The 56,946-nt window shown below is 69.2% G+C and carries 46 protein-coding genes and 1 pseudogene (2 of these 47 cut by a window edge); 24 read left to right on the forward strand and 23 right to left on the reverse strand.

Annotated features, from left to right (window positions below; translation table 11 throughout):
* Positions 1–999, forward strand: the final stretch of a protein-coding gene (locus QTI33_RS15765; protein ID WP_286507023.1) for an excinuclease ABC subunit UvrA. It extends 1,656 nt beyond the left edge of the window; only the last 999 of its 2,655 coding nucleotides appear in the window; the start codon falls outside the window, past its left edge; it ends in the stop codon at positions 997–999.
* An 18-nt stretch (positions 1,000–1,017) separates the two neighbouring features.
* Here the strand turns inward: QTI33_RS15765 and QTI33_RS15770 are convergent, their stop codons facing one another.
* Entirely contained in the window at positions 1,018–1,278 is a 261-nt protein-coding gene (locus QTI33_RS15770; RefSeq protein WP_286507025.1) for a hypothetical protein, read from the reverse strand.
* Positions 1,279–1,829: 551 nt separating this feature from the next.
* On the opposite strand from QTI33_RS15770, the gene QTI33_RS15775 reads away from it, so the two are divergent.
* The gene (locus QTI33_RS15775; protein ID WP_286507026.1) at positions 1,830–4,268 is read left to right on the forward strand and encodes a catalase; all 2,439 of its coding nucleotides are present in this window, start codon (positions 1,830–1,832) and stop codon (positions 4,266–4,268) included.
* Between the two features lie 111 nt (positions 4,269–4,379).
* Here the strand turns inward: QTI33_RS15775 and QTI33_RS15780 are convergent, their stop codons facing one another.
* From QTI33_RS15780 to QTI33_RS15795, 4 genes are all read right to left on the reverse strand, one after another.
* On the reverse strand, positions 4,380–6,365 hold the full coding sequence (locus tag QTI33_RS15780; protein ID WP_286507027.1) for an acetoacetate--CoA ligase: 1,986 nt from the start codon (positions 6,363–6,365) through the stop codon (positions 4,380–4,382).
* Between the two features lie 29 nt (positions 6,366–6,394).
* Positions 6,395–8,662 carry a LamG domain-containing protein gene (locus tag QTI33_RS15785; RefSeq protein WP_286507028.1) on the reverse strand — a complete coding sequence of 756 codons (2,268 nt, stop codon included), beginning with the start codon at positions 8,660–8,662 and terminating at the stop codon, positions 6,395–6,397.
* Positions 8,659–9,636, reverse strand: coding sequence for a Bug family tripartite tricarboxylate transporter substrate binding protein (locus tag QTI33_RS15790; RefSeq protein WP_286507029.1), 978 nt, complete (start codon positions 9,634–9,636; stop codon positions 8,659–8,661). The genes QTI33_RS15785 and QTI33_RS15790 overlap by 4 nt, the downstream gene beginning before the upstream one ends.
* A 78-nt stretch (positions 9,637–9,714) precedes the next feature.
* Entirely contained in the window at positions 9,715–11,172 is a 1,458-nt protein-coding gene (locus tag QTI33_RS15795) for an aminotransferase family protein (RefSeq protein ID WP_286507030.1), read from the reverse strand.
* A 29-nt stretch (positions 11,173–11,201) separates the two neighbouring features.
* Between QTI33_RS15795 and QTI33_RS15800 the strand changes: the two genes are divergently transcribed.
* Positions 11,202–12,119 (forward strand): LysR family transcriptional regulator, encoded by a 918-nt coding sequence (locus tag QTI33_RS15800; protein ID WP_286507031.1) that lies wholly within the window; start codon positions 11,202–11,204, stop codon positions 12,117–12,119.
* A 172-nt stretch (positions 12,120–12,291) separates the two neighbouring features.
* On the forward strand, positions 12,292–14,619 hold the full coding sequence (gene bglX / locus QTI33_RS15805) for a beta-glucosidase BglX (RefSeq protein ID WP_444814851.1): 2,328 nt from the start codon (positions 12,292–12,294) through the stop codon (positions 14,617–14,619).
* A 109-nt stretch (positions 14,620–14,728) separates the two neighbouring features.
* On the opposite strand, the gene QTI33_RS15810 is transcribed toward bglX, so the two are convergent.
* The 3 genes from QTI33_RS15810 to QTI33_RS15820 all read right to left on the reverse strand — a co-directional run bounded on the left by QTI33_RS15810 (position 14,729) and on the right by QTI33_RS15820 (position 19,306).
* The gene (locus QTI33_RS15810) at positions 14,729–15,442 is read right to left on the reverse strand and encodes an H-NS histone family protein (RefSeq protein WP_286507032.1); all 714 of its coding nucleotides are present in this window, start codon (positions 15,440–15,442) and stop codon (positions 14,729–14,731) included.
* A 264-nt stretch (positions 15,443–15,706) separates the two neighbouring features.
* Entirely contained in the window at positions 15,707–18,430 is a 2,724-nt protein-coding gene (locus tag QTI33_RS15815; RefSeq protein ID WP_286507033.1) for an adenylate/guanylate cyclase domain-containing protein, read from the reverse strand.
* 195 nt (positions 18,431–18,625) lie between these two features.
* Positions 18,626–19,306 carry a hypothetical protein gene (locus QTI33_RS15820; protein WP_286507034.1) on the reverse strand — a complete coding sequence of 227 codons (681 nt, stop codon included), beginning with the start codon at positions 19,304–19,306 and terminating at the stop codon, positions 18,626–18,628.
* A 335-nt stretch (positions 19,307–19,641) separates the two neighbouring features.
* Here QTI33_RS15820 and QTI33_RS15825 point away from each other — a divergent pair, with 335 nt between their 5' ends.
* The 7 genes from QTI33_RS15825 (at position 19,642) to QTI33_RS15855 (ending at position 27,207) form a co-directional block, all read left to right on the forward strand.
* Entirely contained in the window at positions 19,642–20,676 is a 1,035-nt protein-coding gene (locus QTI33_RS15825; RefSeq protein WP_286507035.1) for a LacI family DNA-binding transcriptional regulator, read from the forward strand.
* A gap of 33 nt (positions 20,677–20,709) precedes the next feature.
* A complete protein-coding gene (locus QTI33_RS15830; RefSeq protein WP_286507036.1) occupies positions 20,710–22,311 on the forward strand; it encodes an FAD-dependent oxidoreductase in 1,602 nt (533 codons plus the stop codon).
* A gap of 43 nt (positions 22,312–22,354) precedes the next feature.
* Complete coding sequence (locus QTI33_RS15835) at positions 22,355–23,623, forward strand: ABC transporter substrate-binding protein (protein ID WP_286507037.1); 1,269 nt, start codon at positions 22,355–22,357, stop codon at positions 23,621–23,623.
* Between the two features lie 22 nt (positions 23,624–23,645).
* Complete coding sequence (locus QTI33_RS15840) at positions 23,646–24,581, forward strand: carbohydrate ABC transporter permease (protein WP_286507038.1); 936 nt, start codon at positions 23,646–23,648, stop codon at positions 24,579–24,581.
* The gene (locus QTI33_RS15845) at positions 24,571–25,413 is read left to right on the forward strand and encodes a carbohydrate ABC transporter permease (protein WP_286507039.1); all 843 of its coding nucleotides are present in this window, start codon (positions 24,571–24,573) and stop codon (positions 25,411–25,413) included. Before QTI33_RS15840 ends, QTI33_RS15845 begins: the two co-directional genes overlap by 11 nt.
* A 23-nt stretch (positions 25,414–25,436) precedes the next feature.
* Positions 25,437–26,504, forward strand: coding sequence for an ABC transporter ATP-binding protein (locus QTI33_RS15850; protein ID WP_286507040.1), 1,068 nt, complete (start codon positions 25,437–25,439; stop codon positions 26,502–26,504).
* A gap of 70 nt (positions 26,505–26,574) precedes the next feature.
* Entirely contained in the window at positions 26,575–27,207 is a 633-nt protein-coding gene (locus QTI33_RS15855; RefSeq protein ID WP_286507041.1) for a LysE family translocator, read from the forward strand.
* A gap of 10 nt (positions 27,208–27,217) precedes the next feature.
* Here QTI33_RS15855 and QTI33_RS15860 read toward each other — a convergent pair whose 3' ends face one another.
* Positions 27,218–27,493, reverse strand: coding sequence for a hypothetical protein (locus tag QTI33_RS15860; protein ID WP_286507042.1), 276 nt, complete (start codon positions 27,491–27,493; stop codon positions 27,218–27,220).
* Between the two features lie 209 nt (positions 27,494–27,702).
* Here QTI33_RS15860 and QTI33_RS15865 point away from each other — a divergent pair, with 209 nt between their 5' ends.
* From QTI33_RS15865 to QTI33_RS15885, 5 genes are all read left to right on the forward strand, one after another.
* Positions 27,703–29,520 carry an FAD-dependent oxidoreductase gene (locus QTI33_RS15865; RefSeq protein ID WP_286507043.1) on the forward strand — a complete coding sequence of 606 codons (1,818 nt, stop codon included), beginning with the start codon at positions 27,703–27,705 and terminating at the stop codon, positions 29,518–29,520.
* Entirely contained in the window at positions 29,517–31,358 is a 1,842-nt protein-coding gene (locus tag QTI33_RS15870; RefSeq protein WP_286507044.1) for a 2-oxoacid:acceptor oxidoreductase subunit alpha, read from the forward strand. Before QTI33_RS15865 ends, QTI33_RS15870 begins: the two co-directional genes overlap by 4 nt.
* Positions 31,355–32,410 (forward strand): 2-oxoacid:ferredoxin oxidoreductase subunit beta, encoded by a 1,056-nt coding sequence (locus QTI33_RS15875; protein WP_286507045.1) that lies wholly within the window; start codon positions 31,355–31,357, stop codon positions 32,408–32,410. Before QTI33_RS15870 ends, QTI33_RS15875 begins: the two co-directional genes overlap by 4 nt.
* A 44-nt stretch (positions 32,411–32,454) precedes the next feature.
* Positions 32,455–32,892: a CBS domain-containing protein gene (locus QTI33_RS15880; protein ID WP_286507046.1), complete on the forward strand. Its 438-nt coding sequence runs from the start codon at positions 32,455–32,457 to the stop codon at positions 32,890–32,892.
* Positions 32,893–33,023: 131 nt separating this feature from the next.
* The gene (locus QTI33_RS15885) at positions 33,024–34,742 is read left to right on the forward strand and encodes a sensor histidine kinase (RefSeq protein WP_286507047.1); all 1,719 of its coding nucleotides are present in this window, start codon (positions 33,024–33,026) and stop codon (positions 34,740–34,742) included.
* A 13-nt stretch (positions 34,743–34,755) separates the two neighbouring features.
* Here the strand turns inward: QTI33_RS15885 and QTI33_RS15890 are convergent, their stop codons facing one another.
* From QTI33_RS15890 to QTI33_RS15915, 6 genes are all read right to left on the reverse strand, one after another.
* Positions 34,756–36,312 carry a serine hydrolase domain-containing protein gene (locus QTI33_RS15890; protein ID WP_286507048.1) on the reverse strand — a complete coding sequence of 519 codons (1,557 nt, stop codon included), beginning with the start codon at positions 36,310–36,312 and terminating at the stop codon, positions 34,756–34,758.
* Positions 36,313–36,411: 99 nt separating this feature from the next.
* Complete coding sequence (locus tag QTI33_RS15895) at positions 36,412–37,068, reverse strand: ATPase (protein ID WP_286507049.1); 657 nt, start codon at positions 37,066–37,068, stop codon at positions 36,412–36,414.
* A gap of 10 nt (positions 37,069–37,078) precedes the next feature.
* Positions 37,079–37,450, reverse strand: coding sequence for a type II toxin-antitoxin system Phd/YefM family antitoxin (locus tag QTI33_RS15900; RefSeq protein WP_286507050.1), 372 nt, complete (start codon positions 37,448–37,450; stop codon positions 37,079–37,081).
* Positions 37,451–37,540: 90 nt separating this feature from the next.
* Positions 37,541–38,386: a tetratricopeptide repeat protein gene (locus QTI33_RS15905; protein WP_286507051.1), complete on the reverse strand. Its 846-nt coding sequence runs from the start codon at positions 38,384–38,386 to the stop codon at positions 37,541–37,543.
* Entirely contained in the window at positions 38,383–39,342 is a 960-nt protein-coding gene (locus tag QTI33_RS15910; RefSeq protein ID WP_286507053.1) for an MlaD family protein, read from the reverse strand. The genes QTI33_RS15905 and QTI33_RS15910 overlap by 4 nt, the downstream gene beginning before the upstream one ends.
* Positions 39,343–39,426: 84 nt before the next feature.
* Positions 39,427–41,004, reverse strand: coding sequence for an AMP-binding protein (locus tag QTI33_RS15915; protein WP_286507054.1), 1,578 nt, complete (start codon positions 41,002–41,004; stop codon positions 39,427–39,429).
* A gap of 160 nt (positions 41,005–41,164) precedes the next feature.
* Between QTI33_RS15915 and QTI33_RS15920 the strand changes: the two genes are divergently transcribed.
* The 3 genes from QTI33_RS15920 to QTI33_RS15930 are packed head-to-tail and all read left to right on the forward strand — an operon-like array spanning position 41,165 to position 44,800.
* A complete protein-coding gene (locus tag QTI33_RS15920; RefSeq protein WP_286507055.1) occupies positions 41,165–42,070 on the forward strand; it encodes a dienelactone hydrolase family protein in 906 nt (301 codons plus the stop codon).
* Positions 42,071–42,119: 49 nt separating this feature from the next.
* On the forward strand, positions 42,120–43,052 hold the full coding sequence (locus QTI33_RS15925) for an alpha/beta fold hydrolase (RefSeq protein ID WP_286507056.1): 933 nt from the start codon (positions 42,120–42,122) through the stop codon (positions 43,050–43,052).
* 26 nt (positions 43,053–43,078) lie between these two features.
* Positions 43,079–44,800, forward strand: a complete 1,722-nt coding sequence (locus QTI33_RS15930; RefSeq protein WP_286507058.1) for an IlvD/Edd family dehydratase — start codon at positions 43,079–43,081, stop codon at positions 44,798–44,800.
* Positions 44,801–44,821: 21 nt separating this feature from the next.
* Here the strand turns inward: QTI33_RS15930 and QTI33_RS15935 are convergent.
* The 5 genes and pseudogenes from QTI33_RS15935 to QTI33_RS15955 all read right to left on the reverse strand — a co-directional run bounded on the left by QTI33_RS15935 (position 44,822) and on the right by QTI33_RS15955 (position 49,844).
* A pseudogene (locus QTI33_RS15935) lies at positions 44,822–45,847 on the reverse strand (YeiH family protein).
* Positions 45,848–45,854: 7 nt separating this feature from the next.
* Positions 45,855–47,081 carry a porin gene (locus QTI33_RS15940; protein ID WP_286507059.1) on the reverse strand — a complete coding sequence of 409 codons (1,227 nt, stop codon included), beginning with the start codon at positions 47,079–47,081 and terminating at the stop codon, positions 45,855–45,857.
* 60 nt (positions 47,082–47,141) lie between these two features.
* Entirely contained in the window at positions 47,142–47,888 is a 747-nt protein-coding gene (locus QTI33_RS15945; RefSeq protein ID WP_286507061.1) for an SDR family NAD(P)-dependent oxidoreductase, read from the reverse strand.
* Positions 47,889–47,928: 40 nt separating this feature from the next.
* Positions 47,929–48,864 carry a 3,5-dioxohexanoate:acetyl-CoA acetone transferase gene (gene kce / locus QTI33_RS15950; RefSeq protein ID WP_286507062.1) on the reverse strand — a complete coding sequence of 312 codons (936 nt, stop codon included), beginning with the start codon at positions 48,862–48,864 and terminating at the stop codon, positions 47,929–47,931.
* Positions 48,865–48,872: 8 nt separating this feature from the next.
* A complete protein-coding gene (locus QTI33_RS15955; RefSeq protein WP_286507063.1) occupies positions 48,873–49,844 on the reverse strand; it encodes a quinone oxidoreductase family protein in 972 nt (323 codons plus the stop codon).
* A gap of 191 nt (positions 49,845–50,035) precedes the next feature.
* Between QTI33_RS15955 and QTI33_RS15960 the strand changes: the two genes are divergently transcribed.
* The 4 genes from QTI33_RS15960 (at position 50,036) to QTI33_RS15975 (ending at position 54,021) form a co-directional block, all read left to right on the forward strand.
* Positions 50,036–51,004, forward strand: a complete 969-nt coding sequence (locus QTI33_RS15960; RefSeq protein ID WP_286507064.1) for a Bug family tripartite tricarboxylate transporter substrate binding protein — start codon at positions 50,036–50,038, stop codon at positions 51,002–51,004.
* A gap of 36 nt (positions 51,005–51,040) precedes the next feature.
* Complete coding sequence (locus QTI33_RS15965; RefSeq protein ID WP_286507065.1) at positions 51,041–52,009, forward strand: Bug family tripartite tricarboxylate transporter substrate binding protein; 969 nt, start codon at positions 51,041–51,043, stop codon at positions 52,007–52,009.
* A 32-nt stretch (positions 52,010–52,041) separates the two neighbouring features.
* Positions 52,042–52,884, forward strand: a complete 843-nt coding sequence (locus QTI33_RS15970) for a TauD/TfdA dioxygenase family protein (protein WP_286507066.1) — start codon at positions 52,042–52,044, stop codon at positions 52,882–52,884.
* 66 nt (positions 52,885–52,950) lie between these two features.
* Positions 52,951–54,021 (forward strand): beta-keto acid cleavage family enzyme, encoded by a 1,071-nt coding sequence (locus QTI33_RS15975; RefSeq protein ID WP_286507067.1) that lies wholly within the window; start codon positions 52,951–52,953, stop codon positions 54,019–54,021.
* Positions 54,022–54,042: 21 nt separating this feature from the next.
* Here the strand turns inward: QTI33_RS15975 and QTI33_RS15980 are convergent, their stop codons facing one another.
* Both QTI33_RS15980 and QTI33_RS15985 read right to left on the reverse strand, forming a co-directional pair.
* The gene (locus QTI33_RS15980) at positions 54,043–55,074 is read right to left on the reverse strand and encodes an AraC family transcriptional regulator (protein ID WP_286507068.1); all 1,032 of its coding nucleotides are present in this window, start codon (positions 55,072–55,074) and stop codon (positions 54,043–54,045) included.
* A 13-nt stretch (positions 55,075–55,087) separates the two neighbouring features.
* Entirely contained in the window at positions 55,088–56,026 is a 939-nt protein-coding gene (locus tag QTI33_RS15985; protein WP_286507069.1) for a LysR family transcriptional regulator, read from the reverse strand.
* 112 nt (positions 56,027–56,138) lie between these two features.
* On the opposite strand from QTI33_RS15985, the gene QTI33_RS15990 reads away from it, so the two are divergent.
* Positions 56,139–56,912 (forward strand): SDR family NAD(P)-dependent oxidoreductase, encoded by a 774-nt coding sequence (locus tag QTI33_RS15990; protein WP_286507070.1) that lies wholly within the window; start codon positions 56,139–56,141, stop codon positions 56,910–56,912.
* 3 nt (positions 56,913–56,915) lie between these two features.
* On the opposite strand, the gene QTI33_RS15995 is transcribed toward QTI33_RS15990, so the two are convergent.
* On the reverse strand, positions 56,916–56,946 hold the 3' end of the coding sequence (locus tag QTI33_RS15995) for a cytochrome c biogenesis protein DipZ (RefSeq protein WP_286507071.1). It continues 1,757 nt past the right edge of the window; only the last 31 of its 1,788 coding nucleotides appear in the window; the start codon falls outside the window, past its right edge; the stop codon is at positions 56,916–56,918.

Consider the following 56,946-nt stretch of genomic DNA (forward strand, 5'->3'; position numbering starts at 1 on the left):
TTTCCGCTCGGGGTCCTCACGGGCGTCACCGGTGTTTCGGGTTCCGGCAAGTCAAGCCTGGTGACACGGGCCCTGAAGGAGCTCATCTCGGCCCACCTGGGTCACGAGGCGCCGCAGGACGACGAGGAAGCCGGGCTTGAATCGACGGCGAAGGACCGGGTCACAGGCCGCATCGCCAGCGGCGCGGAATCGCTGCGGCGGCTGGTGCACGTCGACCAGAAGCCGATCGGCCGCACGCCGCGGTCGAACCTCGCGACCTATACCGGGCTGTTCGATCACGTTCGCAAGCTGTTCGCCGCCACCCCCGCCGCGCGGGCGCGGCGCTTCGACGCCGGCCGGTTCTCGTTCAACGTGGCCAAGGGGCGGTGCGACACCTGCGAGGGGGAGGGCTTCGTCAGCGTGGAGTTGCTGTTCATGCCCAGCGTCTATGCACCCTGCCCGACCTGCCACGGCGCACGCTACAACGAGAAAACGCTGGCCATCCGCTGGCGCGGGAAGAGCATCGCCGACGTGCTCGGGATGACCGTCGATGAGGCCGTCGACTGCTTCGCCGACGAGCCGGCGGTGGAGCGGCCGCTGATGCTGCTGCAGGCCATCGGCCTCGGGTACCTGCGCCTGGGCCAGCCGGCCACCGAGCTGTCGGGCGGCGAGGCCCAACGCATCAAGCTCGCCACCGAACTGCAGCGCGCGCAGCGCGGCAACGGTCTCTACCTGCTCGACGAGCCCACCACCGGACTGCACCCCGCCGATGTCGACAAGCTCATGGCGCAACTCGCCGGCCTGGTCGATGCGGGCAACACGGTGATCGTGGTCGAACACGACATGCGCGTGGCGGCGGCCTGCGATTGGGTCATCGACATGGGACCGGGCGCAGGGCACGACGGCGGCCGCGTCGTGGCGGCCGGGGCGCCAGCCCAGGTGGCGGCCACGGCGAGAAGTCTCACGGCGCCCTACCTGGCCCGCTTCGCGAACGCCCCTGCACGTGCCGGCGGCGCGTGAGTCCGAGCTCGCGGCCGGCTACGCGCCGGCTGCCGTCGTGCGGCTGAACATCGCCCACTTCACGGTGAGGATATCTGCCGCGATCTTGGCGGCGTTGACGCCGGCGTACGACTGGGCGGGATCGAATTCGAAGGCCTCGTGGTACCGAACCACCTGCGCGTAGTCCCTGTCGAAGGTCATCGGGCCCATGAGCGCCATCGGATCCACCCCTGCCGGGACGGCCAGAAGCTTCTTCGGATCGGTGGCGCTCTGGTAGAGGTCTACGCGCAGCAGGCTCATACGATGCTCCCGTCGGGGTGTTGATGCGGTGTCGCACACGGGCGTTCGGACGCCGTGCTCCCGCGCTTCGGTCCGTTTTGCTTGGGGGTGGTGCGTCGCATCATCATCCGCTTCGGTCGCCGCGCCTGCAATCGGAGGCGACCTGCAAGACACCCGGTCGGCGACATCGTCTCGGGGGTGCGAACGGCAGGCGACTGGCCGGCGCACTCTCTCTGCTTCCTGGGCCTGCCTGTCCAGACCGGCCAGCCAATCGCCCGCCGACGGCTGGCGCGTCCCCTCATCCCTGGCGAGTCCCTGGATGACGTCGACGAGATCGGTTCGGCGGTTCATGAGAATGATTTCTATTCTTCTCGCTACCGTCGTGCGTCGGCCGATGCCAACGCCTGCCACGGAAGCCGACCTACAACGCCGGCCAGGGCCCTCGACGAGGACGACGCGTCGAGGGCCGACGTCGGGGTTTTGTTGCAAAAGATCCGGATGTGGCGCCACGCGCCTACACCGCGGGCCCCTGGCGCGGCCTAGCCTTCGCTTCCCCCCGACGAGAAAACCCCATGGCCAAAAAACCCAGCACCCCGCCCGCTTCCCTGCCGACCTCCGAACTCGACGCGGCTCATGCCGCCGCCCGCAACACGGACAGCGCGCCCGCCACGCCGCCGCCGACTGCGGCCGGCAAGGGCGATGCGCCCACGCAGAAGGCGATCGACACGGGCGCGATGGCCACCGCCATGCCCTTCAATCCGAACAAGTCGCTCGAGCATGGCGAGACCCATGCGAACTCGGCGCCGGTCGGCGCCAGCGTGAGCCCGCCGTCGCGGCTGCCAGGCGCCAGTACCTTGAGCGAACGGAACGCCTCGGACAAGACCGGCACCGCCGCGCGCGACGGCGTCAACGCCACCGTCGGCACGCTGGACCGGGTTCGGGTCGACGCCAGCGGCCAGGTCCTGACGACCAACCAGGGCGTTGCGATCGCGGACAACCAGAACTCGCTCAAGGCCGGCGCGCGCGGGCCGGTGCTGCTCGAGGACTTCATCCTGCGCGAGAAGCTCACGCATTTCGACCACGAGCGCATTCCGGAACGCATCGTCCATGCGCGCGGGTCGGGGGCCCACGGCTTCTTCGAGTGCTACGAACCGCTGACGAAGTACACCAAGGCGGCGCCCTTCAAGGAAGCCGGCAAGATCACGCCGGTCTTCGTGCGCTTCTCGACCGTGGCCGGGGAGCGCGGCTCCAAGGACACGGCGCGCGACGTGCGCGGCTTCGCGGTCAAGTTCTACACCGACGAAGGCAACTGGGACCTGGTCGGCAACAACATGCCGGTCTTCTTCATCCAGGATGCGATGAAGTTCCCGGACCTCGTCCATGCGGTCAAGCCCGAGCCCCATCACCAGATGCCGCAGGCCGCCAGCGCCCACGACACCTTCTGGGATTTCGTATCGCTGATGCCGGAGTCGACCCACATGCTGATGTGGCAGATGTCCGATCGCGCCATTCCGCGCAGCTACCGGATGATGCAGGGCTTCGGCGTCCACACCTTCCGGCTCGTGAACGACGGGGGCGAATCGGTGTTCGTCAAGTTCCACTGGCAGCCCAAGCTCGGCACCCATTCGATGGTGTGGGAAGAGGCCGTGAAGATCTCGGGGGCCGATCCGGACTTCCATCGCCGCGACCTGTGGGAGGCGATCGAGGCCGGCGAATACCCCGAGTGGGAATTGGGCCTGCAGATCTTCACGGAAGAGCAAGCCGAGACCTTCAGCTTCGACATCCTCGATGCCACCAAGCTGGTGCCCGAGGAACTGGTGCCGGTGCAGATCGTCGGGCGCATGGTGCTCGACCGCAACCCCGACAACTTCTTCGCCGAGACCGAGCAGGTCGCCTTCTGCACTGCCCATGTGGTGCCGGGCCTGGACTTCAGCAACGACCCGCTGCTCGCGGGCCGGATCCATTCCTATGTCGACACCCAGATCAGTCGCCTGGGCGGACCCAACTTCCACGAGCTGCCGATCAACGCGCCACTCGCGCAGGTGCACAACAACCAACGCGACGGCATGCACCGGCAGGCGATCCACCGCGGCCGGGTGGCCTACGAACCCAATTCGCTGGCGGGCGGCTGTCCGTTCCAGGCCGGCGCGGACCAGGGCTTCGTGAGCGTGGCGCGGCGCATCGATGCCAAGCAGAGCGCGGACAAGGTGCGCATCAAGCCCGAGAAGTTCGCCGATCACTACACGCAGGCGCGGCTTTTCTTCGAGAGCCAGTCGGAGGTCGAGCAGGCGCACATCGGCAATGCCTTCCGCTTCGAACTGTCGAAGGTCACGGTGCCGGCGATTCGCGAGCGGGTGGTGTCGATGCTGCGCAATGCCGTGCCCGCATTGGCGGCGCGTCTGGCGCAGGATCTGGGCATGGAACTGCCCGACGCGATGCCCAAGGCGCTCGAGAACCCCAGCGCGCCCGAGGTCGCCAACTCGCCGGCCTTGTCGCTGCTCGCACGGCCGGGCGATGGTGGCATCCGAACCCGCAAGGTGGCCGTGCTGGTGGCCCATGGCGTGGAAGGCGCATCGCTGGGCAAGGTGGTGTCGGCACTGGTGGCGGCCGGCGCGGTCCCGCGCCTGGTGGCGGCGCGGCTCGGCACCTATGCGGCCGTGGGCGGCGAGAAATTCGCCGCCGATGCGACGATGGAGAATTCGCCGGGCTTTCTCTTCGACGCGCTGGTGCTGCCGGACGGCGCGGACGCCGTGGCGAGCCTCGACGAGGATGCGCACACGCTCGAGTTCGTGCGGGCCCAATACTGGCACTGCAAGACCATCCTGGCCCTGGGTGCCTCTCAGGCGCTGCTCGACGAGGCCCAGATCCCGCTCACGCTGCCCGACGGCTCGACCGACCCGGGGCTGATCCTCGCCGACGCCGCGGCGGCCGACCAGGCCGTGGCGGACTTCATCGACGCCATGGCCCTGCACCGTCACTTCGGCCGCGAGAACGATCCGCCGGTCGAATGAGAGGGGTGCCGGCCGTCGCCTTCATGGTCATGAGCCTGCTGATGCGCTACGCCCTGCGGCCCGTCGTCATCGAAGATGCACCCCGCAAGCCCGGCCCGGACCGCAACTCGTTCAGCCGCGTCGAGCACCGTAGCCGATGAAGAATCGGAGGCTGTCCGGATTCGACATGGCATCGGGACTGGCGACCTTCTCCGCCGCCGCCCCCAGCAGCAATCTGCGCACAGGCACTTCCATCTTCTTTCCGCTCAGCGTGCGGGGGATGTCTTCGACCTGCAAGACCTCGTCCGGAACATGGCGGGCCGAGGCCTTGGTGCGGATTTCCATGCAGATGCGCTGCCTCAGCGCATCGTCCAGCATGATGCCCGGCTGCAGCACCACGAACAGCGGCATGAAGGAGGGGCGGCCCAGGTATTCGAGGTCCACCACCAGGCTGTCACGCACCTCGGGCAGGGCTTCCACCACGCGGTAGATTTCGGCCGTGCCCATGCGGATCCCGAAGCGGTTGATCGTGCTGTCGGAGCGACCGTAGATGACGGAACTGCCGTGCGGCGAGAAGCGGATCCAGTCGCCGTGGCGCCACACGCCGGGGAACGTGTCGAAGTAGCTCTCGAGGTAGCGCTTGCCGCCGGGGTCGTTCCAGAAGTACACGGGCATCGAGGGCATGGGCTGCGTGATCACGAGCTCGCCGACCTCGCCCACCACCGATTGCCCGGCCTCGTCGTATGCACAGGCGGCAACGCCGAGCTCGGGGCACTGGATCTCGCCGGCACGGACCGGCAGCGTCGGCGCGCACGCCACGAAGCCCGATGCGATGTCGGTGCCGCCACTGATGGAAGCCAGCCAGAGATCCGGCTTGACCGCCTCGTAGACCCAGCGATAGGCGTCCACCGGCAAGGGCGAGCCGGTCGCGTTGATGGCACGGAGCTTGTCGAGCCCTGCCCGATCGCGCGGACGCAGGCCATCCTTCATGCAGTTGATCAGGTACGCTGCGCCGCAGCCGAAGAGCGTGACGCCCTGGGCGTCGATGAACCGCCACAGGGTGTCGGCGTCCGGCCAGCCGGGGTTGCCGTCGTAGAGCACGATGCTCGCACCGGTCAGGAGCGCGCCGACCTGGAGGTTCCAGACGATCCAGCCGGTGCTGCCCAGGAACAGCAGGCGATCGCCGGCGCGCAGGTCGTGCTGCAGCGCCATCGTCTTCAGGTGCGTGAGGACGATCCCGCCGTGGCTGTGGACCATGGCCTTGGGCAGCCCGGTGGTTCCTGACGAATACACGATCCACAGCGGATGGTCGAACGGCAGTCGCTCATAGCGCGGCGGCGCCGGTTCGGCGATTGCCTCGGCCCAATCGACGCGGTCGCGCCAACCGACGGTTCGCCCGCTGGCCAGCGGTCCCGGCACGTGAACGACGCGCCGTACCGTGGGCAGCTGCGAAAGCAACGCGTCGACCTGCGGCGAACGGTCGTGCAGCTTGCCGTTGTAGCTGTAGCTGTCGGATGCGAGCAGCAGGCAGGGTTCGATCTGCCTGAGGCGATCCAGCACCACCGAAGGGCCCATGTCCGGGGCGCAGCCGGACCAGATCGCACCGATGCTGGCGCAGGCGAGGAAGGCCACGACCGTTTCTGGTCGATGGGGCAGATAGCCCGCGACGCGGTCTCCCGATCGGACGCCCCACGCGCGCATGGTTGCCGCCAAGGCGGCGGTGTCGCGCTCCAGCTCGGCCCAACCGACTTCGCGCAGCGGCGCGTTCTCGCTGCGGGCCACGATCGCCGGCCGGGCGGTCGTGGCGTTGCGCAGCAGATTCTCGGCGTAGTTGAGCCGCATGTTCGGGAACCAGCGCGCACCGGGCATCTGGCGGCCTTCGAGCACGGGCTCGCGCTCGCCCTCGCCGATCACGTCGAAGTACGCCCAGATGGATTGCCAGAATCCTTCCAGATCGTTGACCGACCAGTGCCACAGGTCCTGGTAGCCCGAGGCTTGCACGCCGTGGCGCTGCGCCAGCCACTGCTGATAGTGATGCAGGCGACTGGCACCGACCTGCTCGGGCGAGGGCGACCACAGCAGCTCGCCGTGGCCATCTGGGAGGGAATTGGGTTGCATCGGGGGGGACTGAACAGAGGGAAGAAGCCTTACCGGGGATCGCATCCGAAGTGATGCAGCACGTTGCGCAGCAAGCCATCGAACACGGGATCGCGACCGACGACCCATGCAGCACCGACCGCGCCGGCATGAAACACCCGGCCGCCCTGGGGCCGTTCCCAGTAGATCATCTCCGCCGACAGACCTTCCAGCGAGTCCGTCGCGCGCGAAAACCAGTCGAGGTAGGTGTCCAGTGCGCCAGGGACACGGCGGATGCCCTGCGCAACCACGCTCAGGCCGGACGGCGGCTCGGGCAGCGTGGCGCCAGGGGGCGTGTGGCGGGTCATCCGCCTCAGTGTCGCGGCGCTCAGATCCCATTCGTGGCCGATGGCGCGGGGCAGTCCGCCGCCGGGCGCATGGCCGAAGGTCTGCCCGCGTTCGAGCCCCAGGGGGTAGGGACGGTTGAACAGGGGATGGTCAGGCTCGGCGACGTGATAGACGCCGAAATCTTCCGCATCGGCGAAGCCCCATCCTGCGGTCTCCAGGCCGATGATGCTGGCGGCCGAGCGGCCCACGGCGCGCAACTGGCCGCCACGCGCCCAGTCCTGGCTGTGGAACTCCTCGCCGAAGGGGCCGGCCGGCGGCCGCATGCCGGCCTCCGCAGGATCGGCGCCGCGCTCGTCGTTCTTGCGCTGCTCCATGACGCGCATGTCGTCGTCGAAGCTGACCCGCAGGTACATGGTGTTGCCAGAGAGCACCAGCGCCTGTCCGCCTCGTCTCAGCAAGGCATCGAAGCCATCCACCACGGGCGTGGACCAGTACTCGCTGTGGCCGTTGACAGCGACGGTGCGATAGGACGCCAGCAGGTCCGGGTCCGCGTGCACGTCGAGGTCGGCCAACAAGTCGAATTCGTAACCCTCCCGTTCGAGCCACGCGTGCAGCCGGCGCTCCAGCCGGGTCCACTGCGAGAAGCCGCTGCCCACCGGATCGTAGAGTGCCGCCGGACTGGCGTTCGGCCATGGCATGCGCAGCCCGGTGAAGTAGCTCGGCTGGCCGGCCTGGTGATAGGTGTAGCTGCAGAACGCGGGCGCCTGCGGATGGCTGTTGGGCAGCCCGGTCGAGCGGCGCGGCCACACGGGGTCTTCCACCTGGTTGCGCGCGAAGGGCGTGGCAGCGTATGCCAGCCAGCTGCTCATGGCACAAAGCACCAGCAGCGGCGCAGGTCGGGCGCCTGCGGGACGCTTGACCAGGAACGTGATGTCGTAGACCGCCTCTTGCCCTTCCCAATCGAATCGCAGGCGCGCCACATGCAGACCGGGCCGGGCATCGGCCGGCAGTGTCAGGGTGTGGGTGGCCGTCCAGCGGCAGTCGTAGAGGTCGTCGCTGGCGAGGCGCAAGCCCTGCCGTTGCCCATGCGGATCGAACGCGTCCTGGGCGTCGTCGACCGCCTCGTCGAAGGCGGGCCCTCGCACCATCCAGGTTCCATGGTTGACGATGCGACCCGCGCGCTGGTGGCCACTGGTGTCGGCGAGGCCATCGCCCCGCCCTTCGCGCAAGGGCCAGCAGGCCCGCACGGCCGGATCGACCGGCAGCCGCAGCGCACGCTGGGCGGCCCGTGCGGCGATCTCCGCGGCCGACAGCGCACGCTCGTAGATCACCGGCAGGGCCAGGTCCACGTCCGCCAGGGCATCGACGCCGTGGGCCTGTCCGGCCGCACCCAGGCGCAGTGGCGCAGCGCCCGGGCAGACCGGGCCGCTCCGTGGCCAGTGTCCAGCGCACGCGCCATCGATCCACAAGGCCGCCGACCGACCATCCCAGGTCGCCGCGACATGCTGCCATCGCCTCGTGGCCAGCCCCTGCCCGACGTGCAGGCCGACATCGCTTTGCGGACCGCCATCGCCCAGGTACAGCGCCAGCGCGCCGTCGGCCTCGATGAACAGGCCGAAGCCGCAATGCGCGGGCGCATCGTATTGCGTGATCAGGGCCTGTCGCTCGCCGGTCGAGCGCCAGGGCATGACCCAGCACTCCAGCGTCAGTCCCGACAGTGGCAGCTGCGCGGGCAGGCCTCTTTCGACATGGACGTATGAACCGGGATGGATGGACTGGACCCGGGCCGGGGACGCTCCGAGGTCCGCCACCACGGTGTCGTCACGGCGACTGTCCGCATCTGCGCCCAGGCGACACACCGACAGCTGATAGGGCCGGTCGCTGCTGATGTGGATGCCGATCGGCTCGCCGGCATGGACGGTCTTCGAGCCGGTGTAGCCATGCACGCCCGGCACGGCCAGCGGGCGGTGCGGCGGGATCGATCGGCTCATTCCGCGGTAAAGCCCGACGCCTTGACCACCGGCCCCCAGCGCTTGAGGTCGTCCGCGATCAGGTTCGCCAGTTCGTCGGGCGTGCTCGGGTTCGCATCGCTGCTGAGCTTGGCCAGGCGCTGCTGCACTTCGGGCATGGCCAGCGCCTTGCCAAGTGCCGCATGAAGTTGCGAGATCGTCGCGCGCGGCGTGGCGGCAGGCGCGAACAGGCCCGTCCATTCGAGATTGTCGAAATGCGGCTGGCCCAGCTCCTTGAGCGTCGGCACGTCCGGCAGCAGCGCGGCGCGCTTCGACCCGTTCACCGCGATCACCTTGAGCTTGCCGGCCTGCTGGTATTGCACGAGATCCGCGATCGGGGTGATGCCGGCGGCGACCTGGTTGCCCAGCAGGTCCTGGACCAGGGGAGCTGCGCCGCGATACGGCACCGACGTCAACTCGACCTTGGCGTCGCTGCCGAGGCGGTAACCGATGAACTGCGCGACGCTGCCGGCGGCCGGCACGCCGTAGGTGGCCTTCGACTTGTCGTTGCCGGCCAGCGCCAGCCATTCGCGGACGTCCCGCACGGGCAGCGCCGCCGGCACGGCGAGGCCTTCGTAGAAGGTCGCGATGCGACCGACAGCCTGGAAGTCCTTCACCGGATCGTAGTGCACCGACTTCGAGGTCAACGGCAGCATGACCATCATGTGCATGTTGGCCAACAGCACGGTCAGGCCATCCGCGGGCGCAGCGCGCACGTAGTCGGCAGCGATCTGGCCGCCCGCTCCCGTGCGGTTCTCCACCACCACCGGCACGCCCAGTTCCGACGCCAGCTTGTCGGCCAGCGTGCGGGCCTGCACATCGGCCGAACCGCCGGCCGGATAGCCGACGATCAGCCGCAGCGCTCCCTTCGAGGTGGGCACCTGGGCGGGGGCCGCGCAGGCGAAGGCGAGGCTCGCGCAGACGAGCGAACAGCGAAGCAAGACGGGCAGCGTCATGGTGGCATCTTTCAGGAGAATGGCAGGGAGGGAAAAGAGGGAAAAGGCAGTCGAAGCGGCGCGTTCCGCACGCGAGATTCAGGTCAGCCTGGAACGCGTCACTTCATCGGCCAGATCGCGGAGCGCCCGCTCGAGCTTTTCGACCAGCTCGTCGAGCTCGGACTCGCTGATCGTCAGCGGCGGCGTGATCATCTGGAAATCGCCGAAGGCCCCCAGGTTGGCGCGGCGGTTGTACAGGGCGATGCCATGCCGAAGCCCATGTGCAGTGAGCTTCGAAGGTGCATTGAATGCGGGCGGCAGCGCCCGACGCGTGGCCTTGTCGGCCACCAGTTCGATGGCACTGAGCAAGCCGAGGCCGCGTACGTCGCCCACCAGAGGCGATCGCTCGGCCAGCGCCTCCAGGCGCCGACGCAGGCTCTCGCCGCGCTCGCGGGCACGTGAAACCAGGTCGAGGCGCTCGACCTCGTCCATCACCGCATTGGCGACGGCGCAGGAAAGCGGGTTCGTGAAGTAGGTGTGCCCGTGCACGAAGCCGCCCTGCCCGGCCACGGCGTCGACGATGCGGTTGGGTGCCAGCAGGCAGCCCAGCGGCGTGTAGCCCGCGGCCAGCCCTTTGGCCAGCGTCACCAGGTCGGGTCGCGCGGCGCGCCAGTGGTGCGCGGCCAGGAACTCTCCGGTGCGGCCGGCGCCGCTCATGATCTCGTCATAGATCAGCAGCACGCCATGGTGGTCGCAGATCTGTCGCACGCGCTCGAAGTAGGCCGCCGACGACACCACGGCGCCGGTGGACAGGCCCCCGATGGGCTCGATGATGAAAGCAAGGATGGATTCCGGCCCCTCGCGCTCGATGGTCCGGGCGAGCTCCTCGGCGCACGCCATGGCGTGGCTCTCTTGCGTGTGACCGTCGGGAATCCGGTATGACAGCGGCGCGGGCACTTTGGGCATCGACCTGGTCATGGGCCCGTAGATCGACTGGGTGTGCTCGTCGCCGGTGACGGCGAGCGCGCCAAGGGTCGAGCCGTGGTAGCTGGGGTTGCGCGAAATCACCTTCCAGCGACCGGCCTGTCCGCTCACCACCGCGTACTGGCGCGCCAGCTTGAGGGCCGACTCGTTGGCCTCGGAGCCGCCCGAGATGAAGAAGGCGCGGTCGAAGCCCTCACCGGCCAGGGCACAGACACGGTCGGCCAGCGCGATGTTGTGTTCGCTTTCGAAGAAACGCGGGTACGCGAAGCTCACGCGCGCGGCCTGTTCCTGCATGGCGGCGAGCACATGCGCGTTTCCGTGGCCGATGTTGGCGACCACGGCCCCCGCCGTCGCGTCCAGATAGCGCTTGCCGTCGGCGTCCCAGAGGTAGACGCCTTCGCCCCGATCGATGCGCGGCGGCCGCGGCGAGCCCTTGGGGCTGTAGAAGGCAAGGACCGAGCCGCCTTGCGCGGTGTCGCCGAGCAGGCGCGGGGCAGCAGGGGTCACGAGGGCACTGGCGTGAGTATTCATGGCGCAACAATACGGAGGTCCCGAGCTGAAGAGAAGCAGCATGGAAGGATGAAGTCCTATACGCTACGCGCATGAAGCTCGTCCATGACCGCCTCGATCTGCTGACCACCTTCCTTCGCGTGGCCGAGACCGGCTCGCTGAGCAAGGCGGCTCGGCTGCTCGGCATCACCCAACCCACCGCCAGCCGGCGCCTGATCGAACTCGAGCGGCTGCTGGGTTGCAAACTGGCGCTGAGGACGACTGCGAGCTTTTCGTTGACCGACGAGGGGCGCCTGTTGATGGCCGAGGCCCGGGCCTTGTCCGACGGGTGGGCGAGCCTGGCCGAGCGAATTTCCGGCGGCCGCAGCCGGCCTGAAGGCACCTTGCGGGTGATCGGTCCCTCGGGCTATGGAACGGGCTTCCTCACGGATGCGGTGACGGACCTGTGTGCCGCCTGGCCGCAACTGCGCGTGGAACTGACCTTGACCGATCGGGTGGTGGACCTCGTCGCCACCGGCGCGGAATGCTGGGTTTGCGTCGGCGAGGTGCACGATCCGGGTCTGGTGAGCCGGCCACTGGGACGGATGGAGAGGATCCTGGTGGCCCACCCTGCGTTGCTGCGTCGCATCGGTCGCGTGACCCCCGCCACCTTGCCCACGTTGCCGTGTGTGGGGCTGGTGCCGTACTTCCATGGCTCGGTGCGCCTGCGGGATGCCGCCGGGCGCTCGCAGACGGTCTCGATCGACACGCCCCTGCGCACGGACAGCCTGCTGTCGAGCTACCGGGCCATCCTCAATGGCGCCGGCATCGGCGCGGCCGCACCCTGGATGTGTGCGGCCGATCTCGAATCCGGACGACTCAAGCGCGTGCTGCCACGCCTGTGGCTCGAGCCGGTCGGCATCCATGTCGCCCTGCCGCCGGGATTGCATCGACCCGCGCGGGTGACGGCATTCATCGCCGCATTGGAGCGAAGGATCAAGGACATGCGCGGCTTTCAATCGCCGAGCTAGATCCTTCGCGATCGTGGAGCAACAGGAACAGGTCGACAAGCTGGTCGAAGTGCGAGCGCAGTGTCCGGGCTTTCGCGCGAACAGCGCCCTCCGCATGCAGCATGCATCCCCAGCCCGTCGCACGTCTCAGGCCTCCCGTTGTGGCCTGCATGCATTAGTCTTCGATCCCGCCATGAGCCATCCGATAGCCGCACTGATGAGACCGCGTTGGTTGCTGGGCCTGCTCGCCGGCATGGCCACGCCGTTGGTGCCGGTGATGGCCCAGCCCGATCCCGCCCTGCTGGGCAACAAGGGTGCGTTCATCGCCGACGTGCTGCGGCAGATGACGCTCGATGAAAAGATCGGCCAGCTTCGCCTCATCAGCTTCGGCCCGCTGATGTCGGCGCCGCAGCTTGCCGAGGAAGTGGCCGCCGGCCGCGTCGGCGGCTCCTTCGGCGTCGTCAGTCGCCCGGAACAGCGTCCACTTCAGGAAGCGGCCATGCGCCGCAGCCGGATGAAGATCCCGATGTTTTTTGCCTACGACGTGGTCCATGGCCACCGCACCACCTTCCCCATCGGCCTCGGCCTCGCGTCGAGTTGGGATCTGGACGCGGTTCGGCTGAGCGCGCGCGTCGCCGCGCAAGAGGCCAGCGCCGACGGCATCGATTTCACGTTTGCGCCGACCGTCGACATCGCCCGCGACCCCCGCTGGGGCCGGACCTCGGAAGGCTTCGGTGAAGACCCGTACCTCGTCTCGCAGATGGCGCGCGCGATGGTCGAAGGCTTCCAGAACGATTCGGCCGCCAAGCCGGACAGCCTCATGGCGTCGGTCAAGCATTTCGCGCTGTACGGCGCCGTCGAAGGCGGGCGCGACTACAACATCGTCGACATGAGCCCGATGCGCATGTACAACGACTACCTGCCGCCGTACCGCGCGGCCATCGATGCGGGTTCGGGCGGCGTGATGCTCGCGCTGAACGCCGTCAACGGCGTGCCGGCCGCGGCGAACACCTGGCTGCTGCAGGACCTGCTGCGCAAGGACTGGGGCTTCAAAGGCGTGACGGTCAGCGACCACGGTGCCATCGCCGAACTGCTGCACCACGGGGTGGCGCGTGACCAGGCCGAAGCCGCCAGGCTCGCCATCAAGGCCGGTGTCGACCTGAGCATGGCCGACGAGATCTACATCAAGCAGCTGCCCGGTCTGGTGAAGTCCGGCCAGGTCCGCGCAGGCGACATAGACAACGCGGTGCGTGAGGTGCTGGGCGCCAAGTACGACATGGGGCTTTTCCGTGATCCGTTCCTGCGCATCGGCAAGGCCGAGGACGACCCGGCAGAGCGCAAGGCCGACAGCCGCCTGAACCGCGCGCCGGCCCGTGACGTGGCCCGCAAGTCGATCGTGCTCCTTGAAAACCGCAACCGCACGCTGCCGTTGATCAGGGCCGGAACCATCGCGCTGGTCGGACCGCTCGCGGATTCGCAGGTCGACATGCTGGGCGCCTGGTCGGCCCAGGGCGTGCCGGCCTTGGCAGTGACCTTGCGTCAGGGCATGACGGCGGCGATCGGCGACAAGGCGAGGCTGCTCTTCGCACGCGGCGCGAACGTCACCGAAGACAGATCGATCGTCGACTACATGAACTATCCGAACGGGGAGGCGCAGGAGATCGTGCAGGATGGCCGCAGGCCGCAAGAGATGATCGACGAGGCCGTGGCCGCGGCAAGGCAGGCCGACGTGGTCGTGGCTGCCGTGGGCGAGTCGCGCGGCATGTCGCATGAGTCGTCGAGCCGCACGCGCCTCGATCTGCCGGAGAGCCAGCAGGCTCTCTTGCGAGCGCTCAAGGCCACGGGCAAGCCATTGGTGCTGGTGTTGATGAACGGCCGCCCACTCGCGCTCGGCTGGGAGAAAGCCAATGCCGACGCGCTGCTGGAGACCTGGTTCGCCGGCACCGAAGGCGGCAACGCCATCGCCGATGTGCTCTTCGGCGACGCCAATCCGTCGGGGAAACTGCCGATCTCGCTGCCTCGCTCGGTGGGGCAGATCCCGACGTACTACAACTTCCCGCGCCTCGGCCGGCCTTTCACGCCGGGCAAGCCCGGCAACTACACCTCGCAGTATTTCGACGAACCCCAAGGCGCGCTCTACCCCTTCGGCCATGGCCTGAGCTACACCGAATTCGCACTGTCGGACCTGGCCCTGTCGTCGCGCACGGTGCGAAAGGGCCGTACGGTCGAGGCGAGCGTGACCGTGAAGAACATCGGCGAGCGCGCCGGCGAAGCGGTGGTGCAGCTCTACATCCAGGACGTGGTCGCTTCGGTCGTGCGCCCGGTCAAGGAACTCAAGGGCTTCCGCAAGCTGATGCTGCAGCCGGGCGAGACGCAGGTGGTGCGCTTCCCGATCGGCGAGACGATGCTGAGCTTCTACAACCAGCAACTCCAGCGCGTCGCCGAACCCGGCACTTTCAACGTGCAGGTGGGGCTCGACTCACGCGAGGTATTGCAGGAGAGTTTCGAACTGCTGCCCTGATGTCTGGGCGCCGTGCCCATACAGCATCCTGGAAGCTGCTCGACAAGAAACGGGCCGCAGAGCGGCCCGTTCCTGTGATCTCGTCGGCCGCACCCGGCCGCTTGCACTGTCAGCTTGCGGATGCAGCCGTCTCCGGTGTGGCGGAGCCCGACGCAGTCGCCGCCGCGCTCGTGGAAGCGCGCGGGCTGCGGGTCTTGACGGCCTTCTTGGGGGCCTGCACCGCAGCCTTGCCAGCCTTGGACGCGCCAGCTGCCTTCTTTGCCGGCGCGGCCTTCCTCGAAGCAACGCGCTTCTTTGGCGCAGCTTTCTGAGCGACCGGCTTGCCCGCCTTGGCTTCGGGAACTGCGACAGGCGCCGCGGCGACTTTCCTGCCGCGAATCGACTTCTTCACCGGTGCTGCAACTGCACGGGCCTTGCGGGTGGCCTTCTTCGCCACTGCAGCAACAGGCGCAACCGCCTTTTCGACCGAAGGCGCTGCAACGACGCCGGATTGGTCGATGAGAAACTTGTCTCGGTTGCGGGCCGTGGCAATCCACCCGGGCGCCTTGCCGAAGCCCGTCCAGGTCTTGCCCGTCTTCGGGTGACGGTACTTGGGAACGCCTGCACCCTTGCGCGCTGCCTTGCCACCACCCAAGGCCTTGCCGGTGGCCGCCTTCAATGCCTTGGCGCCCCGTCCAAAGAGATGCTCGGCCGTCAGGCCGAACGTGGCAATCGACTCCTTGATTTGTGCAACCACCTTTGTCATCTCAGCTGCGCGAAGCGCGGCCGCTTCTTTCTCGAGCTTGGCGATGGCGGATTTGAGTTGCGCGTAGGACTTCGTCATTGAGTCTGGAACCTTTGAAGTTGAGGGAGTTCGTCGCTTGGCAACATGACGCTGGCGACGAGGGCGTCTGGATATCGATCATTCGATGAATGGATCTTGATTGATCGGAGCGCACGCCGATCCGGATTCTAAGGTCCGCTCCTCGAGATGCCGCACCGGCGTTCCGGGCTCGATGCAGGCATCGATGAGCGACATCGCGACGCCTCAAGGACGCATCACTGTCGACTGGTGCAGCGGCAGCAAGGCCAGCGCCACGTCAGTTCGCTACGTTCGGGTGGGGAAGGCCATCGCGATCACTTCGTCCGCACTGAGCTGGCGGCCCTCACGACGAAGCCGAGCAAGCTCCTCGGTGTCCAGACCCTTCCCGACGATGGCGAGGGCTTCCTCGTAGCAGCGCACGGGCACCGGCGCCAGGCCTTTGAGGTCGGCCCCCAAGCGGTTGTCGATGTACGCCATCGTCTTGGCTGCTTCGACGAACCGTTGCTGGCACGCGAGCAGTTGGGCGATATAGCAAAACGCCCAGGCACCCGGGCCTATCGCGTGCATGATCATGCTCGTCGCGGTCCGCAACGAGGTCTCCGCGGCGTCGAGATTGCCGAGACCGACGAGTGCCAAGCCGCGCCGAGAGAGCAGATGTGCACGCAGCGAGGTGCTTTCGATGGCCCTGGGCCGGGCAAGAAGCTCGTCGCATCGATGCAATGCAGAAGCAAAGTCTCCCGCCGCCAGGTCGTAGAGTGGCAGCACGCCTTCGCACCAGTCCCTGAAGAAGTTGTCCCCTCGACGTTGGCTCTGCAGGACGGCGTCGATGAGTTTTCGTGCCTCCTCCGGCCGGCGCTCGATGTGGTATTCGTGGAATGCCTTGCACCAGGCGATGGCAAATCGCGTCCACGACGGCCAAGCCGGGTCAAGCAGCGCCTCCATCTCGGTCAGCACTTTTTCCGCCGCAACACGGTCGGCGAGATGTGCGAATGAGAGCGCGGTGGGTATCAATGACCTGAACACCCAGAATCGATCGCCCAAGCCGCGAAACAGCTCGGCGGCCCTGAGTCCCGCCTCGGCCTGGCGCTTCGTGTCGGTCCACAGTCCCAGGTCCGCGACGGCGAACCAGAAGCGCGCTGCCAGCCGAGGCCGCGTGGCTTCGTCCACCCAGGGCTCGATGGTTCGGTACAGTCGCGCACCTTCGTCGTTGAAGCCGTGAGCATCCCAGAGTCTGTCGGTGGCAGCGGCTATGGCGACGGCGATCTGGCGATCTCCACTGGATCCCATCGCCCAGGCTGCGGCCGCGCGGACGTTGTCGAGATCGGGCGCGATGCGGCGCATCCGCGTCAGCGGCTCCTCGAAGGGATCGTCACCCGTCAAGGTGTCGGCGACCGCCTGCGCATGCCGCCTGCAGATCGCTTCGAGCGATCCTGCCGCGGCCAGCCGCTCCAGCGCAAAAGCCCGGCTGCTCTCGAGCAGCCTGTAGCGCTTTGTCTCCCCGCCCTCCGCCAGGACCAGCGACTTGTCCACCAGGGAGGCCAAGTGATCGAGCACCGCCCACGCATCGATCGCTTCGTCGGCCGCCACCTGCTGCGCGGCCTCGAGTGAAAACGTGCCGATGAACACGCCGAGCCGATCGAACACCGTCTGCTCCACCAGCGTCAGCAGCCCGTGGCTCCACTGCAGTGCCGCCCGCAGTGTCTGATGCCGAGGCGGCGCCGTGCGGCTGCCCGCCGCCAAGAGCTTCAACCGCTCGTCCAGCCGCTGACGCACCCCGCGCACGCCCAGCAGCGACACCCGCGCCGCGGCCAGTTCGATCGCGAGTGCCATCCCATCGAGCCGGCGGCAGATCTCGACCACGTGGTCCACGTTCTCGGTGTCCACGGCGAAGCCTGGATCGACAGCCTGGGCGCGCGCGACGAACAGCTGCACCGCGCCGTAGCCGAGCGCGGCGCTCACGCCCGCGCTCGGGGGCACCGCCAGCGGGTTCAGCCGACTGATCTGTTCCTGCGCGATGTGCAGCGGTTCCTGGCTCGTGACGAGCAGCCGCACGCCCGGGGCGCCCGCCACGACCTGCGCGACCAGTTCGGCCACCGCTGCGATCAGGTGCTCGCAGTTGTCCAGCACGAGCAGCAGCCGCTGGTCCCTGAGCACCTGCACCAGGGACGCAAGCGCGGTCTCCTTCTGCGCGATGGGATGCCCCAGCACCCGCGCCACCGTTGGCACCACCAACTGCCCATCTGCCAGGGGAGCCAACTCCACGATCCAAGCGCCGTCGGCATGGTTGCTGCGCGCGGCGTGGGCCACCGCCTGCGCTGCCCGGGTCTTGCCGATACCTCCAGGGCCTACCACGCTCACCACACGATGAAGCTCGAGCAGCCGGACCAGCGCGGCAATGTCCTCCGCGCGTCCATACAGGTGTGACAGCTGCGCCGGCAGGTTGCCCAAGGCCTGTCCCGCCGTGGCTTCCGGGCGAGGCGCTTCACCCGCTGCGCCTGAATCCGGGGCCACCGCCCCTTCGATGGGGAGCCCGAACGCATGCAGCGGCTGCCCGATGTTGCGCAACGCATGCTGGCCCTGATCCACGAAGCGGCGACCGGCCTGCTCACCCAATGTGAGGCGCACCGAGTCCGAGACCGAGATCCCTCCCTCGAGCGCCAGCGCCTGAAGACGCGCCGCCACGTTCACCCCGTGGCCATAGATGGAGCCGTCGGCTTTCTCGATGATGTCGCCCAGGTGGACGCCGATGCGAAAACGCAGGCGCGCGGCCTCGAAGGGGCCCGCATGCGCAAGCTGTCGCTGCACAGCCATGGCCGCATCCACGGCACCGGCAGCGGTCTCGAACACTGCCAGCACGGAGTCGCCGGCCGTGTCGACGATGCGCCCGCCGTGTTCGACGACGCGCTTGCGAAAGACCTGGCGCGCCGCATCGAGCTCGACCACCGTCGCACGCTCGTCCTGGGCCATCCGTCGCGAATACCCCGACGCATCGGCGCAGAGGATCGCCATCAACCTATGCCGCAGGCCCGAATCGTTCACGAGACACCCCCGCCCGTATGCGCAGCAGCATCGTAGTCTTCGCGCAAGGCCGTGTCACCCATGCAACGCGCGCCGCCCGGCGGCCACGCCAGGGCTGGCAATGAGGCCGTACGCGACCGGGCCGCCAGGGCCTTTGCGGGCAGATGCCGTCGATGCAGAGGCGGATCAATCCGCCGCGAAGCAGTAGAACAGCCCCGCTCCGCCGGTCTTCGGCAGGTCGTCCTTGCTGCAGCCGGCGGTGTTGTGCGAGGAGTTCCACGACACCGCCCAGGGGTCCTGGCTGGGGCCCGAGCGGTCGAAGTGGCCGACGATGGCCGAGCCGGCGCCGTTCTTCGTCCACTCGCCACAGGTCATGTCGGGCTGGTTCGGGAACGACGCGGGCGCGCTGCCGTCCGGTCGCGTGCCGGTGAGGATGTCGTGCTGGTTGGGCTGCTTGGAGCGGTCGTTGGCCACTGTGCCCTTCTCGCTCAGCGCGGTTTCCTTGTTGACGTTGTTCTTGTCGCCATGCAGTTCGGCAACGTTGCTTGCGACGAGCACGCCCTTCTGGTTGAACCACGGGCCTTTGCCGATGCGGTCGCGCGCGTGCACCGCGGCGGTGCCGGGCGGGATGAAGCCCGTGCTGAGGTAGGCGCGCCACGTGCGATTTCCCGCACCGACGGCCGACGCCAGCTTCTGGCAATGCGCATCCGCACCCGCCAGGCCGCCCAGATTGGCGCCGTCGCCCGGATTCACGCTGGTCACGAAGAAGCTCATGGGCCCGGTCTTCGGGGCGGAGGCGCAAGACACGACAAGGGCGGTCAGAGACGCGGCCGAGACGACATACATCAGGCGATGGCTACGGCGCATTTGCGTTCTCCGGTGAAGCGGCCAACAGCTTACGTTCGGGCAGCAACACCATCGCTCGGGAGTTACCCGAGCGACCGGCGGATGGCGAGTCGGCCTGCATCGCGGGGAACGGGCTCCAGGGCTTGAAAGGTGCGCGAATCGCAGGCTCGCGAACCGACGATGGACGCCTCGCCGCGCGCCAGTCCGTGGCGGCGGCGGCGCGCGTGCTGCTGCGTGCGTCGGCGATGCATTCGGCCGCCGAGTTCGGGTAATCCCTGTTCATCGTTGCGCCCAATTGCACGCTTCTTGTGCTGATAATACGAATTAGCAAATCTAGTAATACGCATCAGCAACCCATGCCCGCCGGCCGCCGCCTGACCCAGCAAGACATTGCCAAGCTCGCCGGCGTGAGCCAGGCCACGGTGTCCCTGGTCCTCAACGGCGCCGACCACGCACTGGCGCGCATTCCGCCCGAAACGCGGGAGCGGGTGCAGAAGATCATCCGCGAGACCGGCTATGTGCCCGACCCGATCGCGCGCCGGATGGCCAAGGGATCGAACCGGATCCTGGGCGTGTTCACCTACGAGCCGGCCTTTCCGAATGCGCACGCCGACTTCTTCCTGCCCTTCCTGTTCGGCATCGAGGAGGAGGCGCAGGCGCATGGCTACGACCTGCTGCTGCTGACCGGCACCGGCCAGGGCGCGAACCGCAAGATATTCGCCGAGGAAAGCCGGCTGCGCATCGCCGATGGCTGCATCGTGCTCGGCAAGACCTTCGACCGGGCGGAGCTCGCGCGCCTGGTGGCGGGCGACTACCCCTTCGTGGCCATCGGCCGGCGCGAGGATGCGGGCGGGCCCGTGCCCTTCGTCGGCGGCGACTACGCCACGGCCACCGGTGCGCTGGTGCGGCAGGCGCGCGAGCTGGGGCACCGGCGCCTGGCCTGGCTCGGCTCGAACGGCCCGGCGGAATCGCCGCAGGATCGCTGGCGGGGCTTCACCGCCGCACTCGGCGACGACATGGAGCTCGTCCTGCGCCTGCCCGACCCGCCCGCCGACGATGGCCAGGCGCTGGACGCCTTGCTGGCCAGCGGCGCGACCGCGGCCTTCTGCGTCGAACTGGCCGATGCGGTGCGCCTCGAACGCGCGGCGAGAGCGCGCGGGCTGGGCCTGCCGGCCGATCTCTCGCTGGTCGCGCTGGGCTCGCACATCCGCACCGAAGGCAGCGGCACGCGCTTCGCCTCGTTCGCGATTCCGCGCGAGGAGATGGGCCGCCAGGCCACCGCCATGCTGGTGCGCCGGGTCGAGGGCGGCACGGCGCAGGCGGTGCAGCAGGTGCTGCTGCCCTGCGAGCCGATCCGCGGCGACACCCTCGGCCCCGCCAAGCCGTCCTGAACCCACCCCTTGGAACGACACAGCATGCGAGAAATGAAGACGGACATCCTGGTGGTCGGCGGCGGCCTCGGCGGCGTGGCCGCGGCGCTGGGCGCGCTGGAGGCCGGCCGCACGGTGGTGATGAGCGAGGCGTACGACTGGATCGGCGGGCAGCTCACCAGCCAGGCGGTGCCACCGGACGAACACAGCTGGGTCGAGCAGTTCGGCGTCACGCGCCGCTATCGGGCGCTGCGCGACGGCATCCGCCGCTACTACCGCGACCATTACCCGCTCACCGCGGCCAGCCGCGCCTGGGACCAGCTCAACCCGGGTGCGGGCTGGGTCAGCCGCATCTGCGCCGAACCGCGCGTCGGCCTGGCGGTGCTCGAAGCCATGCTGGCGCCCCATCGCGGCGCCGGCCGCCTGACGGTGCTGCAGCCCTACCGCCCGGTCGCGGCCGACACCCACGGCGACACGGTGCGCGCCGTGACGCTGCGCCATCGCGACACGGCCGACGAGATCACGGTGGCGGCCGCCTTCGTGATCGACGCGACCGAACTGGGCGACCTGCTGCCGCTCGCCGGCTGCGACTACGCGACCGGCTTCGAAAGCCGGGCCGACACCGGCGAGCCGAGCGCGCCGCCCGAGGCCCAGCCGCACAACGTGCAGGCGGTGTCGATCTGCTTCGCGATCGACCATGTCGACGGCGACCACACCATCGACAAGCCGCGCCACTACGACTTCTGGCGCGCCTACCAGCCGCATTTCTGGGGCGGGCCGCTGCTGGGCTTCAAGGCGCCGAACCCGCGCACCCTGGAGATCAGCGAGCGCTCCTTCACGCCCAACCCGGACGACGACCCGCTGCAGGTCGATGCCGACCAGCGCAAGAGCGGCGGCGACCAGAACCTGTGGACCTTCAGGCGCATCGCGGCGCGGCGCAACTTCGTGCCGGGCGCCTATGCCTCGGACATCTGCCTGGTGAACTGGCCCATGATCGACTACATGGAGGGCACGATCATCGACGTGCCCGAGGCCGAGCAGGCGCGCCACCTGCAGTCGGCGGCCGAGCTGTCGCACTCGGTCTTCTACTGGCTGCAGACCGAGGCGCCGCGGGTCGACGGCGGCACCGGCTTCCCGGGGCTGCGGCTGCGCGGCGACGTCACGGGCACCTCGCACGGCCTGGCCATGGCGCCCTACATCCGGGAGAGTCGCCGCATCCTCGGCGTGACGCGGATCGTCGAGCAGGACCTGTCGCATGCCGTGCGCGGCGACCAGGGCGCGGTGCGCTACCGCGACAGCGTCGGCGTGGGCATGTACCGCATCGACCTGCACCCGTCCACGGGCGGCGACAACTACATCGACGTGCCCTCCTGCCCCTTCGAGATTCCGCTCGGCGCCCTGCTGCCGCGCCGGATGACGAACCTGCTGGCCGGCGGCAAGAACATCGCCACCACCCACATCACCAACGGCTGCTATCGGCTGCACCCGGTGGAATGGAACGTGGGCGAGGTGGCCGGGATGCTGGCCGCCCATTGCCTAGCCCACGCCACCACGCCGCACGGGGTGCAGGCCGACGACGCGCGGCTCGCCGCGTTCCAGGCCGTGCTGGCGCGCGCCGGCGTCGAGACCCGCTGGCCCGACGTGCGCGCCTACTGAGACTTCGACCGCTTCGCAGACCCGACCGAGGAGACCCCGCACCATGATCCATTCCAAGACCTTCGCGAGCTGGCGTGCCATCGCCGGCGGTGTCGCCCTGTCGCTGGCCCTGGCGGCCGGCGCATCGGCCGAGACCCGGCTGCGCATGACCATCTGGAGCGCCAACGAGGCGCACCTGAAGCTCTTCAACGGCATTGCGGAGGGCTTCAAGAAAGACAACCCCGACGTCACGGTCAGCTTCGAATCGCTGCCTTTCGAGACCTACACGACCGCGCTGACGACCCAGATCGCCGGCGGCAACGCGCCCGACATGGCCTGGATCTTCGAGACCGCCGCCTTCGACTTCGTCAACTCCGGCGCACTGGCGCCGCTGACCAAGGCGCTGGCCGCCACGCCGGGCTACAGCCTCGGCGAGCTCAGCCCGTCGGCCACCGAGCGCTGGTCGAAGGACGGCGTGCTCTACGCCTATCCCTTCTCGACCTCGCCGTTCGCGGTGTTCGTCAACAACGACCTGGTCCGCAAGGCCGGCGCCAAGACCCCGGCCGAGCTCATCGCCGCCGGCCAGTGGACCTGGCCCCAGGCGATCGCGACCGCGCAGGCGGTCGCGCAAACCGGCAAGGGCGGCCTGGTGGTGCGCGACTTCAACTACCAGGCCTGGCAATACCTGTCCTCGGTCTGGAACGGCTGGGGCGCGGCGCCCTGGAGCGCCGACGGCAAGCGCTGCACGCTGGCCGACAAGCCGATGGTCGATGCCCTGGGCTTCATCCACGACGCGATCTTCGTCAAGAAGGCGATCCCCGGGCCGGGCCAGAACGTCGACTTCTTCGCCGGCGACGCCGCCATGACGATCACGCAGATCAGCCGCGCCTCGCTGCTGCCCAAGGACAAGCGCTTCGACTGGGACCTGGTCCCGCTGCCCAAGGGCACGGCGGGCGACTACGCGATCGTCGGCCAGGCCGGCATCGGCGTGCTGCAGTCGAGCAAGAACCAGGCCGCGGCGGCCGCCTTCGTCGCCTACATGACCAATCCGGAGAATTCGGCCAAGCTGGCGCAGTTCTTCCCCTCGGCGCGCAAGTCGCTGCTCAACGCCGAGGTGCTGGGCAAGACCAACGCCCTGCTCACGCCGGCGCAGCTCGACCGGGTCGTGGTCGCCGGCATCGCGACCGGCAAGCTGATGCCGGCGCACACCGACTTCGCGCGCCTGCAGCAGATGGTGCGTGCCGGCCTCGATGCCGTGTGGCAGCCGAAGGCCGACATCCCGGCCGCGACCCGCGCGATCTGCGCCCAGATCGCTCCGCTGCTCGCGCAGTAGGGCGCCGTCGCCAGCCCACGCCATGGCCCACCCACCCGATCCCGCTGCCGAGCTGCCGCCGGCCGTGCCTCGGCCGTTCTGGACCATCGCGCGGCGCGACAGTGCGGCGGGCCTGCTGTTCGCCGCGCCGCAGCTGGCGGGCACGCTGGTGTTCGTGCTGGTGCCGCTGGCGCTGGTCTTCTGGTATTCGCTGCACGAGTGGAACGTGCTGGCCAACACCTTCCACTACACCGGTGCCCGGAACTACGAGCTGCTGCTGGGCGACCCCAGCCTGCCCGGGGTGCTGCTGGCCTCGGCGCTGTTCTCGGGCGGGCTGGTGGTGCTGAACATGAGCCTGGCCCTGCTGCTGGCCGTGCTGCTGAACCAGAAGCTGGCGGGCATCGCGGTGTTCCGCACGCTGTTCTTCTCGCCGGTGGTGGTCTCGCTGGTCGCCTGGACCATCGTCTGGGGCTTCCTGCTGCAGCACAACGGCGGCCTCAACGGCACGCTCAGGCTGCTGGGCATCGAAGGGCCGAACTGGCTGCGCACCCCCGCCACCGCGATGCTCTCGGTGATCGTGGTGCAGGTGTTCAAGAACGTCGGGCTCAACATGGTGCTGTTCCTGGCCGCGCTGCAGGGCGTGCCGCGCGAGCTGTACGAGGCCGCGCGCATCGACGGCGCGTCGCGCTGGCGGCAGTTCCGACGCATCACGCTGCCGCTCATCAGTCCGACCATCCTGCTGACGTCCATCATCACCATCGTCGGGTCGCTGCAGGTGTTCGCGCAGATCGCGGTGCTGACCCAGGGCGGGCCCGGCGTGTCGACCACCGTGCTGGTGTACTACCTGTACCAGCAGAGCTTCCAGTTCCATCGCTTCGGCTATGGCTCGACGCTGGCGATCCTGCTGTTCGCGATCGTCGCGCTGCTGACGCTGGCCCAGTGGCAGATGCGCAAGAGGTTCGTCTTCCATGAACGGTGAGATTTCCGCCCGCATGAAGGTCGCGCTGTACGGGCTCCTGTGCGTGCTGCTGATTCCCTTCGTGTTCCCGACCTGGTGGATGCTGACCTCGTCGCTGAAGCCGATCAGCGACATCTTCGTGTTTCCGCCGCAGCTTTTCCCGACCCACCCGGACTGGAGCAGCTACGCGCAGGTGTTCACGGTCCAGCCCTTCGCGCAGCAGTACTGGAACTCGGCCTGGATCGCCGGCGTGGTGACGGCCGCCACGCTGGCCATCTCGTCGATGGCCGGCTATGCCTTCGCGCGCATCCGCTTCCCGGGCGCCAACGCCTTGTTCATCGTCGTGCTGACCGGCCTGCTGATCCCTTCCGAAGTGACGATCGTGCCGCTGTTCCGGATGTTCCTCGCGCTCGGCTGGGTCAACACCCACTGGCCGCTGGTGCTGATTCCGGTCTTCGGTGCGCCCAGCGTGTTCGCCACCTTCGTGATGCGCCAGTTCTTCATCGCCCTGCCGGCAGAACTGGAAGAAGCCGCGCGGGTGGACGGCCTCGGACGCTTCAGGATCTTCCGCACCATCGCGCTGCCGCTGGCGCGGCCGGCGCTGGCATCGGTGGCGATCTTCACCTTTCTCCACAGCTGGAACCTGTACCTGGAACCGATCGTGTTCCTGTCGACGCCGTCCAAGTTCACACTGCCGCAGGCACTCACGCAGTACACCGACGCCTACGGCGGGCCGATGTGGAACATCCAGCTGGCCGCGGCGACGCTCACGGCGCTGCCGGTGCTGATCGTCTTCGTGCTGGCCCAGAAGCAGTTCGTCGAAGGCCTGGCCCACACCGGGCTCAAGGGCTGAGCCTCCACCCACCGACCCCCTTCATGGCAGAAGTCCTCCTCTCCGGAATCCAGAAACGCTTCGGCACCGTGCCAGTGATCCATGGCCTCGACCTGCACATCCGCGATGGCGAGTTCGTGGCGCTGGTGGGGCCCTCGGGCTGCGGCAAGTCGACCTTGCTGCGCATGATCGCCGGGCTGGAGGCGGTGTCGCACGGCCGCATCCGCATCGGCGGGCGCGACGTGACCGACCTGGACCCGAAGGACCGCGACATCGCCATGGTGTTCCAGAACTACGCGCTCTATCCGCACATGACGGTGGCCGCCAACATGGGCTTTTCGCTGGAGCACCGCGGCCGGCCGAAGGCGGAGATCGCCGAGCGGGTGCGCTGGGCCGCCGACATCCTGGGGCTGGCGGCACTGCTGGAGCGCCATCCGCGCCAGCTCTCCGGCGGCCAGCGCCAGCGGGTCGCGATGGGGCGCGCCATCGTGCGCGATCCGCAGGTGTTCCTGTTCGACGAGCCGCTGTCCAACCTGGACGCCAAGCTGCGCATCGTGATGCGCGGGGAGATCAAGGCCCTGCACCAGCGGCTCAGGACCACCACGGTCTACGTCACGCACGACCAGGTCGAGGCGATGACCATGGCCGACCGCATCGTGGTGCTCAACGCCGGCCGGGTCGAGCAGGTCGGATCGCCGCTCGAACTGTTCGACCGTCCGGCCAACCAGTTCGTGGCCGGCTTCATCGGCTCGCCGGCGATGAACTTCGTGCCGGGCCGCTGCACGCCCAGGGGCTTCGAGGCCGCCGATGCGCTGCTGCTGCTGCCTGCGGACACCCTCGCCGCCCACGCGGGACGGCAGGCCGTCTGCGGCATCCGGCCCGAGCACTTCGAGATCTGCGAGCCGGGCCAGGGGGTGGCGGCGCAGGTGCAGGTGGTGGAGCCGCTGGGCTCCGAGACGCAACTGGGCCTGCGCCTGGGCCCGGCCCAGGTGGTGGCGCTGTTCCACGAACGCCTGGCCATGGCACCGGGCGACGTGCTGCACCTGCGGCCGAAGTCCGGCACCGTGCATTTGTTCGACCCGGCCACCGGCCTGCGGATCGACGCCGCCTGAGCGCAAGGGGCCTCGTGTCCCCGGCGGAAGCGGTGTATCGTGCCCTCCCGACCACCCTGCCCTGTCCGCGATGAACGCCGCCACCCTCGCCGTCTTTGCCCTGGTCGCCCTGGTGGCGATCGCCACGCCGGGCCCGACCGTGCTGCTGGCCCTGGCCAACGGGTCGCGCCATGGCGTGCGTCGCTCCCTGCCCGGCATGTTCGGTGCCGTGGTCTCGGACTTCGTGCTCGTGGGCGCGGTGGCGCTCGGCCTGGGCGCGCTGCTCGCCGCTTCCGAGTTCTGGTTCTCGGTCGTCAAATGGGTCGGTGCCGCCTACCTCGCCTGGCTCGGCCTTCGGCTGCTGCGCTCCAAGGGTGGCCTGGACCTGTCGCAACTCGATGAGCGGCGAGGCCCCGTGAGCACGCGGCGGATCTTCGCGCGCTCCTTCCTGGTCGCCGTGACCAATCCCAAGGGCTACCTGTTCTGCTCGGCGCTGCTGCCGCAGTTCATCGACGCCTCGGCACCGCAATGGCCCCAGTACGCCGCCATCGCGCTGGTTTTCGCCGGCCTCGACTTCCTCGTGATGCTGGGCTATGCGGTGGTCGGCGCGCGCGCCGTGCGGCTGCTGCGCCAGCGCGCGGTGCTGTGGCTGGACCGCTCCTGCGGCGCGGCGTTGCTGGCGCTGGCCGGCTCCCTGGCCTTCTATCGGCGCGCCACGCCCTGAGATTCGCGCCTCAATGGCGCAGGATCGAAGGGATGTCGGAATGGTCCAGCAGTGCCTCCAGCGCCGTCACGGCGCGCTGGAACTCGTCTTCCTCGACGCCGCGCGCCTGCAGCCAGCCGTGCACGAAGCTGCGGAACGCCAGCTTGAAGCTGTCGTCGGCCATGCCATGGGCGGCGAGCAGGGCGATGCCGATCACCTGGAACGTCGCCAGGCCGCGGGTGGCCTCGCTGTAGTTCTCCTCGAAGCTCCGGGCCAGTCGTTCGCTGGCAGCGCCGTTCGAATTCATGGTGGGTGTGCCCCTGGTTGGCGGGTGCGATCTCGGCCAGCAAAATCTTGCGCCATTGCGACCGCTTTGTGAACTGTCTGTTCGGGTAAGGGCCTCTGCCCTTTGGTGAGGGATTCCACCAAGGCATGGGCCGGTCCGCCGCGGCGCATACTGAGGGCAGACCCGCGCCGACCCCCACCAGGCCGCGGGCGGCAGCCAGGAGACACGCCTTGCAGCGAACCGACATTGCCAACCCGGCCTATTTCCACAAGGTCGTCGATTGCCAGTACGCCTGTCCGGCGCACACCCCCGTCCCCGAGTACATCCGCTTGATCGCGCAACGCCGCTACGGCGATGCCTACATGATCAACTGGGTCTCGAACGTGTTCCCCGGCATCCTGGGGCGCACCTGCGACCGGCCCTGCGAGCCGGCCTGCCGGCGCGGGCGGGTCGAGGAAAGCAACGCCCAGGCGCCCGAGCCGGTGGCCATCTGCCGGCTCAAGCGGGTGGCGGCCGACCTGAAGGAAGACGTCCGCGCGCGGATGCCGGCGGTGGCGCCCCGCAACGGCAAGCGCATCGCCTGCGTCGGCGCCGGGCCGGCCTCGCTCACCGTCGCGCGCGACCTTGCGCCGCTGGGCTACGAAGTCACGGTGTTCGACGGCGAGGCCAAGGCCGGCGGTTTCATCCGGACCCAGATCCCGCGCTTCCGGCTCCCCGAATCGGTGATCGACGAAGAGACCGGCTACATCCTCGACCTCGGCGTCGCCTTCCGTTCCGGCGAGCGCATCGAGTCGATGAAGGCGCTGATCGCGCAAGGCTGGGACGCGATCTTCGTCGGCTGCGGCGCGCCGCGCGGGCGCGACCTGCAGGTGCCCGGCCGCCAGGAAGCGGCCGCCAGCATCCACATCGGCATCGACTGGCTCAACTCGGTCTCGTTCGGCCACGTGACAAGCATCGGCCGGCGCGTGATCGTGCTCGGCGGCGGCAACACGGCGATGGACTGCTGCCGCTCGGCCCGCCGCCTCGGCGGCACCGACGTCAAGGTCATCGTGCGCAGCGGCTTCGACGAGATGAAGGCCTCGCCCTGGGAAAAGGAGGACGCCCAGCACGAGGGCATCCCGATCCTCAACTTCCACGTGCCCAAGGCCTTCGTCCACGAAGAAGGCCGGCTGCTGGGCATGCGCTTCGAGATCGTGCGGGCCGAGTACGACGACCAGGGCGGCCGCACGCTGGTGCCCACCGGCGAGCCCGAGGCCTTCATCGAATGCGACGAGGTGCTGGTGGCGGTGGGCCAGGAAAACGCTTTCCCGTGGATCGAGCGCGACTGCGGCATCGCCTTCGACAAGTGGGGCCTGCCGACGCTCGAAGAGAAGAGCTTCCAGTCGTCGGTGCCGAACATCTTCTTCGGCGGCGATGCGGCCTTCGGCCCCAAGAACATCATCACCGCCGTGGCCCATGGCCACGAGGCGGCGGTGTCGATCGACCGGCTGCTGCATGGCGACGCGGTGTATGTCCGACCGGCGCCGATGACCAACCTGGTGTCGCAGAAGATGGGCATCCACGAGTGGAGCTACGACAACGACACCTCCAACGACCTGCGCTACAAGGTGCCCTGGGCCAAGGCCGAGGCCGCGCTGGCCAGCATCCGGGTGGAGGTCGAGCTGGGCTTCGATGCCGCCACCGCCTTCAAGGAGGCCGAACGCTGCCTCAACTGCGACGTGCAGACCGTCTTCACCGAGACCGCCTGCATCGAATGCGATGCCTGCGTCGACATCTGCCCGATGGACTGCATCAGCTTCACGGTCAACGGCGAGGAGAGCGAGCTGCGGCCCCGGCTGAAGGCGCCCGCGCTCAACCTCGCGCAGGACCTGTACGTGTCCGGCGGGCTCAAGACCGGCCGCGTGATGGTCAAGGACGAAGACGTCTGCCTGCACTGCGGCCTGTGCGCCGAGCGCTGCCCCACCGGGGCCTGGGACATGCAGAAATTCCTGCTCAAGATGACGCCGGCCGGGCCGAAGGCACGGGCCGCACAGGAGGTGGCGGCATGAGGCGAATCGAAGCGGTCAACGATTTCGTCATCAAGTTCGCCAACGTCAACGGCTCGGGTTCGGCCTCGGCCAACGAGCTGTTCGCCAAGGCGATCCTGCGCATGGGCGTGCCGGTGAGCCCGCGCAACATCTTCCCGAGCAACATCCAGGGCCTGCCGACCTGGTACGAGGTGCGCGTCACCGAAAAAGGCCACCTGGGCCGACGCGGCGGCACCGACATGATGGTGGCGATGAACCCGCAGACCTGGGACGCCGACGTCGCCGAGCTCGAGCCCGGCGGCTACCTGTTCTACGACAGCACGCGGCCGCTGCCGCCGTCGAAGTTCCGCGACGACATCCGGGTCATCGGCATGCCGCTGACCGAGATCTGCAACGCGGTCTACCACGACCCGCGCCAGCGCCAGCTGTTCAAGAACATCGTCTACGTGGGCGCGCTGGCGATCCTGCTGGGGATCGAGCCCGAAGTGGTCGAGAAGCTGTTCGGCGAGCAGTACAAGGGCAAGGAGAAGCTGCTGGCCTCCAACGTGCAGGCGCTGCACCTGGGCTGCGACTTCGCGCGCGAGAACCTGCGCGAGCCGGTGGGCCTGCAGGTGCGGCGCGCCGACCGGGTCGGCGACCGGATCTTCGTCGACGGCAACAGCGCCGCGGCGCTGGGCTGCGTGTATGGCGGCGCCACGGTGGCGGCCTGGTACCCGATCACGCCCTCGTCCTCGGTGGCCGAGGCCTTCCAGAAGTACTGCGCCAAGTTCCGGGTCGACCCGGCGACCGGCCAGAACCGCTTCGCCATCGTCCAGGCGGAGGACGAGATCGCCTCCATCGGCATGGTGGTCGGCGCCGGCTGGAACGGCGCCCGCGCCTTCACGGCGACCTCGGGGCCGGGCGTCTCGCTGATGACCGAATTCATCGGCCTGGCCTACTTCGCGGAGATTCCGGTCACCCTGATCAACGTGCAGCGCGGCGGGCCCTCCACCGGCATGCCCACGCGCACCCAGCAGGCCGACATCCTCGCGTGCGCCTACGCCTCGCACGGCGACACCAAGCATGTGCTGCTGTTCCCCGAGGACCCGCACGAGTGCTTCGAGCACGCGGCGGCCGCCCTCGACCTGGCCGACCGGCTGCAGACGCCGGTGTTCCTCATGACCGACCTCGACATCGGCATGAACCAGCGCCTGTGCGCGCCCTTCGCCTGGGACGACAGCCGCGACTACGACCGCGGCAAGGTCATGAGCGCCGAGGAACTCGAGGCCGGCCGCGACTTCGGCCGCTACAAGGACGTCGACGGCGACGGCATCCCCTGGCGCACCTTGCCGGGCACGCACCCGAGCAAGGGCAGCTTCTTCACCCGCGGCACGACCCGCGACGCCTATGCCCGCTACTCCGAGCGCGGCCCCGACTACGTCTACAACGTCGAGCGGCTGCTCAAGAAGTTCGCGACCGCGGCCGCCCTGGTGCCGCAGCCGGTGCTGCGGCCGGCGGCCCGCAAGACCGAGCTCGGCGTGATCTATTTCGGCTCGACCAGCCCGGCCATGCAGGAGGCGCTGGAGGCGCTGACCGAACGCGGCATCCACCTCGACGCCATGCGGCTGCGCGCCTTTCCGTTCCCGGACAGCGTGGTGCAGTTCCTGGCCCGGCACACGCGGGTGTTCGTGGTCGAGCAGAACCGCGACGCCCAGATGCGCAGCCTGCTGGTCAACGAACTCGAGATCGATCCGGCGCGCCTGGTCAAGGTGCTGCATTTCGACGGCACGCCGATCACGGCGCGCTTCATCGTCGAGGCCATCGGCGCCCATGTCGGGGTGCCCGCGCCCCGCGCCACCGACACCCAGGAAACCGCATGACCTACCTCGCCAAGCCCCGGCTGCGCCATCCGACGCTGGCCACCAACAAGGTCGGCTACACCCGGCGCGACTACGAAGGCAAGATCTCGACCCTGTGCGCCGGCTGCGGCCACGACTCGATCTCGGCCGCCATCATCGAGGCCTGCTGGGAGCTGGACATCGAGCCTCACCGGGTCGCCAAGCTGTCGGGCATCGGCTGCAGCTCCAAGACGCCGGACTACTTCCTGGGCGCCTCGCACGGCTTCAACACGGTGCACGGCCGCATGCCCAGCGTGCTGACCGGCGCCAACCTGGCCAACCGCGACCTGCTGTACCTGGGCGTCTCGGGCGACGGCGATTCGGCCTCCATCGGCCTGGGCCAGTTCGCCCACGCCATGCGCCGCGGCGTGCGCATGGCCTACATCGTCGAGAACAACGGCGTCTACGGCCTCACCAAGGGCCAGTTCTCGGCCACCGCCGACCAGGGCTCCAAGAGCAAGAAGGGGGTGGTCAACACCGACAGCCCGGTCGACCTGGTCGCCATGGCGCTGCAGCTGGGCGCCAGCTACGTGGGCCGCGGCTTCTCGGGCAACAAGACGCAGCTGGTGCCGCTGATCAAGGGGGCGATCAGCCATGGCGGCTCGGCCTTCATCGACGTCATCAGCCCTTGCGTGGCCTTCAACAACCACCCGGGCAGCACCAAGAGCTACGACTACGTGCGCGAGCACAACGAGGCGGTCAGCCGCATCGACTTCATCACCGCCAGGGACGAGATCACCGTCGACATGGGGCCGGGCGAAGTGCTCGACGTGCGCCAGCACGACGGCACCCTGCTGCGGCTGCGCAGCCTGCATGCCGGCTACGACCCGGGCGACCGCTATGCCGCCATGGCCCACATGCAGCGGCACCAGGCGATGGGCGAGGTCGTGACCGGCCTGCTCTACGTCGATCCGCTGGCCACGGACCTGCACACGGCGCTCAACACCAGCGGCCATCCGCTCAATGCGCTGGGCGCGGCCCAGCTCTGTCCCGGGGCCAAGGCCCTCGACCGGCTCAACGATTCCTTGCGCTGAGCCGGCACGCGGGGCACCATAGCGCTTCCTCCGGAGGGCGGACCATGGCCGAACGCACTGTTTTCCAGTCCATCTCGCGCAAGCACGTGACCAGCCTGGGCCCACAGGCCAGCGTGCGGGATGCCGCCTGCATCATGACGCGCGCCAATTGCGGCAGCGTGCTGGTCATGGAGCCGCCCGACAAGCTGCTGGGCATCCTGACCGAGCGCGACCTGATGACGCGCGTGCTGGCCAAGGGGCTCGACCCCGAGCACACCACGGCGCGCGAGGTCATGACGCCCAACCCGATCTGCGTGCCGCCGGAGACTCTGGTGTCCGACGCCGTCGTGCTGATGCTCGAACGCGGCTTTCGCCACCTGCCGCTGGTGTCGGGCACCAAGATCCTCGGCGTCTTCTCGGTGCGCGACGCCCTGCCGAGGGAGATCGGCACCGCGCTCAGCCAGGCGGAGTTCAACGAGCAGGTGAACGACGTCCTTGGCTGAGGCCTTCCCGGTTCCGTGACATTTTCGGGGTTCGGGCGCCCGCAACGCGCGAACCGGCGTCCGGCAAGCCGCCGATCGGCGGCGGGGGCGTCGACAATCGCGGCATTCGCTCCGCCAGAAAACCGCCGGTCATGCCGTCCCGCTCCGCAGTCCTCCGCCTCCTGACCGGGGTGGCCTTCCTCGCCGCCATCCTGCTGTTGACCCTGGTCGCCTGGTGGTCCACCCTGCCCCTGCGGGATGCGGTGATCGAGCGCGCGCACCGGGAGACGCAGCTCGAGGCGCTGAGCCTCTCCGAGCAACTCTCCGCCGTCGCCCGCAGCGCGATCTCCAGCCTGAACGCCATCACCCTGTCGGTCCAGGAGCGCGGCGGCCCGCGCCAGCTGCCCACCGCGGCGCTGCGCGCCGAGCTGCAGCGGGAGGCCGGCGACGAAGTCGGCACGCAGGCCATGTTCGTGGTCGACGCCGACGGCAAGGTGGTGGCGAGCGTCGGTTTTCCGGAAACCCACGAAGGCCGCTCGCTGCTCGACCGGCCGACCATCGCCTATCACTTCCGCCACCCGACGGAGCTCGGCATCCGCGTCGGCAGGGCCCACTACTCGGAACTGACCGGCGGCTGGATCCTGCCGATTTCCCGCATCATCGCGTCGCCCGAGGGCAAGATGCTCGGCGTCGTGTCGGTGGCGATCAACCTCTCGCACATGCGCGAGCTCTACGAGCAGATGGAGAACCTGCGCGAGGCGAGCCTCTCGATCATCGCGCGCAACGGAGAGATCATCTTTCGCTATCCCTTCGTCGAACGCGCCGTCGGCTTCCGGCTCCCGGGCGGGCGGTCGTTCTCCGAACGTACCGGCACCTACGAAGCGGCGAGCCCGATCGACGGCATCACGCGGATCCTCAGCTACCGGCAGCTCGACGACCTCGATGCGGTGATGCTCGTGGGTTTTCCCCGCGACCAGGTGCTGGCGCCCTGGCGCGACGTCGCGCGCGAACGCACGGTCTGGACCGCCTCCAGCCTGAGCCTGCTGGCGCTGCTCTGCGGTGGCGCCTGGCTGGCCTGGCACCGGCAACGCCGGCAGCTGCGCATGATCAGGATGGACCACGCCACGCGGGAGCGCGAGCTGCGCGAGGAAGCGCAGACCATCGAGCGCTTTTCCGTGGCGCTTTCGCAGAGCGTGAGCGAGCCGCTCAGCCATCTGCGGGGCTTGCTGCAATCCGGCGTCGACGGGGCCGCCACGGAGGCGCCGATCGACGCCCGGCGCGATGTCCTCGCGTCGACGATCCGCATGGAGGCGCTCGCCAAGGACCTGCGCGCGCTCGCGCTCGCACGGGACAAGGCGCTCAAGCGCGAGGACCTCGACCTGTCGTCGCTGGCCCATGCCGTCGCGCGCTCGCAGCAAGCCACGCAGCCGGGGCGCACGGTCGAATTCCGCATCCAGGCGCAGATGTACACGACGGCGGACGCGCCATTGCTGAAGCTGGTGCTGGCCAACCTGATCGGCAACGCCTGGAAATTCACGCGGGACTGCCCGCAGCCCGTGATCACGGTCGGGGCGCACACGGGGCTCAATGAAACCACCTTCTGCGTGCGCGACAACGGACCGGGCTTCGACCCGGCGGATTCGCGCAGCCTGTTCAAGCCCTTCCATCGGCTTTCGAATGCCGCGTCGTTCGAAGGCCACGGCATCGGGCTCACGGCCGCCAAGCGCATCGTCGAGCGCCACGGCGGGCGCATCTGGGCCGAGGGCCGCAAGGGCCACGGCGCCGCCTTCTTCTTCACGCTCCAGCCGGCGCTGGCCATCAGTTCCAGCAGCTACCAGGCCGCCCGCAGGGAACTGCAGAAGCTCGGGTAGCGGGGCCCGCCGGCTACGGGCGCGTGCGGGGCACGGCTTCCATCAGCAGCGCGAGCGCCTTGTTCAGTGTCGGCACGGCGAGCCGCTCGCCCTTGGAGTGCCCGATCCGGACCACCACCAGGTCGTGCGACGGAATCACGAGCACCACCTGGCCGCCGGCGCCCAGCATGTAGTAGGCGGTGGTCGGCACCGCGAACGCGCCGGTGCCATTGAGCCAGAAGAAGGCGCCGTAGACCGGCCGCTTGTCGGCCGCCCAGGCCGGCGCGACGGTGCTCACGAAGTCGACGAAGCCTTCGGGCAGCAGGCGCTCGCCGTTCCACACGCCGTCCTGCAGATAGAGGTTGCCCAGCCGCGCCCAGTCGCGGCCAGACATGTAGTCGTAGCCCTGGGACAGGAAGTTGCCGTAGGGATCGGTCTCCATCACCATGCTGCGGATGCCGATCTTGTCGAACAGCTGGCGCTGCGGGAACGACAGGTAGTCCTCGCCGCGCTTCTCGACCGCCAGGCGGACCAGATAGCTGGCCAGCACCGGATCGGTGTTGCGATAGCGGCCCACGGTGTTGGGCGGCCATTGCTGCGGCCGGGTCGCCGCGTAGCTGAAGGCGTTGATCCGTCCGGTGTAGAAGTAGAGATGATCGGGGTAGGGGCCGCTGGGATCGAAGTCCGGATCGTCCGGCGCCCTGATGCGCAGGCCGCTGGACATGCGCAGGATGTCCGAGATCCGGATCTGCTGGCGGCCGTCGCCGGCGCCCTGCCACTCGGGGATCGGCGCCGGCTGGTCGAGGCGGTAGGCGCCCTGCCGGATCAGCACCCCCATCAGGCTCGCCACCACGCTCTTGCCCATCGACCAGGACTCGAGCGGCGTGGTCGCGCCGATGCCGTACATGTAGCGCTCGCCGAGCAGCCGCCCCTTGTGCGTGACCACGAAGGCCGAGGTCAGGGCGTCGGGCGAGGCGAATGCGGCCTCGACGGCCTGTGCCAGCTTGCCCATGTCGACGCCGGCGGGCGGCGGGTCGTTCGGCAGCACGTCCCCCATCGGCCAGGCGACGGTCGCGGGGTCGGGCAGCGCGCTCCTGACCTCGGCCGGCGTGAAGTAGACATCGTCGCGCCCGGGAGGCAGCGTGATGCAGCCCTGCGACCCGAGGTGGCGCGCGACCAGCGTCGGGCCGTTGGGCATCGTGATGCGGACCTCCCTGCGGGTGCGGTCGACGACCGGCCGGCCCACCTTGCTGCGCTGCTCGTAGGGCCCGGTGAAGTAGCCGACGCTCTCGGCGGCGACGTCGGGGTCGAGCCCGGTGATGAACACGGCCGAGCACATCGTCTTGGCATAGCCGGAGGTCTGGTGCTCCAGCGCATCGCCGGGCGGCGGCACGTAGGGTGTGTTCAGCTCCAGCGCCCGGGCCCGCGCGATCAGGGCCTCGGTGGCCGGCAGTTGGGCCGAGGCCGGCGCGGCGGCGGGTGCGGCCGCGATCGCCCCGCCACCGCCGCCACCTCCGCCGCCACCCCCTCCGCAGGCGATCAGCAGGCTGACCAGGAAGATGGCGGAGGCGGCAGCGAGCAATCTGGGCATCGGGTGGGTCGTCGGTGGGTGGCAGGGGGCCTCGAATCTAGCCGGGCATGCCGAGTTCCGCCACCTGGGCATCCAGCACGATCTGCCCGGCGGTCAAGGTCAATGGGTCCGCCCCTTCGTCGCCTTCTGCTTCGCGGCGTCGAAGGCGGCGGCCAGCACCGGCTTGCCCCACTGCGGCACCTGGTCGAGCGCGATGTGGGAGGCGATCTGGCCGCCTTCCATGTGCAGCAGCAGCACGGGCTGCGGCTGGATGCCGGCCTTCGGATCGCCGTCGATGCTGTTGTCGTAGACGCGCAGGCTGGCCAGATGCGGCAGCAGGCGGACGAGGTTCGCGCGGCTGCTGACGTAGCGCGCGCGGATCTTTTCTTCGGGGATGTCGTGGCCGCCGGCGACCACGCGCTCCTTGACGCGCCGGATGTGCTTTTCGGGTGAATCGAGCCCCGCGTACCAGACGTGGACCTGCGCGCCCTTGCGTGCGCCCGCCAGCAGCATGTCGGGCAGCGTCCGCGCGCCCAGCGTGGTTTCGAACGCGAAGTTGAGGCCCCCGGCCAGCGCCCGTTCGAGGCCGGCACGGCCCGTTTCCCAGGCCTGCGCGTTGGCCGCTTCCTGCGTCAGCGAGGGGTTGGCATCCAGCAGCGTGCGCGCCGCCAGGTCGGGATCGAAGCAGGGCACCTTGCGCGCCTGGAGCGCCGCGCCGCCGATGCTGCTCTTGCCGGCGCCGTTGACGCCCGCGAGAACGAAGATGCGCGCGGCCATCAGCGGGTGATCACCTCTTGCCGGACTTGCTGCCGCCTGCGGCGCGGACCGCCGCCTTGCCCAGTTCGGCCGGCGACATCGCGAAGGCGTCTGCCATCGCCCGGGCGGCCTCGTCGCCCTGCATGCGGGCGAACGCGTCGTCGAACTGCCGCGTGAGCGCATCCAGGTCGGGTTCGGCCGCCTGTTCGAGCGCGAGGTAGCGGTCGATCGACATCAGCACCATGGCCGGCTCGTCGTGGCGGGTGACGACCACGGCGCCGTGCGCCATGACGGCGCTGGTGACCTTCTGCATCCCCGAGACCAGCTGGGTGGCCGAGACGGCCGGCAAGCCGCGCGTGAACCGATCGATGGCCTCTGGACGCGAATCGCTCAGGATGGACATGGGAAGCTCCGTTGGATCTCCGAAATACCCGTTTTAACCGATTTGGCTATTTTAGGTATTTTCTGGCAGATCCGGCGACGGGCGCGCGTCCTAGCGCGGCGCCGAGGCCAGCAGCTTCGCAGTGCGCTCGGCGCCCGCCTTGTTGTCGGCCGCCAGCGCCACCTCGCGGGCCCGCGTCCAGTAGTCCCTGGCGAGCGCCGGCCGGTCGGCCGAGGCCTGGCCCAGCAGCAGCAGGTCCTGGTAGATCTTCTCGCTCGCGCCGGCCGCCTTGTCCAGCGCCAAGGCCTCGGCCAGCGGCGCCGCCGCCGCGGCGGGCGTGCGCAGCGCGATGTAGGCACTGCCCTGAAGGCGCAGCGCGTTGGCGCGCTCGAGCGCGTCGTCCTTGGCCAGCGCGCCATGGGCCTGCTGGGCGAAGCGCAAGCCTTCCTCGGCGCGCCCCGCGTTCAGCGCCAGGTAGGCCTTCAGGTTGAGGATCTTGCCCCGCACGCTGCAGCGGCTGCCGCAGAGCGCATCGGCCCGGTCGAGCGCCTGCGTGGCGCCGGCGCGATCGTCGGCCTGCACCGCCATCGCCCGGCGCAAGGCGGCCTCGGCGCGGCGGTCGTTGCTGAACGCGAGCCGGGGCTCGTCCAGCACCGCGTCCAGCTGCGCCAGCGCCTCGTCCCGGCGCCCCAGACCGAGGTCGACCATCGCCAGGTTGAGGCGCGCGACCGCGATCGCATCGTCGTCCTCGATCGACTGCGCGACCTGCAGCGCCTGTTCGAAATGGCGCAGCGCGTGCGGCAGGTCGCCGGCCTTGTAGCGGTCCATGCCCTGGGTGTTGAAGCCCTGGGCCCGGATCTGCGCCGTCGAACGCGCGGGCGGCGTCGAGCAGGCGGCCAGCAGGCCGGCCGCCATGACGCACCAGACGACGGCGGCGCGCCGCAGCGCCCGCCTCATGGCCCGTCCCCCGGCAGCGGCAGGCCGCCGATGCTGTCGATCGGCAGCGACTGCGGCGTGGTGGCGGTGCCGGTCAGCCAGCTGATCGGCCAGGTCTGGCGCGCATCGCTGACCATCTGGTTGGTCTGGGTCGCCGCCGCCTGGACCTGGTCGAGCACGCCGGGCAGCCGTTCGGCGGCCTGCGCCGCCATCGCGTGCACCTCGGCGCTGGCCTGTTGCGACGTGGCCGCCGCCTGCTGCACCCGCTCGATCACCGCCGGCGCGGCATCCGCCACCACCCCGAGGGCCTGGTTCGCCTTTTGCAGCGTCGTGGCCGCGCCGCTCTCGACCGTCTTCACGGCCTGCTGCGCCTGCTGCAGCACCTCGCCGGCCTTGTCGGCAATGGCCGGCATCTTCGACGCCACCTCCTGGCCGGCCTTCAGCGTCTGCTGGAAGGAGCCCTCCGGATCGCTCAGGCTCTCGGTCAGCTTGCGCGCATCGGCGATCGCCGGCATCAGCGCGGCCTGCATGTCCTGCGCCAGCTGGCCCGGGTCCCGGGGGCGCTCGAAAGCGAGCACCTCGCCGGCCGCCACCGGCGGCGCACCGCCGCCGCGCGGCGCCACCAGCTCGATCGCCGGCTTGCCGATCGCGGGGTCCTGGACCAGCCTGGCCCGGGTTCCCTTCGGAAACTCCGCCATGTAGTCGCGGCCGATGCCGAGCTCGACCCTGACGCCCCGGTCGCCGGACGGCGCCGACGGGGCCAGCAGGATGCCGCGCACGCTGCCGATCACGAGGCCGCGGGTCGTCACCGGCATGCCTTCGCTCATGCCGGCCGCGTCGGGCACCTCGATGTAGAGCGGGTCCTGGCGGCTGAAGAGCCCCTGGCGGTAGGCGATCCAGGCCAGCAGGGCGGCGATGACCAGCACGAGCAGGGCCATGGCGGGGGCCGTCCAGCGCCGGGTTTGGGAAGTTGGCATCGAAAATCCTCCGTCGGGTGACAGTGAGAGCGCACAGCGCCCGCGCATGCTAGACCATGGCGCCGCCCGACCTGACGCGCGCGCTCAGTCGCGCATTCGCACGGCGTCCTGCTGGCGCAGCACCCGGCGCAGGATCTTGCCGGCCGGCGTCTTCGGGATGGCCTCGCACAGCACCACGTCGCCAAGCTGCTTGTAGGCCACCACCCGTTCGGCGACCCAGGCCTTGAGATCCGCGGCCGCCAGGGCGCCGCGCGCCACGACGTAGGCCACCGGCAGTTCGCCGGCGCGCTCGTCGGGCCGGCCGATCACGGCCGCGTCGGCCACCTGCGGATGGGTGAACAGCAGGGCCTCCAGCTCGGCCGGGGCGACCTGGAAGCCCTTGACCTTGATCAGCTCCTTGAGCCGGTCGGTGACCGTGAGGTAGCCGTCGGCATCGACGGTGACGAGGTCGCCGGTGCGGACCCAGCCGTCGTCGGTGAAGGTCGCCGCGCTGGCTTCCGGCTGGTTCAGGTAGCCCTTGAAGGCCTGCGGGCCGCGGAACCACAGCTCGCCGGGCTGGCCGCGCGCCACGTCGGCGCCGGTCACGGGGTCGACCACGCGCGCCTGCGTCCCGGGCAGGATCTGGCCGCTGGTGCCGCTGCGGATGCGGTCCGGATGGCTCACGGTCACGCAGCCCGAGGATTCGGTCATGCCGTAGCCCTGCAGCACCTTGCACTTCAGGCGCTCGGCGACCTTGTGTTCCAGCGCGGCGCCGAGCGGGGCCGCGCCGCTGCCGATCACCTCGAGCGACGACAGGTCGAAGGCGTCGACCATCGGGTGCAGCCCGAGGAAGTGCATCACCGGCGGCACCACGGCCAGGCGCGACACGCGGTAGGTGGCAATCGCCTTGAGGAAGGTTTCCGGCTCGAAGCGAGGCACGGTCACCAGGCGGCAGCCGGCGACCAGTCCGCACAGGGTGATGATGGTGAAGCCGAAGATGTGGAACATCGGCAGGAAGGCCAGCAGCACCTTGTCCGGCGGGTGCGCATAGGCCTGCAGGTACTGGCTCACGTTGGCGACGATGGTGGCGTGCGTCAGCATCACGCCCTTGGCCATGCCGGTGGTGCCCGACGAATAGGGCAGCGCGGCCAACGCGTCGGGGTCGGTGTCCGGCGCCGGCTCGGGATCCGTGCAGGCCATCAGCGAGGCGAAAGCCAGCGCCCCAGCGGCTTCGCCCAGCACCACCACGGTGGCTCCGCCGGCCAGCGCCGCGGCCTCGCGCACCGTGGGCAGCAGGGCCGGCAGGGTGAACACGAAACGCGCCTTGGCGTCGCGCATCTGGTGCGCCAGGTCGGCCGCCCCGTACATCGGGTTGGCGCCGCTCGCCACGCCGCCGGCGGCCATCGCGCCGAGCGCGGCGATCGGCCACTCCGGCGAGTTCGGCGCGAACAGCAGCAGCACGTCGCCGGGCCTGAAGCCCTCGGCTGCCAGCCCCGCCGCGAAGCGGCCGATCGCGTGGTCCAGCGCGCCGCAGCTCAGTTCGCGGCCGCTGGCGGCGTCCACCAGCGCGACCGCATTCGGTCGCTCGCGCAAGCGCCGCCGGATGAACGCCGGCACGGTGGTCCGGGGCAGCTCGCCCGTGAGCGCGGGGCCTTCGATGATGCCGTGGCTGCTGGGGTCCATGTGCGTCCTCCTTGGACGCGCCGTCGAGGTGGCGGCGCCGGTGTTTGTCGCGCCGCGACCTTACGCGCACCTGCGGGCGGCGTCCAGACCCCGCGCGCAGCCCGGCGCGCGCGGTTCGGCATTGCGGCTTATGCTCCGGGGTCTTTTTCAAGGAGCACCGATGCCGCCACGCCTCACAGCCCAGGACTTCGACCAGGAACTGCTCATTCTTTTCGACGCCTATGTCCATGGCAAGCTGGACCGCCGGGGCTTTCTCGGGCAGGCGCAGAAGTTCGCCAAGGCGGGCGTCACCGCCGCCGGGCTGCTCGCGGCGCTGAGCCCCGATTTCGCGGCCGGCCAGCAGGTGGCGCCGAACGACCCGAAGCTCAAGCTGGAGCGCGTCGACTATCCCTCGCCCGCCGGCAGCGGCACCGTCAGGGGCTACCTGGCGCGACCTGCCGCCGCCGGCGCGACCCGCCTGCCCGCCGTGCTGGTGATCCACGAGAATCGCGGCCTCAACCCGCACATCGAGGACATCGCCCGGCGCCTGGCGCTGGACGGCTTCATGGCTTTCGCCCCCGACGCCCTGACGCCGCTGGGCGGCTACCCCGGCGACGAGGACAAGGCCCGCGACGCCTTCGCCAAGCTGGACCAGGCCCATGCGCGGGAAGATTTCGTGGCTGCCGCCCAGTGGCTGAAGGCGCGCCCGGATGCCACCGGCAAGATCGGTGCGGTCGGCTTCTGCTACGGCGGCGGCATCGTCCATGTGCTGAGCACGCGCATGCCCGACCTGAACGCCGGCGTGCCCTTCTACGGCAACGTGCCGGCAGCGGCCGAAGCGGCCAAGGTCAAGGCGCCGCTGCTGGTGCACCGGGCCGCCGTCGACGAGCGCATCAATGCCGCCTGGCCGGCCTACGAAGCGGCGCTCAAGGCCGCGGGCGTCAACGTCCGTGATTTCCAGTATCCGGATACGCAGCACGGATTCAACAACGACACCACGCCACGCTACGACGCGGCCGCGGCCAAGCTCGCCTGGGCCCGCACGATCGAGTTCCTCAAGCTGCAACTGGGCGGCCCCGCCGGCTAGGGCCCCGCCGCTTGCATCCCGCACCCTCAACTCCCGGACCCTCACACCCATGACCACCCGCCATGCGTTTTTCCTGGCCGCCCTGCTCGTCGCCGGGCTCTCGCTGGGCCAGGCCGCCGCCGCGCAGCCCGTGCTGCCCAGCGGCTTCAAGACCCGCACGGTCGACGCGCAGGACGGAACCAGGCTGTTCGTTCGCTCCGGCGGCGCCGGCCCGGCCGTCGTCCTGATCCACGGATTCGGCGACACCGGCGACATGTGGGGTCCGCTGGCCCGGCAACTGGCCAAGACGCACCTGGTCATCGTGCCCGACCTGCGCGGCATGGGGCGCTCGGCCAAGGCCGCCGGCGGCTACGACAAGAAGTCGCAGGCCGCCGACATCCGGGCGGTCGTCACCGCCTTCGGCCAGGACCATGCGGCGGTGGTCGGCCACGACATCGGCACCATGGTGGCCTATGCGTATGCGGCCAGCTATCCGGACAAGGTCGACAAGCTGGTCGTGATGGACGCGCCGGTGCCCGGCATCGCGCCCTGGGACCAGATCATCCTGTGGCCCGCGCTGTGGCACTTCAACTTCGGCGGCCCCAACGCAGAGCGGCTGGTGGCGGGGCGCGAGCGCATCTACCTCGACCGCTTCTGGAACGAGTTCGCCGGCGATCCTGCCAAGATCGACGAGGCGACCCGCCGGCACTACACGAAGCTCTATGCACAGCCCGGCGCGATGCGGGCGTCCTTCGCGCAGTTCAACACCATCGCGGCGAAGGATGTCGCGGACAACGTCGCGTTCTCGCGCAACAAGCTGCCCATGCCGGTGCTGGCCATCGGCGGCGAGAAGTCCTTCGGCCCCAACATGGCCACGGTCATGCGCAACGCGGCAACGAACGTGCAGCAGGAGGTGGTCCCGAACGCGGGCCACTGGCTGATGGAGGAAAGCACCGCGACGACGGTCGGCCTGGTCGACAAGTTCCTCGCCGCCGCGCAGTAGCGGTCGCCCAGCCGGAGCGCGATGCCATGGACCCCGACCCGACCGGCCTCAGGAAGGGCCTGACCAGCTACGGCGACACGGGCTTCTCGCTGTTCCTGCGCAAGGCCTTCATTAAGGGCGCGGGCTATACCGACAGCGCCCTCGACCGCCCGGTGGTGGGCATTGCCAGCACCGGCAGCGCCTACAACCCCTGCCACGGCAACGCGCCCCAGCTGCTCGAGGCGGTCAAGCGCGGCGTCATGCTGGCCGGCGGCCTGCCGATGGAATTTCCGACGATCTCGATCCACGAGAGCTTCGCCGCCCCCACCAGCATGTACCTGCGCAACCTCATGGCGATGGACACCGAGGAAATGGTGCGGGCCCAGCCGATGGACGCCGTGGTGCTGATCGGCGGCTGCGACAAGACCGTGCCGGCGCAGCTGATGGGGGCGGCCTCGGCCGGCATCCCGTCGATCCAGCTGATCACGGGCTCGATGCTGACCGGCAGCCACCGCGGCGAGCGCGTCGGCGCCTGCACCGACTGCCGCCGCTACTGGGGCCGGTTCCGCGCCGGCGAGATCGACGACGACGAGGTGGGCCAGGTCAACGACCAGCTGGTCGCGAGCGTCGGCACCTGCTCCGTGATGGGCACGGCCAGCACCATGGCCTGCATTGCCGAAGCCCTGGGCATGACGGTGCCGGGCGGCGCCTCGCCGCCGGCGGTCACCGCCGACCGCATCCGCGTGGCCGAACAGACCGGTACCCGGGCCGTGCAGATGGCACGCGACGGCCTGTCCATCGACCGCGTGCTGACGCCGGCCGCCTTCGAGAACGCGATGCGCGTGCTGCTGGCGATCGGCGGCTCGACCAACGGCATCGTGCACCTGACCGCCATCGCGGGCCGCATGGGCCTGGAGGTCGACCTGGACGCCCTCGACCGCATGGGCCGCGAGACGCCGGTGCTGCTGGACCTGAAGCCCTCGGGGCAGCACTACATGGAGGACTTCCATCGTGCCGGCGGCATGGCGACCCTGCTGCGCGAACTCAAGCCCCTGCTGCGGCTCGACGCACTGACCGTGACCGGCCGCACGCTCGGCGAGGAGATCGAGGCCTCGGGGCCCGGCTTCGCGCAGGACGTGGTGCGCCCTATCGCGCGGCCGATCTACCCGCAGGGCGGCATCGCGGTGCTGCGCGGCAACCTGGCCCCGGGCGGCGCGATCATCAAGCAGTCGGCGGCGGACGCCCGGCTGATGGAGCACGAAGGCCGGGCGGTGGTCTTCGAGAACCTCGAGGACCTGGCCGAACGCATCGACAGCGACGACCTGGACGTCACGGCCGACGACGTGCTGGTGCTGAAGAACATCGGCCCCCGCGGCGCGCCCGGGATGCCCGAGGCCGGCTATCTCCCGATCCCGCGCAAGCTCGCCCGGGCCGGCGTCAAGGACATCGTGCGCATCTCCGACGGCCGCATGAGCGGCACCGCCTTCGGCACCATCGTGCTGCACGTCACGCCCGAGTCGGCCATCGGCGGCCCGCTGGCCCATGTGCGCAACGGCGACCGGATCCGCCTGAGCGTGCAGGCCCGCGAGATCGCGCTGCGGGTGTCCGACGAGGAACTGGCGCGGCGCGCCGAGGCCGCGCCGATGGTGGCGCCGACCGCCGAGCGCGGCTACCGAAAGCTCTTCCTGGAAACCGTCACGCAGGCCGACCAGGGGGTGGACTTCGACTTCCTGCGGGCGGCGAAGACGGTGGGCAAGGTGCCGGAATAGGCGCGCCGGCGGCGCGGCCGCTCAGCCCGGCGCAGCGCCGCCCCAGTGCAGCCAGGCCATCACGAGCAGCGCCAGGAACACCGTCTCGCCGACCATCAGGGCGATCGGCTTCCACCCCACCGTGGCGAGTTCCTTCAACTGGGTCTTCATGCCGATCGCGGCGATCGAGGTGACCAGGCACCCTTGCGAAAGGTCCATGCCCGCCTGGGCGACGGCCCTGGGCACCCAGCCCGTGCTGTTGATGGCGACCAGCAGCGCGAAGGCGAGCGCGAACCACGGCAGCAGCGGCGGGCGCGGGCCATCGACGGCGCCGCCCTAGTGCGCCCGCGTCAGGAAGCCTGCGAACGCGATCACCGGCAGCAGCATCGCCACGCGCAGCAGCTTGACAAAGGTGGCGGCATCGCCGGTGGCGCTCGACATGCCGTAGCCGGCCCCCACCACCTGGGCCACGTCGTGGATGGTGGCGCCGAGGAAGATGCCGGCCTGCACCGGATCGAGGCCCGCCGCGCGCACGATCATCGGATAGACCACCATCGCCAGCGTCGACAGCGCGCTGACGCCGATCACGGTGAACAGCGTGGCGCGCTCGCGCATGGGATGGTGCGGCATCGCCGCGGACAGCGCCATGGCCGCCGAGGCGCCGCAGATCGCGACCGCACCGCCCGTGAGCAGGCCGAAGAAGCTGCGGTAGCCCATCAGCCTGGCGACCCCGATGCCCAGGCCGATGGTGAGCGCCACCGACGCCACCACCAGCACCACCGGATGCCAGCCCATGGCCGCGATCTGGCCGCTGGTGATGCGCAGGCCCAGCAGGGCCACGCCGATGCGCAGCACCTGCCGAGCCGTCCACTCGATGCCCGGCGTGCAGGCGCCGTCGGCCGACAGGAAGTTCATCGCCATGCCCAGCAGCAGCGCGAAGAGCATCACCGGCGCGCCATAGTGCTGCGACAGGAACATCGCCGCGGCGGCCACGACGGCGCTGGCGAGCACGCCGGGGAAGAGCTGGCGTCCGAGCGCCGGCCAGCCGGTCAGGGTCAATGCGGTCATGGGCGTTTCAGAAGATGTGCCGGATGCCGACGTCGTAGCCGGTGGACGACTTGGCGGTCGGCACCACGCCGTTGATCGCCTTCGCGTAGAAGGCCGGCCCGCCCACCGTGAGGTCGGCGCCGTTCGAGTTGTCGATCCGTGCCACGGTCGCGTACAGCGCCGTGCGCTTCGACAGGTTGTGCACGTAGCCGAGGGCGTACTTCTCCGACTTCGGATCCGACGCCAGGCCGGGAATGACCTGGCTCAGGGCGGTGACGTTGTTGTACTTGACCTGGGTGTAGACGGCCCGGATCAGGCCGGGGCCGACCGGCACGGTGGCGCCGACCAGGGCGCCGTTGGCACCGGGGCTGGTGAAGCCGAGGGCATTGGGCAGCGGCGGGATGCCGGAGAAGTCGGTCTTCAGCTTGTTGTGCGAGTACTCGCCGAACAGCTTGACGACGCCGAAGTCGTAGGTGGCGCCGAGGTTCCAGATGTCGAGGTAGCTCGTCGTGCCCTGGAAGAACTGGTCCCCGATGGTGCTGCGGCCCGCCGCCAGCGCGATGTCCAGCGGACCCTTGGCGTAGCCGAAGCGGCCGCCGATGTAGCGTCCGGCGCGCTGGCTGTTGGGCAGGTTCGGGGTCAGCGTGCCCGGGTCGACCTTGTTGGCCTCGTTGAAGGCATACATGACCTGGCCGTAGAAGCCGCCCAGGTTCGGCGGCAGGAAGTAGCCCACCGAGTTGGAGGCACGAAGGTAGTTGGGGTTGCCCTGGAAGCCGTTGGCCACCTGGCCTGGCGAGTTGAAGCCGCTCGCGGTGGCGATCAGGTTGATGCCCACGCCGTTGGAAGTGAACGGATCGGCCACGGCATCGTTCCAGAACGTGGGCGTGTAGTCCCGCCCGAGCCGGACCTCGCCCAGGACGCCCGACAGGCTGACCGTCGAACGGCGGTTGAAGGCCATGCCGCCGCTGGGCGTGACGCCGTTGCCGGTGTCGTTGAGCAAGCCGGCCTCGAGCCAGAAGCTGGCCGCCGCCCCACCGCCCAGATCCTCCGTGCCGCGGAAGCCCAGGCGGCTGCTGGCGTAGCCGCCACTGTTCTGTACCGTGCTGCGGGTCGTGACGCCGACGCCCAACGGTGTCTCGGCCTTGTTCGCGTAGCTGCTGACCGTGGCGTCGATGACGCCGAACATCGTGATGGAGGACTGAGCGCAAGCGCCGCCGGCGGCGAGGATGGCGCAGGCCATCAGGGTTCTTTTCATGGGAGTCTCTTTGGCTATTGGAAAAATTGCGGGCGCGAGAGTGAAGTCCTCGACCCGGAGCTACATGGCGGTCTTGCCCCCGTTGACGGCGAGGATCTGGCCCGAGATGTACCTGGCGCGATCGGACGCCAGGAACACGATGGCATCGGCGACCTCTTCCGGCGTGCCGATGCGACCGGCCGGAATCGCCGCGGCGACCGCCGCGATCCTGTCGGCCCCGCCCGCGATGCGTTCGAGCATCCCGGTGTCGATGGGGCCGGGGGCCACTGCGTTCACCCGCACGTTGGACCGCCCCGCCTCCAGGGCCGCCGACTTGGTCAGGCCCTCGATCGCGTGCTTGCTGGCCGCGTACAGCGGGTTCTGCGGGTTGCCGCGGCTTCCCATCGTGGAGGACAGGTTGACGACGGCGCCCTGCCGCTGCCGGAGCATCACGCGCAACTGGTGCTTCATGCCGAGAAAGGTCCCCAGCACATTCGCGTCGAAGGTCGCCGAATAGGACTCGACGGTCTGCTCCACGATCGAGCCGGGCGTTCCTTCCGTGCCCGCACTGTTCACGGCGACATCGAGCCGTCCGAAGCGTTCGACCGTGCGCTCGACGAGCGCGCGGACTTGCGCCTCGTTGCCGACGTCGGCGGCCACGAACTCGGCCTCCACGCCCAGTTCCCGCAGTTCGGCCACCAGCGCGGCGCCGGCCGCGGCATTGCGGCCGGAGCACACCAGCCGGGCGCCTTCGCGAGCGAATGCGAGCGCGGTGGCGCGGCCGATCCCGGCGGTGGCGCCGGTGATCAGGACGACAGGTTCGGTCATCACGAGTTTCCTGGTGGGGTGGTCGGGCGCAGGCAGCGGATCAGAAGGCGACCGCATGCCGGCCTTTGAGTTGCAGCATCTCGCGCGTGTCGGCGGGCGTCGCGATCTCCAGGTTCAGCGATCGCAGCGTCGAGACGATGCGCTGCACCTGCTGGGCGTTGCTGGTCGCCAGCCGGCCCGGCCCGTCCCAGAGCGAATCTTCGAGTCCCACCCGGACGTTGCCGCCCATCGAGGCGGCCATGGCGGCAAGCGGGAACTGGCTGCGGCCGGCGCCGAGCACCGACCAGTAGTAGTCCTTGCCGAACAGCCGCTCCGCCGTCCTTCGCATGTGCATCAGGTCGTCGGGGTGCGAGCCGATCCCGCCCAGCAGCCCGAACACCGTCTGGATGAAGAAGGGCGGCTTCAGGATGCCGCGGTCGATGAAATGCGCCGCGGTGTAGAGGTGGCTGGTGTCATAGCACTCGATCTCGAAGCGCGTGCCGTTGTCGGCGCAGGATTCGAGGATGTAGCGGATCTCCTTGAAGGTGTTGCGGAACACGCGGTCCTCCGAGCCTTCGAGGTAGGGGCGCTCCCAGTCGTGCTTGAACTCCTTGTAGCGGTCCAGCATCGGATAGAGGCCGAAATTCATCGAGCCCATGTTCAGCGAGGCCACCTCCGGCTCGAGCTGCAAGGCCGGCTGCAGCCGCTCTTCCACCAGCATGTTCGGCGCGCCGCCGGTGGTGAGATTGATCACCACCTCGGAGCGCTCGGCGATGACGGGCAGAAAGGCCCGGAACAGCGCCGGGTCCTGCGACGGCTGGCCGGTCTCAGGATGGCGCGCATGCAGATGGACGATCGACGCGCCGGCTTCCGCGGCCGCGATCGCCTCCCGCGCGATCTCGTCGGCGGTGATGGGCAGGTACGGCGACATGGTCGGCGTGTGGATCGCGCCGGTGACCGCGCAGGTCACGATCACCTTGTGTTGGGGTGCTGCCATGGGGTCGCTCACGCCACCAGCACGGTGGAGCCGATGGTCTGGCGTCCTTCGAGCGCGCGATGCGCGTCGGCCGCCTCGGCCAAGGCAAAACTCTGCCGCGGCTCACTCACGATCCGCCCGGCGAGCACGTGGTCGAACAGCTCGCGCGCCATGTCGAGCATGTGCGCGCGCGGCTCGATGTAGTGCCGCATCGCCGGGCGCGTGAACCAGATCGAACCCTTGGTCGCCAGCAGCCCCGTGTTGAAGATCACCGGGCCCGACGAGGTGCCGTTGCTCACCATCGTGCCGCGCTGCTGCAGGCAGTCGAGCGAGGCTTCCAGCGTGTCCTTGCCGACCGAGTCGTACACCACCGGCACGCCCTTGCCGTCGGTGATCTCGCGCACCCGCTTCGCAATGTTCTCGCGCGAGGTCACGATGGTGTGGGTGCAGCCGTTGGCCTTGGCGATGGCGGCCTTCTCGTCGGTGCTGACGGTGCCGATCATCGTCACGCCCATGGCGCGCGCCCACTGGCAGGCGATCAGGCCGACGCCGCCGGCGGCCGCGTGATACAGGATGGTCTCGCCACCCTTCAGCGGGAAGACCTGGCGGAACAGGTACTGCGCCGTCATGCCCTTCATGATGAGCGAAGCGGCGGTGCGGTCCGGAATGCCGTCGGGCAGGGGGATCAGCACATTGGCAGGCATCACGCGCACTTGCGAGTACGCGCCCGGCGGCCCGACCAGGTAGCCCACCCGGTCGCCCACGCGGATGTCGGTCACGCCGGGCCCCACCGCCTCGACCACGCCCACCGCATCGGTGCCCAGGCCGCTGGGCAGCGCCTGCGGGTAGAAGCCGGTCCGGAAGTAGATGTCGGCGAAGTTGACGGCCACGAAGCTGTGGCGAACGCGTGCCTCGCCGGCGCCGGGTTCGCCGACTTCGACGTCCTCGAACTGCAGGACATCGGCGCCCCCGGTTTCGTAGAAGCGGATGGCCTTGGTCATGGTGCGTCTCCTTGTGAATGCATGTGGAGCCGCGATTCTTGCGGGGGGGTCCCGCGGCTGGAAGCGCCCCCTCGCGAATGACCCATTCCGACAAGTCGATGTCCCATAAAAGCAAGTATCGATCGCTGGTGCGCCGGATACTGAAGGCGTCGGCACCCCGTGCCCGACACCTGGACGAACTGGAGACAAAGATGAGACTGCAGCTGTTGGCGCGCCCTGCCCTGGCGCTGATCGGATGTTCGCTGGCGCTCGGCGCCTGGGCCTTCGGCGACAAGCCCTTGAAGGTGATCGTCCCGGCACCGGCGGGCGGAACCACGGACATCGCCGCCCGCGTGGTCGGCCAGCAGATGTCCCTGGACATCGGCCGGCCGGTGGTCGTCGAGAACCGGCCCGGTGCGAGCGGGTCGATCGGACTCCAGGCCATGCTGCAGGCCGCCCCCGATGGCGACACGATCGTCGTCGGGCCGAACAACCTGCTGGTGGAATCGCCGCAGGTGATGAAGCTGCCGTACGACCCGCTGAAAGACATCGTCAGCATCGCCAGGGTGGCCAAGACCAGCTATGTGCTGGTGACGGGCGCCGGCTACCCGGCCAGGGACTTCACGGGTCTTCTTGCGCACTTGAAGGCGCGCAAGGGCAGGACGAGCTTCGCCAACTATGGCAACGGCACGACCTCGCACTACTCGGGACTGATCTTCAGCGACCGGGCCGACCTGGGCATGCAGAACGTGGGCTACGCCGGATCGCCGCCCGCGCTGCAAGACCTGATCGGCGGCCAAGTCGACATCATGTTCGATGGCATGGCGACCTCCCTGCCGCTGATCAAGGGCGGCAAGCTGCGCCCCTATGCCGTGTCCGGCAAGAGCCGGTCCGGCTATTTCCCCGAGGTGCCGACCATGACCGAGCTCGGCTATCCGGAGATCCAGTTCCAGGGACAGATCCGCTTCTACGGCGCCAGCAAGCTGCCGCCGGACGTGCTGGCGAAGCTGCAGGCGATCGTCAAGAAGGCCGCGGATGCACCCGCGGTGCAGAAGAAGCTGCTCGACGTGGGCCTGGAGCCCGACGTCAGCGCGGACACGCCGGCGATGCTGGCCGAAGACAAGGCGCTGTACCAGCGCAACGCCGCCATCGTCAGGAAGTTCGACATCCAGCTGAACTGACGCGCACACCCGACATGAGATGAACCGGAGACAAAGATGAAACTGAAGCCACTGGCACGCGCTGCCACGCTGTCGATCGGATGCTCGCTGGCGCTCGGCGCCTGGGCCTTCGGCGACAAGCCCTTGAAGGTGATCGTGCCGGCACCGCCGGGCGGAACGATGGACGTCGCGGCCCGCGTGGTCGGGCAGCAGATGGCGACGGACCTCGGCCGGCCGGTGATCGTCGAGAACCGCGCCGGCGCCACCGGGTCGATCGGACTCGGCGCCCTGCTGAAGGCCGAGCCCGACGGCAACACGATCGCGATGGGGGCGATCAACCTGCTGGTCGAAGCACCGCTCGTGATGAAGGTCCCGTACGACCCGCTGAAGGACATCGTGACCATCGCCAGGGTGGCCCAGACCAGCCGTGTGCTGGTGACCGCGGCAACCAACCCGGCCAAGGACTTCCAGGGCCTGGTCGCGCAGTTGAAGTCGCGCAAGGGCCAGACCAGCTTCGCCAGCTTCGGCACCGGCACGTCGTCGCATTACGCGGGGTTGATCTTCAGCGATCAGGCCGGCCTGGGCATGCAGCACGTCGGCTACCCCGGATCGCCGCCCGCGCTCCAGGACTTGCTCGGCGGCCAGGTCGACATCATGTTCGACAGCCTGCTGACCTCCCTGCCGCTGATCAAGGGCGGCAAGCTGCGCGCCTATGCCGTGGCCGGGAAGAGCCGGTCCAGGTATTTCCCCGAGCTGCCGACCATGGCCGAGCTCGGCTATCCGGACATCCAGTTCCCCGGACAGGTCAGCTTCTATGGCGCCAGCAAGCTGCCGCCCGAGGTCCTGGCCAAGCTCCAGGCGGCCATCAAGAAGGCCGCGGAAGCACCAGCGGTGCAGCAGAAGCTGATCGACCTGGGGCTGGAGCCCGACGTGAGCGTCGACACGCCCGCGATGCTCGCCGAAACCAGGGCGCTGTTCCAGCGCAACGCCGCCATCGTCAAGAAATTCGACATCCAGCCGAACTGACCGGCATCACGCAACCCCAGGAAGACCGAGCCATGAAGATCAGCCAAATCACGCCCGCCATCGGCGCCCGGGTGACGGACGTCCACCTCGGCGAGGCAGCGCGCGACCCCGAAGCCTTCGCACGGATCAAGTCTGCGCTGCTTGAGCACAAGGTGCTTTTCTTCCGCGGCCAGGACATCACGCGCGCCGACCACGAAGCCTTCGCGCGCTGCTTCGGCGAGCTGGAGCGCCACCCCGTGCTCGACAGCGATCCCGCGTACCCGGGATTGGCGCTCATCTATCGCAGCGAATCGAGGCACAGCTACGAAAACGTGTACCACTCCGACGGCCTGTGGCGCAAGAACCCGTCGATGGGGGCCGTGCTGCGCTGCATCGAATGTCCGGCGATCGGCGGCGACACGATCTGGGTCAACATGGTCCAGGCGTACGAGGAGCTGCCGGAGGAGATCAAGCAGAAGATCCTGAAGCTGCGCGCCAAGTCCAGCATCGAGCCGTCGTTTGGCGCCGTCATGTCCCAGGAAGACCGCGTCCAGCTCGACCGGGACAACCCGCCGGCCGAGCACCCGGTGGTGCGCACGCATCCGGAAACCGGCGCGAAGGTGCTGTACGTGGGCAGCTTCACCACCCACTTCGTCAACCACAACACGCCGGAGAACATCCGCCACGGCATCGACAAGACACCGGGCGCATCGCTGCTGCTGAACTACCTGCTCAGCCGCGCCAGCATTCCCGAATACCAGGTGCGCTGGTCCTGGCAGCCCGGGGACGTGGCCGTCTGGGACAACCGCAGCACCCAGCACTACGCGGTGAACGACTACTGGCCCGCCCCCCGAAAGATGGAGCGCGCCGCCATCGTGGGCGACGTTCCGTACTGACGCTCTCGAAGCCACTGCGAACCATTCGACATTCTCGACAACCCATTTCAACGCGGAAAGAACATCATGAACTTCCTTGACGGCCACCTGTACCCCGAGAACCAGCAGCCCCTGATCATCACGGCCGCCCCCTATGCGCCGGGCTGGATTCCCGCCGACTTCCCGGAGGACATTCCGGTCACGATGGAGGACCAGATCCAGAAGGCGGTGGATTGCTACGAGGCCGGCGCCACCGTGCTGCACCTGCATGTGCGCGAAGAAGACGGCAAGGGCAGCAAGCGCCTGTCCAAGTTCAACGAGCTGATCGCCGGCGTGCGCGCCCGTGTGCCGGAGATGGTCATCCAGGTCGGCGGCTCCATCAGCTTCGCGCCCGAAGAGGGCCAGGGCGCCAAATGGCTCAGCGACGACACGCGGCACATGCTGGCCGAACTCCAGCCGAGGCCCGACCAGGTCACGGTGACCGTCAACACGTCGCAGATGAACGTGACGGAGCATGCCGGCCTGGACGACTTCAAGGGCGTGTCCCGGGGCTTCCCGCACCTCTACGCCACCTACAAGGACATGGTCGTGCCCTCGAACCCCAGCTGGGCCGAGGAGCACATCCGGCGCCTGACGGCCGCCGGGATCCAGAGCGAATTCCAGGTCTACAACATCAACAGCTTCGAGACCATCGAGCGGATGATCCGCCGCGGCGTCTACAAGGGGCCGCTGGTGATGAACTGGGTGGCGATCAGCGGCGGCATGGACCAGGCCAACATCTACAACCTGGCCAACATGCTGCGCGCGGTGCCCGACGGCGCGGTGGTCACGGTGGAGAGTTCGGTGCTCAACGTGCTGCCCATCAACATGATCGGCATCGCCCTGGGCCTGCATGTGCGCTGCGGCATCGAGGACGTGCTCTGGAACCAGACCCGCACCGGCAAGGCCAGCACGGTCGACCAGATCAGGCAGCTGGTGCGCATCTCGGGCGAGTTCGGCCGCCCCATCGCGACGGCGCAGCAGGCGCGCGAGATCATGCAGATCGGGGTCTTCTACGACACGGCGGAAGAGACCCTCCAGCGCAATGGCTTCGCGCCCAACCGCAACGGGGGCAACCAGGGATTCCTGCGCAAGCCGGACGCCGATCTGGGCCGCTGACCCCAGGCCGGCCAGGGCTGTTCACCCTGCCTGCGGGGCAGCCGCATCGGCCGCCTGCCTGCTCCATTGCGAGGCGCTGCAGCCGAATCGATGGTGGAACCAGTGGCTGAAGCTGCTGGGATTGGCGAAGCCCAGCAATTCGGCCACCTCGCTGAGCGGCAGGTCGCTCTCGCGCAGATGGCGCCTGGCCAGGTCCGAGCGCACCTGGTCGAGCAGGCCGCTGAAGGTGAGGCCTTCCGCCTCGAGCCGGCGGTGCAGCGTGCGGCGATCGACGCGCAGGTGCCGGGCGATCGCCTGCGCCGAGCAGGTGCCGCCAGGCAGCAAGGCCAGGATGAGCTGGCGGCAGGTCTCCTGCGCGCTCTCGCTGCGATCCCGGAGCGCCGCTTCCAGGTACTTGCGCGCGAGGCCCGCCGCCACCGGGTCTCCGGGCTCGCGCGGCCTGGACAGGTCGGTCGCCAGGCAGACCAGTCCGTTGAACTCCTGATTGAACTTGACGCTGCGCCCGAAGAAGGCCCGGTGCGCGGAGACGTCCGCCGGCGGGCGATGGCTGAAGCGGACTTCGAGCGGTCGCCAATGCGGTCCGATCAGATCGCCCAGCATGCGGAACATGGTGCCCACGGAGAGTTCCACCGACTGCCGCATCTGCAGCCCGGGGCTGGGCAGCAGGTCTTCGCGGATGATGACCAGGCTGTCGGTCTCTTCGACACGCACGATCAGCGAGGCGTTCACCAGCTTGAGGTAGCGGCACAGCGTGTCGAGCGCATGCCGCGGCGTGGGCTCCTCCCGCAGCACGAAGCTGATCGGCCCGAGGGCGGAGAGCTTGCGCTGGGCTGCCAGGCGCAGCGCCAGGTCTTCCGTCTTGGTGGCACGGGCGGTGATCTCCAGCAACTCGCGCGCGGCGTCTCGCGGGATCAGCGTCTCGGGGTCGTCCAGGAACCTGGCCTGCAGGCCCACGGTCCGCATGAACGCATTGGGGTCGCGGCCGAGTGACTTCACCAACTCGACGTAGCCGATCAAGCTGGCGCTGCGCACGAGTCGAGCGATATGTCTCATGGGGTGGCTGCCATTATCTGGACCGGGCGCGCGCCGGGGCGGCCGGACCCGCGTCGCCGAGGTAGGGCTCGACCACCTGCGCCAGCCAGCTCAGGACCGCCTTCACGCGCGGCGCCAGCTGGCGCCGGTGCGGGTAGAGCAGGGACACCGGCATCGGCGCCGCTGTGAGGTCGGGCATCACCTCCACCAGCAGGCCGGCATCGACCAGCCGCTGCGTGCCATGCGCCGGCGCCTGGATCAGCCCCAGGCCGGCCAGGCAGGCGGCCTGGTAGGCATCGGTGCCGTTGACCACGATCGCACTGCGCATCGGATGCAGGCGGACCGCGCCGCCCTCCTCCCGGTATTCCCAGCCCGCGCCCTGCACGCCGAGCTTGGGCGCGTAGTGCACGATGCGATGCCGGGCCAGGTCGGCCAGCGTCTTCGGCGTGCCGTGGCTGCGCAAATAGGCCGGGCTCGCCACGTTGCGCATCTTCATCATCCCCAGCGGCCGCGCAATCAGGTCGGCGTCGACCAGCGGCCCGACCCGCAGCACGCAGTCGAAGCCCTCCTGCACCAGGTCGACGCGGCGGTCGGTGGTGCTGATGCCCACTTCCAGCAGCGGATGCGCCGCCAGGAATTCAGGCAGCCGCGGAATGACCAGGTCGCGCGCCAGCGTGTTGGGCAGGTCGATGCGCAGGCGGCCCCGCAAGCCGCTGGCCGCCGGCTGGAACATGGCCTGCAGCTGGTCCGCGTCGGCGACCAGCTCCTGGCCGCGTTCGAGGAACTGCTCGCCATCGGGCGTCAGCCGCACGCGGCGCGTGGTCCGCTGCAGCAGCCGCGCGCCGACCTGGGCCTCGAGCCGCTGCACCACCTGGGAGACGCGGCCCTTCGCCATCCCGAGCTGGTCGGCGGCCTGGGTGAAGCTGCCGAGTTCGGCGACCCGGGCGAAGATGCGGAGCTGGTCGAGATCCATCCCTGGATTGTCCGTTTTAGAAGAACAGTTTGGACGATTTTCGACTATTTATCGTTTCCTGGTGAACTCCTAAAGTCAGGCCATCCCAACTCCCCAGACCCAGGACCCCGCCATGAACACCCCCATCACCGCCCCCCGCATCGCCCTCGTCACCGGCGCCAGCCGCGGCCTCGGCCGCAGCACCGCGCTGAAGCTGGCCGAGCAGGGCAGCGACCTGATCCTCACCTACAAGGGCAGCGAGGCCGAGGCCCACGCCGTGCTGCGGCAGGTCGAGGCGCTCGGCCGCCGGGCGGTCGCGCTCCAGCTCGACGTGGCCGACAGCGGCAGCTTCGACGGCTTCGCCGAACGCGTGAAGGCGGCGCTGGCCGGCAGCTGGCAGCGCGTGCACTTCGACCACCTGGTCAACAACGCCGGCATCGGCGTGGCGGCGTCGTTCGCGGAGACGACCGAGGCGCAGTTCGACCTGCTCGCCAACATCCACCTCAAGGGCACCTTCTTCCTGACCCAGAAGCTGCTGCCGCTGATCGCGGACGGCGGGCGCATCGTCAACACCTCGACCGGCCTGGCACGCTTCAGCTTCCCGGGCTATGCCGCCTATGCGGCGATGAAGGGCGGCGTCGAGGTGCTGACCCGCTACATGGCGAAGGAACTGGCCCCGCGCGGCATCACGGTCAACACCATCGCGCCGGGCGCCATCGAGACCGATTTCCGCGACGGCGCGGTGCGCGACGACCCGCAGGCGAACGCGCAGATCGCCGGCATCACGGCGCTGGGCCGGGTCGGCCAGCCCGACGACATCGGCGGCGCGGTGGCGGCGCTGCTGTCCGACGGCAACCGCTGGCTCACCGGCCAGCGCATCGAGGTGTCCGGCGGGATGCTGCTCTGAGCGTCAACCGAAGGTGAACGCGTAGGCCTGGGCC

The sequence above is a fragment of the Variovorax davisae genome (assembly GCF_030316845.1).
GTDB lineage: Bacteria > Pseudomonadota > Gammaproteobacteria > Burkholderiales > Burkholderiaceae_C > Variovorax > Variovorax davisae.

What these genes read in the sequence shown, in the direction of transcription:
- QTI33_RS15940 (WP_286507059.1), bottom strand. Translation starts at nt 47,081, where the DNA reads ATGAAAAGAACCCTGATGGCCTGCGCCATCCTCGCCGCCGGCGGCGCT.
- QTI33_RS15830 (WP_286507036.1), top strand. Translation starts at nt 20,710, where the DNA reads ATGAAGACGGACATCCTGGTGGTCGGCGGCGGCCTCGGCGGCGTGGCC.
- QTI33_RS15870 (WP_286507044.1), top strand. Translation starts at nt 29,517, where the DNA reads ATGAGGCGAATCGAAGCGGTCAACGATTTCGTCATCAAGTTCGCCAAC.
- QTI33_RS15920 (WP_286507055.1), top strand. Translation starts at nt 41,165, where the DNA reads ATGCCGCCACGCCTCACAGCCCAGGACTTCGACCAGGAACTGCTCATT.
- QTI33_RS15840 (WP_286507038.1), top strand. Translation starts at nt 23,646, where the DNA reads ATGGCCCACCCACCCGATCCCGCTGCCGAGCTGCCGCCGGCCGTGCCT.
- QTI33_RS15875 (WP_286507045.1), top strand. Translation starts at nt 31,355, where the DNA reads ATGACCTACCTCGCCAAGCCCCGGCTGCGCCATCCGACGCTGGCCACC.
- QTI33_RS15845 (WP_286507039.1), top strand. Translation starts at nt 24,571, where the DNA reads ATGAACGGTGAGATTTCCGCCCGCATGAAGGTCGCGCTGTACGGGCTC.
- QTI33_RS15825 (WP_286507035.1), top strand. Translation starts at nt 19,642, where the DNA reads ATGCCCGCCGGCCGCCGCCTGACCCAGCAAGACATTGCCAAGCTCGCC.
- QTI33_RS15770 (WP_286507025.1), bottom strand. Translation starts at nt 1,278, where the DNA reads ATGAGCCTGCTGCGCGTAGACCTCTACCAGAGCGCCACCGATCCGAAG.
- QTI33_RS15860 (WP_286507042.1), bottom strand. Translation starts at nt 27,493, where the DNA reads ATGAATTCGAACGGCGCTGCCAGCGAACGACTGGCCCGGAGCTTCGAG.
- QTI33_RS15990 (WP_286507070.1), top strand. Translation starts at nt 56,139, where the DNA reads ATGAACACCCCCATCACCGCCCCCCGCATCGCCCTCGTCACCGGCGCC.
- bglX (WP_444814851.1), top strand. Translation starts at nt 12,292, where the DNA reads ATGAGCCATCCGATAGCCGCACTGATGAGACCGCGTTGGTTGCTGGGC.
- QTI33_RS15855 (WP_286507041.1), top strand. Translation starts at nt 26,575, where the DNA reads ATGAACGCCGCCACCCTCGCCGTCTTTGCCCTGGTCGCCCTGGTGGCG.
- QTI33_RS15910 (WP_286507053.1), bottom strand. Translation starts at nt 39,342, where the DNA reads ATGCCAACTTCCCAAACCCGGCGCTGGACGGCCCCCGCCATGGCCCTG.
- QTI33_RS15880 (WP_286507046.1), top strand. Translation starts at nt 32,455, where the DNA reads ATGGCCGAACGCACTGTTTTCCAGTCCATCTCGCGCAAGCACGTGACC.
- QTI33_RS15815 (WP_286507033.1), bottom strand. Translation starts at nt 18,430, where the DNA reads ATGGCGATCCTCTGCGCCGATGCGTCGGGGTATTCGCGACGGATGGCC.
- QTI33_RS15890 (WP_286507048.1), bottom strand. Translation starts at nt 36,312, where the DNA reads ATGCCCAGATTGCTCGCTGCCGCCTCCGCCATCTTCCTGGTCAGCCTG.
- QTI33_RS15835 (WP_286507037.1), top strand. Translation starts at nt 22,355, where the DNA reads ATGATCCATTCCAAGACCTTCGCGAGCTGGCGTGCCATCGCCGGCGGT.
- QTI33_RS15975 (WP_286507067.1), top strand. Translation starts at nt 52,951, where the DNA reads ATGAACTTCCTTGACGGCCACCTGTACCCCGAGAACCAGCAGCCCCTG.
- QTI33_RS15795 (WP_286507030.1), bottom strand. Translation starts at nt 11,172, where the DNA reads ATGCTGCTTCTCTTCAGCTCGGGACCTCCGTATTGTTGCGCCATGAAT.
- QTI33_RS15980 (WP_286507068.1), bottom strand. Translation starts at nt 55,074, where the DNA reads ATGAGACATATCGCTCGACTCGTGCGCAGCGCCAGCTTGATCGGCTAC.
- QTI33_RS15945 (WP_286507061.1), bottom strand. Translation starts at nt 47,888, where the DNA reads ATGACCGAACCTGTCGTCCTGATCACCGGCGCCACCGCCGGGATCGGC.
- kce (WP_286507062.1), bottom strand. Translation starts at nt 48,864, where the DNA reads ATGGCAGCACCCCAACACAAGGTGATCGTGACCTGCGCGGTCACCGGC.
- QTI33_RS15810 (WP_286507032.1), bottom strand. Translation starts at nt 15,442, where the DNA reads ATGACGAAGTCCTACGCGCAACTCAAATCCGCCATCGCCAAGCTCGAG.
- QTI33_RS15985 (WP_286507069.1), bottom strand. Translation starts at nt 56,026, where the DNA reads ATGGATCTCGACCAGCTCCGCATCTTCGCCCGGGTCGCCGAACTCGGC.
- QTI33_RS15955 (WP_286507063.1), bottom strand. Translation starts at nt 49,844, where the DNA reads ATGACCAAGGCCATCCGCTTCTACGAAACCGGGGGCGCCGATGTCCTG.
- QTI33_RS15900 (WP_286507050.1), bottom strand. Translation starts at nt 37,450, where the DNA reads ATGTCCATCCTGAGCGATTCGCGTCCAGAGGCCATCGATCGGTTCACG.
- QTI33_RS15780 (WP_286507027.1), bottom strand. Translation starts at nt 6,365, where the DNA reads ATGCAACCCAATTCCCTCCCAGATGGCCACGGCGAGCTGCTGTGGTCG.
- QTI33_RS15885 (WP_286507047.1), top strand. Translation starts at nt 33,024, where the DNA reads ATGCCGTCCCGCTCCGCAGTCCTCCGCCTCCTGACCGGGGTGGCCTTC.
- QTI33_RS15970 (WP_286507066.1), top strand. Translation starts at nt 52,042, where the DNA reads ATGAAGATCAGCCAAATCACGCCCGCCATCGGCGCCCGGGTGACGGAC.
- QTI33_RS15965 (WP_286507065.1), top strand. Translation starts at nt 51,041, where the DNA reads ATGAAACTGAAGCCACTGGCACGCGCTGCCACGCTGTCGATCGGATGC.
- QTI33_RS15850 (WP_286507040.1), top strand. Translation starts at nt 25,437, where the DNA reads ATGGCAGAAGTCCTCCTCTCCGGAATCCAGAAACGCTTCGGCACCGTG.
- QTI33_RS15820 (WP_286507034.1), bottom strand. Translation starts at nt 19,306, where the DNA reads ATGCGCCGTAGCCATCGCCTGATGTATGTCGTCTCGGCCGCGTCTCTG.
- QTI33_RS15785 (WP_286507028.1), bottom strand. Translation starts at nt 8,662, where the DNA reads ATGAGCCGATCGATCCCGCCGCACCGCCCGCTGGCCGTGCCGGGCGTG.
- QTI33_RS15960 (WP_286507064.1), top strand. Translation starts at nt 50,036, where the DNA reads ATGAGACTGCAGCTGTTGGCGCGCCCTGCCCTGGCGCTGATCGGATGT.
- QTI33_RS15915 (WP_286507054.1), bottom strand. Translation starts at nt 41,004, where the DNA reads ATGGACCCCAGCAGCCACGGCATCATCGAAGGCCCCGCGCTCACGGGC.
- QTI33_RS15905 (WP_286507051.1), bottom strand. Translation starts at nt 38,386, where the DNA reads ATGAGGCGGGCGCTGCGGCGCGCCGCCGTCGTCTGGTGCGTCATGGCG.
- QTI33_RS15800 (WP_286507031.1), top strand. Translation starts at nt 11,202, where the DNA reads ATGAAGCTCGTCCATGACCGCCTCGATCTGCTGACCACCTTCCTTCGC.
- QTI33_RS15925 (WP_286507056.1), top strand. Translation starts at nt 42,120, where the DNA reads ATGACCACCCGCCATGCGTTTTTCCTGGCCGCCCTGCTCGTCGCCGGG.
- QTI33_RS15790 (WP_286507029.1), bottom strand. Translation starts at nt 9,636, where the DNA reads ATGACGCTGCCCGTCTTGCTTCGCTGTTCGCTCGTCTGCGCGAGCCTC.
- QTI33_RS15895 (WP_286507049.1), bottom strand. Translation starts at nt 37,068, where the DNA reads ATGGCCGCGCGCATCTTCGTTCTCGCGGGCGTCAACGGCGCCGGCAAG.
- QTI33_RS15930 (WP_286507058.1), top strand. Translation starts at nt 43,079, where the DNA reads ATGGACCCCGACCCGACCGGCCTCAGGAAGGGCCTGACCAGCTACGGC.
- QTI33_RS15775 (WP_286507026.1), top strand. Translation starts at nt 1,830, where the DNA reads ATGGCCAAAAAACCCAGCACCCCGCCCGCTTCCCTGCCGACCTCCGAA.